31 protein-coding genes (1 of these 31 running past the window's edge) are annotated in these 57,671 nt (G+C 66.3%); 12 read left to right on the top strand and 19 right to left on the bottom strand.

Translation table 11 applies throughout. The annotated features are described in order from the left end of the window. On the top strand, nt 1–651 hold the 3' portion of the coding sequence (locus tag ACIQ09_RS04350; protein WP_398306572.1) for a PilT/PilU family type 4a pilus ATPase. The gene continues 483 nt to the left of window position 1, outside the view; 651 of the gene's 1,134 nt are visible here — the last part of the coding sequence; the start codon falls outside the window, past its left edge; it ends in the stop codon at nt 649–651. A 153-nt stretch (nt 652–804) separates the two neighbouring features. Here the strand turns inward: ACIQ09_RS04350 and ACIQ09_RS04345 are convergent, their stop codons facing one another. The 3 genes from ACIQ09_RS04345 to ACIQ09_RS04335 are packed head-to-tail and all read right to left on the bottom strand — an operon-like array spanning nt 805 to nt 3,319. Then, nucleotides 805–1,977, bottom strand: a complete 1,173-nt coding sequence (locus ACIQ09_RS04345; protein WP_398306570.1) for a class I SAM-dependent RNA methyltransferase — start codon at nt 1,975–1,977, stop codon at nt 805–807. Between the two features lie 21 nt (nt 1,978–1,998). Further along, a complete protein-coding gene (locus ACIQ09_RS04340; protein ID WP_398306569.1) occupies nt 1,999–2,415 on the bottom strand; it encodes a CopD family protein in 417 nt (138 codons plus the stop codon). 22 nt (nt 2,416–2,437) lie between these two features. Continuing rightward, a complete protein-coding gene (locus tag ACIQ09_RS04335; RefSeq protein WP_398306593.1) occupies nt 2,438–3,319 on the bottom strand; it encodes an NAD-dependent epimerase/dehydratase family protein in 882 nt (293 codons plus the stop codon). A 42-nt stretch (nt 3,320–3,361) separates the two neighbouring features. On the opposite strand from ACIQ09_RS04335, the gene ACIQ09_RS04330 reads away from it, so the two are divergent. The 5 genes from ACIQ09_RS04330 to ACIQ09_RS04310 all read left to right on the top strand — a co-directional run bounded on the left by ACIQ09_RS04330 (nt 3,362) and on the right by ACIQ09_RS04310 (nt 10,407). Further along, a complete protein-coding gene (locus ACIQ09_RS04330) occupies nt 3,362–4,390 on the top strand; it encodes a CDP-6-deoxy-delta-3,4-glucoseen reductase (RefSeq protein WP_398306567.1) in 1,029 nt (342 codons plus the stop codon). Nucleotides 4,391–4,414: 24 nt separating this feature from the next. Further along, the gene (locus ACIQ09_RS04325; RefSeq protein ID WP_398306565.1) at nt 4,415–5,554 is read left to right on the top strand and encodes an EAL and HDOD domain-containing protein; all 1,140 of its coding nucleotides are present in this window, start codon (nt 4,415–4,417) and stop codon (nt 5,552–5,554) included. A 187-nt stretch (nt 5,555–5,741) separates the two neighbouring features. Then, complete coding sequence (locus ACIQ09_RS04320; protein WP_398306563.1) at nt 5,742–7,841, top strand: ATP-binding protein; 2,100 nt, start codon at nt 5,742–5,744, stop codon at nt 7,839–7,841. 57 nt (nt 7,842–7,898) lie between these two features. Further along, on the top strand, nt 7,899–10,109 hold the full coding sequence (locus ACIQ09_RS04315; RefSeq protein ID WP_398306561.1) for a putative bifunctional diguanylate cyclase/phosphodiesterase: 2,211 nt from the start codon (nt 7,899–7,901) through the stop codon (nt 10,107–10,109). Nucleotides 10,110–10,185: 76 nt separating this feature from the next. After that, complete coding sequence (locus ACIQ09_RS04310) at nt 10,186–10,407, top strand: hypothetical protein (protein ID WP_398306559.1); 222 nt, start codon at nt 10,186–10,188, stop codon at nt 10,405–10,407. A gap of 24 nt (nt 10,408–10,431) precedes the next feature. On the opposite strand, the gene ACIQ09_RS04305 is transcribed toward ACIQ09_RS04310, so the two are convergent. Together ACIQ09_RS04305 and ACIQ09_RS04300 are read right to left on the bottom strand one after the other, a co-directional pair. Next, nucleotides 10,432–11,385, bottom strand: a complete 954-nt coding sequence (locus ACIQ09_RS04305) for an SPOR domain-containing protein (protein ID WP_398306557.1) — start codon at nt 11,383–11,385, stop codon at nt 10,432–10,434. Continuing rightward, entirely contained in the window at nt 11,382–11,903 is a 522-nt protein-coding gene (locus ACIQ09_RS04300; protein WP_398306591.1) for a DUF2802 domain-containing protein, read from the bottom strand. Before ACIQ09_RS04300 ends, ACIQ09_RS04305 begins: the two co-directional genes overlap by 4 nt. 168 nt (nt 11,904–12,071) lie before the next feature. Here ACIQ09_RS04300 and ACIQ09_RS04295 point away from each other — a divergent pair, with 168 nt between their 5' ends. Next, nucleotides 12,072–12,821, top strand: coding sequence for a YdcF family protein (locus tag ACIQ09_RS04295; RefSeq protein WP_398306555.1), 750 nt, complete (start codon nt 12,072–12,074; stop codon nt 12,819–12,821). Here the strand turns inward: ACIQ09_RS04295 and ACIQ09_RS04290 are convergent. The 10 genes from ACIQ09_RS04290 to ACIQ09_RS04245 form a co-directional block, all read right to left on the bottom strand. Beyond that, complete coding sequence (locus ACIQ09_RS04290) at nt 12,811–13,608, bottom strand: enoyl-CoA hydratase/isomerase family protein (RefSeq protein WP_398306553.1); 798 nt, start codon at nt 13,606–13,608, stop codon at nt 12,811–12,813. The two genes, ACIQ09_RS04295 and ACIQ09_RS04290, sit on opposite strands and share 11 nt — an antisense overlap. Before the next feature lie 140 nt (nt 13,609–13,748). Continuing rightward, a complete protein-coding gene (locus ACIQ09_RS04285) occupies nt 13,749–14,945 on the bottom strand; it encodes an acetyl-CoA C-acyltransferase (RefSeq protein ID WP_398306551.1) in 1,197 nt (398 codons plus the stop codon). Between the two features lie 15 nt (nt 14,946–14,960). Further along, on the bottom strand, nt 14,961–17,345 hold the full coding sequence (locus ACIQ09_RS04280) for a 3-hydroxyacyl-CoA dehydrogenase/enoyl-CoA hydratase family protein (protein WP_398306538.1): 2,385 nt from the start codon (nt 17,343–17,345) through the stop codon (nt 14,961–14,963). Nucleotides 17,346–17,480: 135 nt separating this feature from the next. Then, complete coding sequence (locus tag ACIQ09_RS04275) at nt 17,481–18,161, bottom strand: TetR family transcriptional regulator (protein ID WP_398306536.1); 681 nt, start codon at nt 18,159–18,161, stop codon at nt 17,481–17,483. A gap of 58 nt (nt 18,162–18,219) precedes the next feature. Beyond that, nucleotides 18,220–19,500, bottom strand: coding sequence for an OmpP1/FadL family transporter (locus tag ACIQ09_RS04270; RefSeq protein ID WP_398306534.1), 1,281 nt, complete (start codon nt 19,498–19,500; stop codon nt 18,220–18,222). 118 nt (nt 19,501–19,618) lie between these two features. Beyond that, a complete protein-coding gene (locus ACIQ09_RS04265) occupies nt 19,619–20,026 on the bottom strand; it encodes an acyl-CoA thioesterase (protein WP_398306532.1) in 408 nt (135 codons plus the stop codon). A 20-nt stretch (nt 20,027–20,046) separates the two neighbouring features. Further along, nucleotides 20,047–21,981 carry a 3-hydroxyacyl-CoA dehydrogenase NAD-binding domain-containing protein gene (locus ACIQ09_RS04260; protein WP_398306530.1) on the bottom strand — a complete coding sequence of 645 codons (1,935 nt, stop codon included), beginning with the start codon at nt 21,979–21,981 and terminating at the stop codon, nt 20,047–20,049. Beyond that, nucleotides 21,981–23,264, bottom strand: coding sequence for an acetyl-CoA C-acetyltransferase (locus ACIQ09_RS04255; protein WP_398306589.1), 1,284 nt, complete (start codon nt 23,262–23,264; stop codon nt 21,981–21,983). The genes ACIQ09_RS04260 and ACIQ09_RS04255 overlap by 1 nt, the downstream gene beginning before the upstream one ends. A gap of 2 nt (nt 23,265–23,266) precedes the next feature. Next, a complete protein-coding gene (locus ACIQ09_RS04250) occupies nt 23,267–25,756 on the bottom strand; it encodes an acyl-CoA dehydrogenase (RefSeq protein ID WP_398306528.1) in 2,490 nt (829 codons plus the stop codon). Between the two features lie 74 nt (nt 25,757–25,830). Then, nucleotides 25,831–26,499, bottom strand: coding sequence for a TetR/AcrR family transcriptional regulator (locus ACIQ09_RS04245; RefSeq protein ID WP_398306526.1), 669 nt, complete (start codon nt 26,497–26,499; stop codon nt 25,831–25,833). A 292-nt stretch (nt 26,500–26,791) separates the two neighbouring features. Between ACIQ09_RS04245 and ACIQ09_RS04240 the strand changes: the two genes are divergently transcribed. From ACIQ09_RS04240 to ACIQ09_RS04230, 3 genes are all read left to right on the top strand, one after another. Continuing rightward, nucleotides 26,792–28,705 (top strand): putative bifunctional diguanylate cyclase/phosphodiesterase, encoded by a 1,914-nt coding sequence (locus ACIQ09_RS04240; protein WP_398306524.1) that lies wholly within the window; start codon nt 26,792–26,794, stop codon nt 28,703–28,705. A 285-nt stretch (nt 28,706–28,990) separates the two neighbouring features. Continuing rightward, nucleotides 28,991–30,457: an aminoacyl-histidine dipeptidase gene (locus ACIQ09_RS04235; RefSeq protein WP_398306522.1), complete on the top strand. Its 1,467-nt coding sequence runs from the start codon at nt 28,991–28,993 to the stop codon at nt 30,455–30,457. Between the two features lie 6 nt (nt 30,458–30,463). Then, a complete protein-coding gene (locus tag ACIQ09_RS04230; RefSeq protein ID WP_398306520.1) occupies nt 30,464–31,699 on the top strand; it encodes a PQQ-dependent sugar dehydrogenase in 1,236 nt (411 codons plus the stop codon). A gap of 916 nt (nt 31,700–32,615) precedes the next feature. Here the strand turns inward: ACIQ09_RS04230 and ACIQ09_RS04225 are convergent. The 4 genes from ACIQ09_RS04225 to ACIQ09_RS04210 form a co-directional block, all read right to left on the bottom strand. Then, a complete protein-coding gene (locus ACIQ09_RS04225; RefSeq protein ID WP_398306518.1) occupies nt 32,616–34,025 on the bottom strand; it encodes an HlyD family type I secretion periplasmic adaptor subunit in 1,410 nt (469 codons plus the stop codon). Further along, nucleotides 34,018–35,706, bottom strand: coding sequence for an ATP-binding cassette domain-containing protein (locus ACIQ09_RS04220; RefSeq protein WP_398306516.1), 1,689 nt, complete (start codon nt 35,704–35,706; stop codon nt 34,018–34,020). Before ACIQ09_RS04220 ends, ACIQ09_RS04225 begins: the two co-directional genes overlap by 8 nt. A gap of 88 nt (nt 35,707–35,794) precedes the next feature. Next, nucleotides 35,795–52,969: a Calx-beta domain-containing protein gene (locus ACIQ09_RS04215; protein ID WP_398306514.1), complete on the bottom strand. Its 17,175-nt coding sequence runs from the start codon at nt 52,967–52,969 to the stop codon at nt 35,795–35,797. A gap of 142 nt (nt 52,970–53,111) precedes the next feature. Further along, nucleotides 53,112–54,506: a TolC family protein gene (locus ACIQ09_RS04210; RefSeq protein WP_398306512.1), complete on the bottom strand. Its 1,395-nt coding sequence runs from the start codon at nt 54,504–54,506 to the stop codon at nt 53,112–53,114. A gap of 222 nt (nt 54,507–54,728) precedes the next feature. Between ACIQ09_RS04210 and ACIQ09_RS04205 the strand changes: the two genes are divergently transcribed. Next, nucleotides 54,729–56,786, top strand: coding sequence for a 7TM diverse intracellular signaling domain-containing protein (locus ACIQ09_RS04205; RefSeq protein ID WP_398306510.1), 2,058 nt, complete (start codon nt 54,729–54,731; stop codon nt 56,784–56,786). Further along, entirely contained in the window at nt 56,783–57,487 is a 705-nt protein-coding gene (locus tag ACIQ09_RS04200) for a response regulator transcription factor (RefSeq protein WP_398306508.1), read from the top strand. The genes ACIQ09_RS04205 and ACIQ09_RS04200 overlap by 4 nt, the downstream gene beginning before the upstream one ends. Nucleotides 57,488–57,671 lie beyond the last annotated feature (184 nt).

The following is a 57,671-nucleotide window of genomic DNA, read 5'->3' as shown; positions in this document are numbered from 1 at the left end:
ATCATCACCATTGAGGACCCGATCGAGTTTGTACACGCCCACAAGAACTGCATCGTGACCCAGCGGGAAGTCGGCATCGACACCGACTCCTGGGAGCCGGCCCTGAAGAACACCCTGCGCCAAGCCCCCGACGTGATCCTGATGGGCGAAATCCGTGACCGGGAGACCATGGACTACGCCATTGCGTTTGCCGAAACCGGCCACCTGTGCCTGGCCACCCTGCACGCCAACAGCGCCAATCAGGCCATCGACCGGATCATCAACTTCTTCCCTGAAGAGCGCCGTCACCAGTTGCTGATGGACCTCTCACTCAACCTGCGTGCCCTCATCTCCCAACGCCTGCTGCCGATGTGCGACCGCAAGGGCCGGGTACCGGCTGTCGAGGTGATGCTCAACTCGCCACTGATCTCCGACCTGATCTTCAAGGGCGAGATCCCGGGCATCAAGGAGGTCATGAAGCGCTCGGCCGAACTTGGCATGCAGACCTTCGACCAGAGCCTGTTCGACCTCTACGAGAAGGGCATGATCACCTACGAGGATGCCCTGCGCAACGCCGACTCCATGAACGATCTGCGCCTGCAGATCAAGCTCAAGAGCAGCAGGGGCGACAAGGACATGCTCTCCGGCATCCAGAACCTCGACATCATCTAAATGGGGGCATGAAGCTACTGCGCGCTCCAATCTCGCGACTGCGGTGCTCGCCGTACTCAAGTACGGCTGCGCGCCTCATCGCGACCTTGGACCGCTTGCTACGCTTCCTGCCCCCATTCGGCGCGGCCGGTTAAGAGGCTGGCTGCGACACCCTCAATCGTTCAGATCCTCATTGTCCGAGGGCTTGGGTTTGCGGGCTGAGCCGGCGACCATCTGGTATTCGAACAGCCGGCATTCGATGGCGCCGTTGAACAGCGGGGTGCGCTTGCTGGCCTTGAGGCGGACGCCTTTGGGCAAGGCGGGGTCGCCGCTGAAGAAGTAGCAGCGCCAGCCAGCCCAGTGGGCCTTCAGGGCGTCGCCGAGTTTCGGGTAGAACGCCTCCAGCTCTGCTGTATCCGACAAGCGCACGCCGTAAGGCGGGTTGGCGATCAGCACGCCGGATGCGGCCGGCGCCTGCAGATCCAGCAGATCCCCGCGCCCCACCTCGACGCAGCCATCCAGACCGGCGCTGCGCAGGTTCACGATGGTCTTGCGTTGCTGGGCTTCCAGAATGTCGGAGCCGTAGATGGCCAGCTTGCGGGGGGCCTGGCGGCGAGCCTCGGCGGCCTGGCGGATAGGGTGCCAGACATCCCTTTCATACTGCTTGAAGCGCTCGAAGGCAAAATGGCGGCCCAGGCCCGGCGCCACGTCAAGGGCCATCTGGGCCGCTTCCATCAGGAAGGTGCCGCTGCCGCACATGGGGTCGCACAAGGCCTCCTCGCCCGGCTTCCAGCCCGTCAGGCGCAGGATGCCGGCCGCCAGGTTCTCCTTCAGGGGCGCCTCCACCGCGGCCTGCTTGAAGCCGCGCTTGTAGAGTGCATCGCCCGAAGTATCCAGATACAGCGTGACCGTATCGGCCGACAGGAAAGCGTGGATGCGCATGTCGGGCGACTGGGTATCCACGTCGGGCCGCCGCCCGGCGACGGTTCGGAAGTGGTCGCACACCGCATCTTTGATGCGCAGGGTGGCGAACTCCAGGCTGCGCAGGGGCGACTTGTGGGCCACCACGAAGACCCGGATGGTCTGATCGGGCGTAAACCAGCGGGCCCAGGTGGGCGCGTAGGCGATCCGGTAGATGTCCTCCTCGCTGCGGTAGCGGCCCATGGTGATCTGCCACAGCACACGGGTGGCAATACGGCTTTCCAGGTTCACCCGATAGCACAGGGACCACTCACCGGCGAAATGCACACCGCCGGGAACGATCCTGGGATCGGCGACACCGAGAGCCTTCAGCTCCTCGGCGAGAAGCGGCTCAAGGCCGCGGGGACAGGGAGAAAAGAAATTCAAGGCAGGCGTCCGGATAAAGGATCAGAAAGGCTTCAGCACCACAAGGAAGACCACCACAAACAGCACCAGCACGGGCACTTCATTGAAGAAGCGGTACCAGACATGGCTGCGGGTATTGCGCCCCTCGGCAAAGGCACGCATCAGGCGGCCGCAGTACAGGTGGTAGACGATCAGCAAAGTCACCAGTGCGGTCTTGGCATGCAGCCAGCCACCGCTCAGGTCAAAGCCGAACCACAGCCACATGCCCAGGGCAACGGCCAGAATGCCCAGGGGCGTCATGAAACGATAAAGTTTGTGCTCCATCAGGGCCAGGCGTTCCAGGGTAGCGGTGTCGGTGACCATGGCGTGATTGACGAAAAGGCGAGGCAGATAGAACAGGCCGGCAAACCAGCTGGTGACAAAGATGATGTGCAGGGCCTTGATACTGAGGTAAAGCATGGTGTCGGACTCGATTCAGGTTTCAGGAAGCGGTGGGCGGCATGGTCGCAAGGGCGTCGGCCACGGTCGGATAGCGCAGCCGGACACGGAGTTCCCGCTTGATGCGGCCATTCATCAGGCGCCGCGACTCGGACATGAAGGACAGGGTCATCGCAGAAAGGCGGCCCGCCAGCTCGGCCCGCGGCAGGCGGGGTGCCCGGGGCAGACCGCAGGCGTCGGCCACCAGATCAAAGTAATCCCCCATGCGCATCGTGCTGTCGTCGCTGGCGTTATAGGCCCGATTGGGCCGGCCACGGAACAGGGCCAGGGCCGACAGGCGCGCCAGGTCGTCGGCATGGATGTGATTGGTGAACACGTCGTCCTCGGCCACCAGGACGGGATCCCCCTTGCGCAGGCGGGCCCGCGGAAGGCGGGCCTCCGTATCGTAGATCCCCGGTGCCCGCAGGATGCTGACGCGACAGCCGGTACGCATGCCGAAGCCGCGCAGATGCGCCTCCGCCGCCACCCGCCGCCCTGCCCGGGCCGAGTCCGGACGCAGCGGCCGCGTCTCGTCCAGCCAGGCTCCGGCGCAGTCGCCGTAGACACCGGTGGTACTTATGTAGCTTATCCGTCGTGGTAGACTCCCGCGACGCGTCAGGGCTGCCAGAAGGCGCCGGGTGCGCGGGTCATCAAGGCCCTGAGCGGGCGGCGGCGCACAGTGCAGCACGTAGTCGGCAATGCCGGCGAGGCGGTGCAGGGTGTCGGGCAGATCGAGGTCGGCGACAAGGGGCGTGGCCCCCAGCGCACGCAGCGCGACGCACTCCTCGGCGCGCCTCGTCACCGCCATCACGCGAAAGCGCGCAGCCAGCCAGGGAATGATCCGGCGGGCCACGTCGCCACTGCCTACAATCAGCACCTGCTTCATTTTTCGACGTTTCATCTTTCGATTATCTCACGGCCACCCACCATGTCGTTCCAGGTCACCCTCCAACCCAGCGGCCTCCATTTTGAAGCCGGCAGTGAAGAAACCGTTCTCGCCTCCGCCCTGGCCGCGGGTCTGCTCCTCCCCTACAGCTGCCGCGACGGTGCCTGCGGCGTCTGCAAGAGCAAGATCGTGTCAGGCCAGGTGGAACAGGGGCGCTATTCCGAATCGACCCTCACCACGGCCGACCGTGATGCCGGCATGGCCCTGCTGTGCTGTGCCTCGCCACGCTCCGACCTGGTCGTCGAAGTCCGCCAGGTCAGCCGCGCCGGAGACATTCCGGTCAAGAAGCTGCCCTGTCGTGTGCAGAAGCTGACGCGCATTGGCGCCGACGTGATCGTCCTCGAAATCAAGCTCCCCGCCAGCGAGAAGTTCCAGTTCGTGGCCGGTCAGTACATCGACTTTCTCCTCGCCGATGGCAAGCGCCGCAGCTTCTCCATCGCCAACGCTCCCACCGGCGCCGACTACCTTGAGCTGCACATCCGCCTGGTTCCCGGCGGGCGCTTCACCACTCACGTCTTTGAGAAGCTCAAGGAAAAGGACATCCTGCGCTTTGAAGGCCCCCTGGGCAGTTTCCGCCTGCGCGAAGACTCCACCCGGCCGGTCGTTCTGCTGGCAGGTGGCACCGGCTTTGCGCCGATCAAGAGCATCGTCGAGAACGCCATTGCCACCGGCCTGAAGCGCCCCATGACCCTCTACTGGGGCAGCCGTGATCTGGCCGGCCTGTACCAGTTCGACATCGCCCGCGACTGGGAGGCCCGCCTGCCCGGTTTCCGTTTTGTGCCGGTGCTCTCTGACGCCCCTGCCGGCGACGCCTGGACGGGCCGCAGCGGTTTCGCCCACCATGCCCTGATGGCAGATCTGCCCGACATGTCCGGCCACGAAGTGTATGCCTGCGGCTCGCCGGCCATGATCGACGCGGCCCGGACCGACCTCACCGGGCACTGTGGCCTGCCGCCCGAGGCCTTCTTCGCTGACGCCTTCAGCTACTCGAATGACGCTGGAGCCGCCTGAGCTCCGCACCGGAACCCTGCGCCCATGAGCAATGCCGTCCTGATCACCCGCGAACCGGTCATCAACAAACAGCACAAGATCACCGCCAACCGGCTGATCGTCCATGCTGCCTCGGTTTCCCAGGCGGTAGAGGCCCTCGACGGCCTCTCCGACGTGTGGCCGTCGACCCATCCGGTCTTCGTCAGCCTCTACAAGCTGGTGCCCACCCCGGATCTGCTCAACTGGATCGCCCCGGCCAACGCCATGGTCGAGATTCCCGTCCAGTCCATCGCCCACCCCCTGACCCTGTCGCTGATCCCCCAACTCCAGGCGGCCGACATCAGCCTCAACCTCACCTGGTACCAGCACGACACGGTGCTACCGCCCAACGTGCCGTGGCGCTTCGTGATCATCGACGCCAAGCGCCAGAATCTCCCCGCCGATCCACCGGGTCTGGCCCTGGCCTGGGGCCTGTCGGATGTCCCCGAGTTCCGCGACGCCATCATCCAGGGCTATGACGGCGCCTCAGGCTGGTTCTTCCTGCGGGGCGTCACTAGCAATGGCAAGCTCGCGCCCTCCCACGCCCAGATCGTGCGGCTGATGAACCTGGTGCGCAGAAACGCTGAAGTAAAGGAAATCGAGACCGTCCTCAAACAGGACGTGGCACTTTCTTACAAACTGCTCAGATATATCAATTCCGCCGGTTTTGGACTGATGTGCGAGATCCAGTCCTTCCGCCACGCAGTGACCATCCTTGGTTACGAAAAGCTCAATAAGTGGCTTTCGGTGCTTCTTGTATCGGCCAGTCGCGATCCTGCAGCACCGGCTCTGATGCAAACCGCGATTGCCCGCGGACGCTTCATGGAAAAGATCGGCACCGCCTTTTTCGAGAAAGGCGAGCTGGACAACCTGTTCATTACAGGCGCCTTCTCCATGCTCCACCTGCTCCTCGGCGCCAGCCTGCAATCGGCCCTCGAAGAGATGCACCTTCCGGCCCCCATCGCCGATGCCCTGCTCACCGGAGAAGGTGTGTACGCGCCCTTCCTCAAGCTGGCCCGGGCACTCGAAAGCTTTGATGACAAGAACCTTGCGGCCCTCGCCAAAGACCTCCACATTTCGTGCGAACAGGTCAATCGCGCTCACCTCGAAGCGCTGGCTTTCGCCGACAGCCTTCAGTTCGGCTGAGCTCTTCACCTCCACGGCAGGCCACGCCAGAGGGTTTATTGCCCCCTGAAAACCATGCTCTCGGTTGCGAACTGAGTCACGTTCGGGCCCCGGACACATGGTTTCGGCAAACTTATGTCACAGTTGGTGACATGGGGGGCACGGTTAGAATCGAAAGCACAAAATCTGCGAAAAATGTGCTTCGTTCATGCAAACCACCCGAATCTCCAAATTGCGACGTCCCGCTGCGGTTCCAACCTTGCGCCTTCCCGGCCTGCGCGAGACCGCCACAGCTCTCCTGCGGGTCCTCTCTGTCGGGACCCCCGCCCCAAGGGATGCAGCCAGCATCATCTTGCTCGACCCGGTTCTGGTCTTCGAGTTGCTGCAAACCAGCCCCCTTGCGAAGAGTGAAGCTGCGTCCCTGCTGGAAGCCATTACGCAAAGAGTAGAGAACACTGAAGCCGGACTCCTGCAGGCGTGGGCCCTGCGGCACATCGTGCAGCAGCCGCAACGCCGGACAAGCGTGGGCTCCCACCGCCACCACTGCCTGCACAGCCAGTTCGTCGCCGAACTGGCTGCCCATATTGCCCGCGAAACCGGCTATCCCGCTCCGGACGAAGCCTATGCCGCGGGCCTGCTCCACGACATCGGGTTGCTTTGGCTGACCGAATACTCGGACGACTACCTCCAGGTCCTCGCCGACACTTCCGATGAGCGTGCCCTCAGCGCAAGTGAATGGGAGCGCTACGGTCAGGATCACGCCGAGATTTCCTCCAGCCTGGCCGCTCGCTGCGGCCTGCCGACGGGCGTTGCCGACGCCATTGCCCTGCATCAAGCCGATGCAGCCAGCCTGGTAAGCGCCCATCCGCTGGTGCGCATCGCCGCGGCCGCCGAAGAGCTGGCGTCCTACCGGGGCAACCAGGCGCCGCTCAGCCTCGAAGCCGCCTGCCGCCTCACCCAGCTCGACGGCGCGATCCTGGTCAGCCTGCTGGCCGATACCACGCGGACTGTTCAAGATCGAGCCAACGCCCTCGGCATCCCTGTCGAAACGACGATGTTCTGCCGCCCGTGGAGCCCGACCGGAAACGACAACAAGGGGCCAGAGGTGATCGATTCGGGCATTGCCCGGGCTGCGCTGGGCGCCTTTACCCGCAGCAGTTTCAGCAAGGGCTGCTCGGCATGGACCGATTTCAGTCTTGCCGCCCGGCTGCTGATCTGTCTTGACGCGCCCGTACTCTTTGTCAAGGCGGTGGACAGCGACGAGCTGACCGGCGCGGCCAATCCCGCCCACCCCGGCCTGAGCCAGATCCGAATCGCCGCCGATGATCAGAACAGCGTCATAGCCGAAGCCTATCGGGACGCCGTAGAGACCCGCTTTCAGGCCGCACCCCGTCCGCCCGGTCGTAGTGCCGCCGACTGGCAACTCGCCCGCTGGCTGGAAAGCGACGGACTACTGTGCGTGCCCTGGAGCAATGGATTCGAGTCCGGCGTTGCCGTCTTTCCCTGCCCCAGCACCGAGGACGCGGGGGAGGAGATCGAACACACCCTGCGCCAGCTCCTTACCAACGCCGCCACACTGCGTATTTCCGAGCGCAATGCCGAAGAGCGCCTGCGTCACGAGATCGAGGAGAACGTCGGCCGCCGCTATGTGGACCACGCCCGACGCATCGCTCACGAAGCCAGCAACCCGCTGACCGTCATCAAGACCTACCTGGGCATCATCGACGAGAAGGTGGAAGACGCCACGCTCAAGGAGCAGCTCAATCTTCTCAGCGACGAACTGGACCGGGTTGGCGCACTGATCCGCAAGACCAGCGACTTTACCGGCATCCTCCCGACGGGCCCGGCCCACAGCGGTGTCGCCGAGATCCTCCACGATCTGCGGGCCCTGTATGGCGAAGCCCTGTTCGCCCGCCGTGGCATCCACTTCGAACTGCGCACCTCGCCCAACCTTCCGGCCGCAGCCATTCCGCCGGATGCCCTCAAGCAGGTGCTCCTCAACCTCTTCAAGAACGCCGCAGAAGCGATCCCCGAGGGCGGCAAGCTCACCGTATCGGCGGTGGCTGGCATCAACGCCAACGGCAGTCCGTGCCTGGAAGTGCGGGTGGTGGACAACGGCCCCGGCATGTCCCCGGAACGCGTCCAGAACCTGTTTGCCGGGGGTGCCCGCAACAGCACCAAGCCCGGCGGCGGAGTTGGCCTGCCGGTGGTTCGCGATTTGGTCACTAACAACGGCGGTACCATCCTGTGTCGCAGTCAGCTCGGTTCTGGCACTGTGTTCCAGATTTTCATGCCGCTGGCGGCCTGAGCATGATTTGGTGCATGATTGCGGTGCAAAATAATAGACCCACGTCAGGGAGCCATAATGTTCATCCCCTGGAAAGGGCAGCCCTTCCCACCGGAAGGGAGTCGGCGCACATCGGCCGAAGCTCTTGTCCGCATCCTGGTCATCGACGATGAACCGTCCCTGGCACGCTCCATCACCGCGCTCCTTCAGGGCGATGACCGGCTGATCGAAGAGTGCGGATCGGTAGCCGAAACACTGGCCCGCCTCCACACCACCGCCTATGACCTGATCGTCCTCGACTTCCGCCTGCCCGACGCCTCGGGCCTGGCGGTGATGGACTGGCTGCTCAGCCACGACCGCCGCGAATCGGTGATCATGATCAGTGCCGAGCAGTCCGTGGAAGCGGCTGTGGGTGCACTGCGCCGAGGTGCCGCAGACTTTCTCCTCAAGCCCTACAGTGCCGAGCAGCTGCGCCGCTCGGTCAGCACCGTCCTCGCCAAACGACAGCAGGAACGCAACAATCGGCAGGTGCGGCAGCGTCTGGAATCCTCCGAGCAGATGCACCGCTACCTGGTCGAAAACTCCCTCGATCTGATCTACACCCTGGATGCTGACGGTCATTTCAGCTACCTCAACCAGCGCATCGAATCCCTGCTCGGCCACCCCCGCAGCACGCTCCTCGGCAAGCATTTCTCCGAAATCGTCTATCCCGAGGATCTGGAGCGCGCCCGCTTCTCGTTCAACGAACGTCGCACCGGCCCAAGAGCCACCAGCAATCTGGCCCTCCGCCTGACGCGCAATCCCTTTGGCGACAGCGAGAATGACGAACACGGTCCGGTCACCATCGTCCTCAACGCCATGGGGATCTACAACCGCAACGACTCCCGCGCGCCCATATATTACGCCGGCACCTACGGCGCAGCCCGCAGCCTGCCTGGCTACCGGGCCAACGAACAGGTAGGGGGCTATCAGACCTACCACGACCCGCTCACGCAGCTACCCAATCGCGATCTGTTCCGTGACCGGCTGAATCTCTCCATTGCCCAAGCCAAGCGGCGCAAGACCCACATCGCCGTGCTGTTCATCGACATGGACCGCTTCAAGCTGGTGAACGACACCTACAGCCAGGGAGAAGGCGATGCGCTACTGCGTGCCGTAGCCCTGCGCCTGCGCCAATGCCTGCGCAAGGGCGATACCCTGACCCGCCACGGCAGTGACGAGTTCGTCGTGCTGCTGCCCGACATCGGCTCCAAGCTCGATGCCCAAGCCATCGCCGAAAAAGTCCTGCAGGCCTTCCGCACACCCTTCCTGATTGCCGATGGCGAATTCACCGCCACCATCAGCATGGGCATCGCCCTCCACCCGGAAGACGGCAACAGCGCCGAAGACCTGATCCAGCACGCCAGTGTGGCCATGCATCAGGTCAAAGGTAATGGAGGCAATGCCTGCGGCTTCTTCTCGCCCGACATGCACGCCACCTACCGGGCACGCACGTCCCTTGAGAAGGAGCTCCGTCAGGCCCTCTCCCGCAATGAGCTGGAGGTGCATTACCAGCCCCTGATCAGCCTGTCGCGCAGCGGCATCACCGGCATGGAAGCCCTGGTGCGCTGGCGCCATCCGGTGCATGGTGTGGTGGCACCGTCGCGTTTCATCCAGTTGGCAGAAGAAGCTGGGATCATTCACGAAATCACCCGCTGGGTCCTCGACACGGCCTGCGCGCAGCTGTCAGCCTGGCGTCACCGCTACCCGGAACTGCGCCTGTCCACCAATCTCTCGTCCCGGGACTTCGACCATGCCGATCTCGACGACACCGTATCCCGTGTGCTCACCCGCCATGGCCTGCCGGCCCACAGCCTCGAGCTGGAGATCACCGAAAGACTGCTCCTCGAGGACAGCGAGAAGGTGTCCCTGCGCATGCAGAGCCTGCGGGAACTCGGTATCGGGATTGCCATTGACGATTTCGGCACAGGCTACTCGTCCCTCGCCTACCTGCAGCGCTGTGGAGCGACCCGCCTGAAGATCGACCGGAGTTTCGTCAAGGACATCAAGACCACCGAAGACCACCCCATCGTCAGCGCCATTGCCGGCATCGCCCGTGGTTTCGACATCCGGCTTGCTGCAGAGGGCGTCGAGCGCGACGACCAGATGAACGCCCTGGAGATCCTGGGCTGTGACGAGATGCAGGGTTTCCTGTTCTCAAGGCCGGTAAATGTGGACGAAGCCACCCGCATCCTGCAGGAGTTCCGCCTTCCGGGCGTCACGCCACCGACGGCAAGTGCAGCCTCCTGATCGGTCAGGCGCCATCAACAACCGTCACATTTCACCGCTAGATTGGGAACCCAGTCGAATCCATCTGGAGATCGTCATGGGAATCTTCCGCCTCATCCTGGCCCACCCCCAACACCCGGAAACACCGCGTCTGGTCGCCGAACATCTCGACCCGGCCTGGCTCAAGCAGCGCGGCTATGAAATTGCCCGCAATCTGGGCGACCAGGCCGCCATCTGGGCGGCCGAACCGCGCGGACCGCAACCGGTGCTGGCCTTGCGCTGTCGCACCGGCCACGCTCTCGCCATCGTCACGGCCTGACGACCGGCAATCGGGCTCAGGCGCTCAACGCCCCAGCGGCAGCAGCACCCCCACATCGACCCCCTTCTCGCGCAGGCGGGCCTGGGCCGCGAGGGCATCCTTGCGATCGGCAAAGGGTCCGACGATCAGACGGGTTTCGATCTGGGATGGAACGCCGGCCTGGGCCAGACGCGCCTTCATCTCTTCAGCCGAGGCAACGTTGGAGAAGAAGCCGAACTGCAGGACATAACCCCGCCCGGCCTCTGCAGTCACAGGCTGCGGGGACGGCTGAGACTGGGACGGCTGGGCGGGTTTCTGCATCACTGCCGGCGCAGCCACTGCGGCTACCTGGGGCACCGACGGCGCGACGGGTGCGGCAAGCGCGGGACGGCCGGGCGAAGACACGACAGGAGCCACCACCGCAGCCGGGCCGGACGGGCGCGGAGCGCTTGCAGGCACGGCGGCCACCGGCGCAGCCGGTGTCGGCGGCACGGTTGCCGCCGGCTTCACGGGCATCAATTCACGGGCTGGCGCCCTGGGGGCGTCCCCATGAATCGCCGTCGCCGCCGCATTGGCAGGCCGTGCAGGCGGCCGCGCACCAGGAGCAACCGTCCCCTCGGGCCGCGTACCTTCCGCGAGCCGATCGGACTTGTCATCAGGCCGTCCTGCTTCGGTATCGGGCAGACTGGGCGGCGCCGAGCCTTCAGGGGCCAAGGCGGGTGGCACATCGTCTGGCACCGCTCCCTCGCCGCCCGCTCGCACCACGTCGGGTGGCGCATCGCGCCCGGCGTCCGGGGTGATCTGGGCAGGGGCAATGGGTTTGGTGGGCAAGGCCACCTCTTCGGGCTGCGCTGGCCGGGACAGGTGGTCAAACAGCGCCAGCCCACCCAGCAGCAGCGAAATCAGGCCGCCTGCCACTCCCGCCCGAATCCACAACTGGCGTCGGGCGTCATCGTCTCCGGCCGGCTCCTGCTCTGGTGTCCTGATCTGCTCGCTCATCCTCCCCCCTCCGCCCGTGCCAGGGCGCAGACCAGCTCCGCCTCTGCCACGGAAATACCGCAATGCTCGGCAATCCGTGCCGCCTCGATTCCCCTGCCAGCCAGCAACATTGCCTCGGAATGCTGCGGCGAAACCGGGCGGGTGTACTGCACGCGCTCCCGGGACGCCTGCTGGGCATCACGCAATTCGTCCACATCACGGCGGGTCGCGGCCAGCTCACGACGCAGGAAGTCACTCTCGGTACGCAGCTGGGCCACATCACGGCGCAGTTGCTGGATCTCGAGTTCGTTGAGCAGTTCCCGCGACACGGCCTCCTCCTCCGGGCTGGGCGGCGGCAGGGGCTGAACTTCGGGCTCAGGAACGGGGACTGCAGGTGCGTCCACCAGCAAGGTCTTCGGCGCACCCTGTGGCTCACCCGCATTCGCAGGCTTCCGCGGAATGGCCAACCGGAAAAGGATCACCGCCAAGTAGAGAAGGAGCACCGTCACCAGCGCCCATACCCCCTCATGCACACCCATTTCGATCACTGAGCAAGCTCCCCGGCAGGCCTGCCGCTGCGGCGTGATTCAAACCCAATGCTGACGATGATCGTTCCCCCGGTGGCTGGCATTCAATTGACGCTGCGATAATAGCCGTGCGCCACTCCACCGACAATGCGGCGCCCCGCCGGGCCGCGCCTTTTCATCATGTTCATACTCAAAAAGTTCCTCGCAGCACTGATTCTGCCCCCCTTGGGGCCACTCATCCTGATCGCCCTCGGTCTCTTGCTGGCGATCTACCGCCCCCGGGCAGGACGCATCGTGGCCACCGCGGGGCTGCTGGCGGCGCTGGCGCTGAGCACCCCCGCCACCGTCAAGCTGATGCTCGACGGACTCGAGAGCGCACCTCCGGTGAGCATGCAGGCCCTTCAAGGCGCCGACGCCATCGTCATCCTGGCCGGCGGCCGGCGGAGCTATGCGCCTGAATTCGACGGAGAGACGGTGAACGCCCTGAGCCTGGAGCGGATCCGCTACGGCGCACGCCTGGCCCGCCGCTCCGGCCTGCCCGTGATGGTCAGTGGCGGTGCGCCGAACGGTGGCACGGCCGAAGGCGAGCTGATGAAGACCAGCCTGGGGGAGGATTTTGGTGTGGCAGTGCGCTGGGTCGAGTCCCGTTCACGGGATACCCGGGAGAATGCCGACTACTGCGCCGCGGTCATGCTGCCCACCGGGCACAGACGCATCGTGCTGGTCACCCACGCGGCCCATATGCGGCGCTCGGTGGAAGCCTTCGAGGCCGCGGGCTTCAGCGTTGTGCCCGCCCCCACAGCCCATCTGCTGAACCGCAAGCCCGACGACGGCGCCCCGCCCTCCCTGCCGGGGATGAGCAGTGCCTACGCCGGCTGGTACGCCAGCCACGAATGGCTGGGCCTGCTGGCCTACCGCCTCAGCCGTTGAAGCGTGCCTTGCGCTTGCCAAGGAAGGCGTTGATGCCTTCATCGAAATCGGGCCGGGAGGTACACCGGGCAAAGGCCTCGGCCTCCAGCTGCAGCTGGGCACCCAGCGACTGATCGGGCGAAGCGTTGAGCAGGCGCTTGATTTCGCCGTAGGTGCGGCCCGGGCCGCGCATGACGCGCGCCACCAGATCGGCCACGGCGGCGTCGAGCTCGGCGGCCGGCACAACCCGATTCACCACCCCCAGGCGCTGCGCTTCGGCCGCATCGAAACGATCGGCCAGCAAGAGCAGCTCAAAAGCCTTGCGCCGCCCGAGAACACGCGGCAACAGCCAGGACACCCCGCCGTCACCGGAGAGGGCGATGCTGGCGTAGGCGGTCGTGAAATAGGCGCTGTCGGCCGCCACCACCATGTCGCAGCCCAGCACCAGGGACAGCCCGAAGCCCGCGCAGGCGCCCTGCACCCGCGCAATCACCGGCACCGGCAAGCCTTGCAGCGCTTCCACGCTCTGGTTGATGTACTGCTCGATCATGGCCCGGAAAGTGGCCAGCCGGCTCTCGGGCGACAGGTGCAGATGGGCGGCAAAATCCTTCAGATCGCCCCCGGCCATGAAGTGATCGCCAGCGCCCTCCACCACCACGACCCGCAGGTCATCCTGGTGGCTTAGCCGGGCCGTGGCATCTGCCAGGGCTTTCATCATGTCCACCGACAAGGCGTTCAGCGCGGCCGGTCGGTTGAGGGTCAGGGTCGCGACGCCATCGGTGACGTCGAGCAGGACAGGGGAGGTCATGGGGTGATTCCTTTTCGTTCAACTTCTCAAGGCAGACTCGACATTTCACCCCGAAGGCCGGCCGGCGGGAAGGCCCCGACGTAAAAAAGCCCATCGGGCGCGGGCGGGCGCACGATGGGCCGGAGCGGACAGGCCGCCGTTCAGAGGCGCTCGAAGACGCCCGCCGCCCCCATGCCGGTGCCGATGCACATGGAGATCATCCCGTAGCGCGCCGGGGTGCGCTGGAAGGCGCTCATCAAGGTCGCCGCGCGGATCACCCCGGTGGCCCCGAGGGGGTGGCCGAGGGCGATGGCGCCGCCCTGGGGGTTGATCTTCGCCGGATCGAGATCCAGCTGCTTCATCACCGCAATGGCCTGGGCTGCAAAGGCTTCGTTGAGCTCGATCCAGTCCAGGGCATCCTTGCCGATGCCGGCGGCCTTGAGCGCCCGGGGAATCGCCTCCACCGGGCCGATGCCCATGATCTCCGGCGGCACGCCGGCCACTGAGTAACTGCAGAAGCGGGCGATCGGCGTGACGCCATAGCGCTTCACCGCGGCCTCGGACATCAGCAGCACCGCACCGGCGCCGTCGGACATCTGGGAACTGTTGCCGGCAGTCACCGAGCCACGCGCCGCGAATACGGGCCTCAACTTCCCAAGGCTTTGCAGGGTGGCATCACCCCGCGGGCCTTCGTCGGTATCGCAGATCCGCTCGCTGATGCGCACCGTGCCACCTTCGCCGGGCACGTGGGTGCGCACGGTGTAGGGGCTGATCTCGTCGCGGAAGGCACCGGCGGCAATAGCCGCCGCGGCACGCTGGTTGGACTGCACCGCAAAGGCGTCCTGCTCCTCGCGGCTCACCTTCCATTGCTGCGCCACCTTTTCGGCGGTCAAACCCATGCCGAAGGCGATGCCCAGGTTCTCATCCTTCTCGAAGATCGCCGGGTTGAGAGAAATCTTGTTGCCCATGATCTGGGGCATCACGGTCATGCTCTCGGTACCGGCGGCGATCATCACGTCGGCCTCGCCCAGGCGGATGCGCGCTGCCGCATCGGCCACGGCCTGCAGGCCGGACGAGCAGAAACGGTTGATGGTGATGCCGGGCACGGTGTTGGGCAGGCCAGCCAGCAACACGCCGATGCGCGCCACGTTCATGCCCTGCTCCGCCTCGGGCATGGCGCAACCGACGATCACGTCGGCGATGTCGTTGGCGTCCAGCCCCGGCACCTTGTCCACCACCGCACGCAGCACGTGGGCCAGCATGTCGTCGGGGCGCACGTTACGGAACATGCCGCTGCGCTTGGCCACCGGCGTGCGCGTGGCAGCGACGATGTAGGCTTCCTGAATCTGTTTGCTCATCTTGTCTGTCTCCGTTCAGTTGCGCAGGGGCTTGCCGGTCTCGAGCATGTGCACGATGCGCTGCTGGGTCTGTTCGGTCTTCAGCAGGTCCAGGAACTGGGCCCGCTCCACGTCGAGGATCCATTGCTCGGACACCCGGGAATTGGTGTCTACCTCGCCGCCGCACAGGGCGGTGGCAGCAGCCTTGGCGACCCGGTAGTCCCAGGCGGAGATGAAGCCGCCCTCCTTCATGTTGATCAGCATCATTTCGCAGGTGGCGATGCCGTTGCGCCCTGCCACCGTCACGGCACGCTGGACCAGCGGCGGCTGATAGCCGGATTCCGCGATGGCACGGGCCCGGTGCAGGGCCACATGCAGCAGCTCGCGGGCATTGAAGACGATATCGTCGGACGCCTTGGCAAAGCCCAACTCCACCGCCTGCAGGGCGCTCTTGGAGACGTTGGCCATGGCGATGGTCTGGAACATGTTCTGGATGAAGGGGAAGACATCGCCCCCCGCCGCCCGGCTGGCCAGGGTGGCCGCCTGCAGGGCGAACTCCTTGCAGCCACCGCCGGCCGGAATCAGGCCCACGCCCGCCTCCACCAGGCCCACGTAGCTTTCGAGGGCCAGCACCCGGTGGCTGGCGTGCATGACGAACTCGCAGCCACCGCCCAGGGCCATGCCCTGCACCGCAGCCACGGTCGGCACCATGGCGTGCTTGAGCGTCATGGAGGCCCGCTGGAACTTGGCCACGGTCTTTTCGAGCATGTCGAACTGGCCAGCCTTGCAAGCCTCCGCCACCTGGGCCAGATTGGCCCCGACGGCAAAGGGTGCTTCGTGCCAGATCACCAGACCGTCCAGGTCACGTTCGGCCCGGGCCACGGCTTCCAGCACACCGTCCAGCACCTCGTCGCCGATGGCGTGCATCTTGGACTTGAAGGACAGGATGCCGATGCGGGCGTCCCGGGCCGGCAGGTTCAACAAACGCACCCCGTCGTTTTCCCACAGAGTGGTGCCCGGTTCCTGGGCGGCTTCGCCGAGCACCTGCTCCGGGTAGAGCTGGCGGCCATACACCGGCAGCGTGGACCGGGGCTTGAGGGCGGCGTCGGTGGCGCTCCAGGAGCCCTCCGGCGCATGCACGGCCTCGCGCCCGTCAAAGACCCAGGCGGGCAGCGGTGCGGCAATCATGGCCTCGCCGGCCTTGATGTCGGCCTCCACGGCCGCGGCAATCGCCTGCCAGCCGGCGGCCTGCCAGGTCTCGAAAGGCCCCTGGGCCCAGCCGAAGCCCCAGCGCATGGCGAAATCCACGTCGCGGGCATTGTCGGCGATGTCGGCCAGGTGGAAAGCACAGTAGTGGAAGACGTCGCGGAAGATGGCCCACAGGAAGCGGGCCTGGGGGTGGCTGCTGGCGCGCAGCTGGGCAAACTTTTCGGCCGGATTGCGGTTCTTCAGGATGGCCAGCACTTCCGGTGCCACTTCGCCGGTGCTCGGGCGGTAGTCCTGCTTGGCCACATCGAGCACGACGATGGCCTTGCCGTCCTTGCGGAAGATGCCGCCCTTGGTCTTCTGACCCAGCACGCCCTTGGCGATCAGGGCGGTGAGCCACTCGGGGCTCTGGTAGAAGGCGTGCCAGGGGTCGCCCGGCAGGGTGGCCTGCATGGTGCCGATCACATGGGCCAGGGTGTCGAGCCCCACCACGTCGGCGGTGCGGTAGGTGGCGCTCTTGGGCCGGCCGATCAGCGGGCCGGTGAGGGCATCCACCTCGTCGAAGCCCAGGCCCAGGCGGGCGGTGTGGTGCATCACCGCCAGAATGGAGAACACCCCCACCCGGTTGGCGACGAAGTTGGGGGTGTCCTTGGCGCGAACGATGCTCTTGCCCAGACGCGTGGTCAGCCAGGCCTCCAGCGCATCCAGGGTGGTGGGATCGGTCGTGCGGGTGGCGATCAGCTCCACCAGCGCCATGTAGCGCGGCGGGTTGAAGAAGTGGATGCCGCAGAAGCGGGCGCGGGCCTCGGCCGGCATGCCTTCGGACAGGGCATTGATGGACAGGCCGGAGGTGTTGGAGGCAAAGATGGCATCCGGGCGGATGAAGGGCGCGACCTTGGCGTACAGGTCCAGCTTCCACTCCATCTTCTCGGCAATGGCCTCGATGATGAGATCACAGTCACGCAGCTTGTCCAGATCGCTGCCGTAGTTGGCCACGTCGATGAACTGGGCGCGATCCTTGGTGGCCAGGGGTGCGGGTTCGAGCTTCTTCAGGCCGTCCACGGCCTTCTTGGCGATGGCGTTGGGGGGGCCTTCCTTGGCCGGAAGGTCGAAGAGGATGACCGGCACGCCGGCGTTGGCGCAGTGGGCGGCAATCTGCGCCCCCATCACACCAGCACCCAGCACAGCCACCTTGCGAATGATCAGTCTGCTCACATGTGCCTCCTTTGACTCGGCCCGGCGAGCGGGCCCTTGTTATTGACTACGGGCCACGGGCTTGCTGCGGCCATATTTGAACAACTGTTCAAATCTTAGCGCAATGCTGCCCATGGATACAACAAGCTTGAAAAATCAGGGCGTTGTCAGCCCCGCGGAAAGCGCCCCGGCCGGCGCCTGGAAGCCCGCCACGACAAAAGGGCGCAGGCGCGCCATGATGGCTTCGGGCTCGCCCGCATCGGCGAGGGTATAGGTATCGGTCATCCGCATCACGTCCTTTCCGGCCATGGCGTAGGCCACGATGCCGACGAAGAAATACATGCGCCACACCACATCGTCCTGGCTGAGGTGGGGCAGAGCCCGCATGAAGGCCTGGCGATAGCGATCCACGGCCTCCCGGTATTCCGCCGGGAAGAAGGCCTCGGTGCCCGGTCCGGGCTCATAGAAGGCGCGGCCGATGAGTTGCTTGAAGACCTCGCCGGGAATGCTGTCCTTGCGGGTCAGGCGCAGGGCCGAGGACAGGAAGGCATCCACCAGCACGTCAACGGCGATGGGCTGCCCGCTGGCGTCCGCCTCCAGTCTGTCCAGGTAGCTCACCCGGCTGCCGCCGCGACTGCCCAGGGCGCGCTCGTAAACAGCCTCCATCAACCCCTGCTTGGAACCGAAATGGTAGCTGACCAACGCCACCGGCACCCCGGCAGCGCCGGTGATCATGCGCACCGATGTGGCCGCATAGCCGTTCTCCATGAACAGGCGTTCGGCCGCATCGAGGATGCGTGTCTTGGCGTCGGGAAGGGGATTATCTGGGCGAACCATGGGCAGAACCGGAAAGTGGCCAGGGCCGCCACAGGCGCCCCCGGCGGGGTTGAAGGGATCAGAAGGCCATCGAGTACTGGGCACCCATGATCCACACCCGGGCGTCGTAGGCGCCGGTCACCCGGCCACGCCCAAGGGTAGTCTGGTTGTTATCCACCTTGGACTCGGGCACGTTCAGATACGCGAGCCCCAGGTCCAGCACCGAACCCTTGTTCATCCGGATCTGGGCCCCGGTGGAGAACCAGGTGCGGTTGTTGTCTGGCAGGGATACCAGGCGGTGCTGGGCATCGGGCACCGGGGTCTGGTCGTAGGCCACACCGAACTTGAGCTTGACCATGTCGCTCAGGCGATAGTTGGCCCCCAAGGCGTAACGCCAGGTGTCGCGGAAGTGGGTGTCGAGGGTCTGCACGGTGGCGCCGTTGAGAGCACCCGAGGTACGCACGATATCCACCCTGGGAATGCTGCTCCAGCCCGTCCAGGAGATGTCGCCAAGCATCTCCCACTTGTCGTTGAGATTCTGGACAACCGACAGGATGAAGGTGTCGGGCAGATCCACGCTGGCCTTGGCGCTGCCCGTGGTCAGGGCAGCCGAAGCGCCTGCGGCAGGGCCGCTGACGGCCAGACTGCCTTCGAGCTCATGCTTGATCTTGGAACGGTAGGACACCCCCACCTTGGTGCTCGGGCTGAGGGTGAACAGGGCCCCCACGTTCCAGCCCCAGCTGTTGTCGCCGGCATCCAGAGTGGCCCGGGTGGCCGACAAGGCGGCGGAAGTCACCGTCGCCAGGCGCACATACTCGGCTTCCATTCGCTGGTAGTTCAGGCCAGCCCCCACGGAAACCTTGTCATTGATTCGCCAGGCAACGCTCGGATTGATGTTGTAGGTCTTGATGTCGAACTTGATGGCCTGGGCACCGCCCAGCCAGGGATTGTCGTACTCGGTAACCAGGCCGAACGGTGCACCGAAGCCCACGCCCACGTAAACATCCTTGGTCAGGCCCCAGGACAGGTAACCATTGGGGATGAAAGCCCAGCTCCCCGCATCATTGCCGGTACCACTGCCGCCGAGCACGCCGGTGCTGGAACCCTGGTTGCTGAACTTGAAGGTGGGACGCACCAGGGAGATACCTACGGAGGCCTCCCGGGCCTGCAGCTGGGTCATGCCGGCCGGATTGAAGTAGATGGTGCTGGCGTTCTCGGCCACGGCCGCCGAACCGGCGTAGGAATTGCCGATGCCGCTGGCGTTCTGCTCAAGCAGCTGGAAACCCGCCGCAGAAGCCTGCCCCGCGGCCATTCCGAGAGTCAGCATCGGGATCAATCGGGCGATCATTTTCATTTTCATGGGTGCGTCTCCTCACAGATGGGCGTTTTATCGACAAGCCGCGGGTTGCCCGACCCCCCGGCGATTCTAGAACCGCAAAAGCCTGTGGCTTTGCAGCAATCGTTTCAAACTGTCGTTTTTATGCAGCACTCTCCGGGGGGATCTCACGCTTGACCCCGCTGGCACTGACCGCCACATAGGTCAGCTTCGCCTCGGTCACCTTGACCACCACCGGATCTTCCGGATTGCGCTCGGCGTACACCTCCACATCCACGGTGATTGAGCTCTTCCCCACTCTCACGATGTCTACATAGAAACTGACGATGTCACCCACCGACACCGGCTGCTTGAAGACAAAGGAATTCACCGAGATGGTGGCCACCCGGCCGCGGGCCCGCTGGCGGGCAGGCACGGCGCCGGCGATGTCCACCTGGGACATGATCCAGCCGCCAAACACATCGCCGGCGGGGTTGAGATCCCGGGGCATGGGCATGACGCGCAGGACGGGAAGTTTGTCGGCGGGCAGCTGAACGGGTGCGTCGGACATGAAGTACTCCTGGAGCAGTCTTAGCCAGCGGCCTGCTGGCCACGGACAAAATTGAGGGGACCACCCGTGAAGGGGGCAAAACCAGTCCCGAATATAACTCCGGCATCCGCCAGATCAGCATCGGCCACCACGCCCCGGTCAACACAGGTCTGGCTGGCCGCCAGCAATGGCGCGACGATGCGCGTGGCCAGACCAACCGGCACGGCACCCGCAGCGGGCTTGCTCACCTTGCCATCGGGCCAGGCATAGAAGCCCTGCCCGGTCTTCTTGCCCAGTTGGCCGGCAGCAACCCGGTCCGCCAGGGCCCTGGGCAGCACCGCATCGGCACCCGCAAGGGCCTTGCCGGCGGCCACGGCAATATCCAGCCCCACCGTATCCACCAGCTCGATGGGCCCCATGGGCATGCCGAAGGCGGTCAGGGCTGCGTCGATAGTCTCCGGGGCGATGCCTTCATCCACGCAGCGCAGGGCCTCGTACATATAGGGGCCAAGCACCGCATTGACCAGGAAGCCGGGCTCGTCCTGCACCGGCAGGGGCAGCTTGTCGAGCCGGCGCACGAAGGCCGCGGCGCGGGCCGCCGACTGGTCGACGGTGCCCGGGGTGCGCACCACCTCCACCAGGGGCATCACCGCCACCGGGTTGAAAAAGTGGATGCCCACCAGCCGGCCCGGATCGGCCAGCACGCTGGCAATGTCGGCAATGCGCAGGCTGGAGGTGTTGGACGCCAGCAGCGCATCCGGCCTGGCCCGCCGCTCGATATCGGCAAACAGGGCGCGCTTGGCATCCAGGTTCTCGAAGATCGCCTCGATGATCACGTCGGCCTGCGCCACGCCATGGCCCGCCGGATCGGGGATCAGCCGATCAAGGGCAAAGCGCGCCTCCCGCGGCTTGCCCCGGAACTTGCGCTCGAAGCGCTTGGCCGCCCGGGCGAAGGCCGGCGCGATCCGCTCCACGGACTGATCCTGCAGGGTCACGATCATGCCGCGCAGGGCGCACTCGGCGGCGATGTCGCCCCCCATCACGCCGGCACCGATCACGTGGACGCGCTGGGGCTTGAAGCCCGCACCTTTGCCGAAGCCCTTCAGGCGCTCCTGCAGAAAGAACACCCGGATCAGGTTCTTTGCCGTCGGCGACCGCAGGATGGACTCCAAAGAGGACGCAGACGAGGCGGGCACCGCCAACGCGTTGCCAGCGTAGTTGGCCCACACATCGAGAATCGCGTAGGGGGCCGGGTAGTGTTCCGGGCGGGCCTTGAGCGCCACCTGCTTGCGCGCCTTGCCGGCCACGATGCCGCGCAGGGGCCCGTTGAGCAGGCGCTGCAGCAGCGGCAGGCGGCGCGGCGCACGGCCGGAAAGCAGCATGATGCGCGCCGCGTTGTCCATGACCCGGGGCGGAACGCAGTCGTCGGCCAGGCCCAGCCGCCGGGCCTTGCCGGCATCCACGCCCTTGCCGGTCAGCATCAGGTCGAGGGCTGCCGCCGGGCCGATCAATTGCGGCAGGCGCAGCATGCCCCCCCAGGCTGGGTAGATGCCCAGCATCACCTCGGGCAGGGCCAGGCGTGTGCCGGGCTCGTCCACCGTGATGCGGTAGCGGCAGGCCAGGGCGAGCTCCAGCCCACCGCCCATGCAATGACCGCGGATCAGGGCCAGCGTGGGGTAGTCCACCGTGGCCAGGCGCTCGAACAAGGTCCAGCCCCGCTGCACCAGGGCCCGGGCGGCCTCGGCAGAATCGATGCGGGTGAACTCCTCGATGTTGGCGCCAGCGATGAAACCGGCCGCCTTGCCGGAGCGGATCACCAGGCCGGAGGGCGGGCGCTGGGCGAGCAGGTCGAGGATGCCGGCCAGCTCCGCCATCACGGCCAGGCCCAGGGTGTTGGCAGAGGCGTCAGCCTCGTCGAGGGTGGCCCAGGCGATGCCTTCGGCGTCCCGGTCGAGTGTCCAGTGTTTGAATGTCATCACAGTGCCTCCACCAGCATGGCCCCGCCCTGCCCGCCACCGATGCAGATGGTGGCGATGCCGCGCTTGCCGCCGCTGCGGCGCAGGGCCTTGAGCAGATGCAACACGATGCGCGCGCCGCTGGCCCCCACCGGATGACCGAGAGCCACGGCCCCGCCGTCCACGTTCAGGCGGGCCGAATCGATTTCACCCAGCGCGCCCGGCAGGCCCAGGCGGCTGCGGCAGTAGTCCGCATCCTGCCAGGCACGCAGGCAGCCGATGACCTGGGCGGCAAAGGCTTCGTTGATCTCGATGAGGTCCAGATCCCCCAGGCCCAGGCCATGGCGCTGCAGGATGGGCGTGGTGGCATGCACGGGGCCAAGCCCCATCTGCTCCGGCTCCAGGCCGGCCCACTGGCTGTCCACGATGCGCCCCATGGGTTCGAGGCCGAAGCGCTCCACCGCCGCCGCCGACGCCAGCACCAGCCAAGTGGCCCCGTCGGTGATCTGGGAGCTGTTAGCCGGGGTGACCCGACCGTATTTCTTGTCGAAGAAAGGCTTGAGCTTGGCCATGCCGGCCATTGAGGCGTCCCGGCGCAGGCCGTCATCGGCAGCGTGCACCGTGCCGTCGCGCTCAATCAGCGGCACCAGCTCATCGGCAAAATGGCCGGCGTCCTGGGCTGCGGCCACGCGGCGGTGACTTTCGACGGCGAAGGCGTCCATGTCCTCCCGGCTGATGCCGTACTTCCAGGCCAGGTTCTCAGCGGTCTGCCCCATCAGCAGGCCGACGACCGGGTCGGTCAGGCCCTTCATGATGCCGATCACCGGGGCCAGGTAGCCCGGGCGGAATTTCTGCACCATGGCCAGCTTCTGTCCCAGGCTGCGCGCCCCCATCCAGCCGGCGAACCAGCGCACCATCGCGTCGGAATACAACAGCGGCGCCCGGGACAGGGCATCCACGCCCCCCGCCAGCACCAGCTGCGAGCGGCCGCTGTGGATGTTGGCCATGGCCGAATCCAGGGCCTGCATGCCCGAGGCGCAGTTGCGCATCACCGTCCAGCCCGGCACCTTGATGCCGCAGCCCATGCGCAGGGCCACCACCCGGCCGATGTTTACCTCGTCCGGCGAGGGGCTGGCGCAGCCGAGGATGACCTCGTCGAGTTGGTCCGGCGCAAAGCGCTGACGCGACAGCAGGGCACTGCCCGCCGCAGTCGCCAGATCGGAGGCTGCAAACGGCCCGGGGGCGTTGCGCGCCTTGAGGAAGGGCGTGCGTGCGCCGTCGATGATGTAGATGGAGCCGGGCATGGTCATGCTGCTTTCCGCTGTTCGTCGGCCAGTCCATCCAGGGCCTGGCGCAGGCCGAAATCGTAGGGGAAGTCATCCACCCGGATAACCTTGTCGCGCAGCTCGCCACGCCGGGTCATGAGGGCGTGTTCGTCACGGCTGATGATGCCGGCGGCCACGGCCATGTCGTAGAGGGCATCGACACCACCGCCCACCAACAGGCCGGGCTTGAACTGGCCGCTCTTGATGGCGCGGCGCACCTTGGCCTCCACCGGCTCGGCCTCGATGGTGGCGTGCAGGGCGGCCTCCAGGGCACCGACCGGCTCCTCCACGTCCGTCGGCAGATAGACGTCCGAGGTCAGGCGGTCGCGGGTAGCCGAGGGGTTGATGAGCAGGGTCGCCACCTCATGCCCCAGCTGGTCGGAAGGTACGAAGTAGGGCCGGCCGAGGGGGAAGACCACGATGCGACGCAGCAGGGTGGCAAACAGGCGATTGGGGAAGTTGGCAATCACGCCTTCAAAGGCGTTCTGGGCCTTGAACATGCAATCCCAGATCACCCAGTGGAGCAGCGGGGCATCGGCGGCCTGGCGGCCTTCGTCCTCGTAGCGCTTGAGGGCGGCCGAGGCCAGATACATCAGGGACAGGATGTCGCCGAGGCGTGCCGAGAGCTTCTCCTTGCGCTTCAGCGCACCGCCCAGGGTGCCCATGGAGATGTCCGCCAGGAAGGCAAAAGCCGCCGAGAAGCGGGTGAGCTGCTGGTAGTAGCGGCGGGTTTCCGGCGCCACGCCCTTGCCACCGGCGTCGGGCACGGCAACGAAATGAGAGCCGGTGAGGCCCATCATCATGGCCCGGGCGGCATTGGACACGGTATATCCCACGTGGCCCCAGAAAGCCTCGTCAAAGGACTTGAGGTCGCCGCTGCGCGCAGCATCCATCTCCTTCAGCACATAGGGATGGCAGCGGATCGCCCCCTGGCCGAAGAGGATCAGGCTGCGGGTGAGGATGTTGGCGCCTTCCACGGTGATGCCCACCGGTATCTGCTGATAGGCGCGGCCCAGGAAGTTCTGGGGCCCGAGGCAGATGCCCTTGCCACCGATCACGTCCATGCCGTCGTTCACCGTCTGGCGGGCCCGCTCGGTGACGTGGAACTTGACGATGGCTGACACCACCGAGGGCTTCTCGCCCAGGTCGATGGCCCCGGCGGTCATCACCCGCGCGGCATCGCTGAGCCAGGTGTTGGCGCCGATGCGGGTCAGCGCCTCCTCCACCCCCTCGAACTTGCCCACCGCCGTCTTGAACTGGTAACGCACCCGGGCATAGGCCCCCACAGCCCGGGCGGTCATCTTCTGCATGCCGGTGTTGGAGCCCGGCAGGGAGATGGAGCGGCCTGCCGCAAGGCACTCCATGAGCATGCGCCAGCCCTGCCCCGCCATCGCCGGCCCGCCGATGATGAAGTCCAGGGGCATGAACACATCCTTGCCGCGAATCGGCCCGTTCATCCACACCGCGTTGAGGGGGAAGTGGCGGCGGCCGATGTCCACGCCCGGGTGGTCATGGGGCACCAGGGCGCAGGTGATACCCAGATCCTCCACCTCACCCAGCAGGTGCTGCGGGTCATACAGACGGAAGGCCAAGCCGAACACGGTGCACACCGGCGCCAGGGTGATGTAGCGCTTGTCGAAACTCACCCGCATGCCCAGCACCTCGCGCCCGCCATGCACGCCCATGCACACCACGCCAGCATCGGGGATCGAGGCCGCATCCGAACCTGCCCACGGACTGGTCAGGGCAAAAGCCGGGATCTCCTGACCACGGGCCAGACGCGGCAGGTAGTGCTGCTTCTGCTCCGGGGTGCCGTAATGCAGCAGCAACTCGGCCGGGCCGAGGGAGTTGGGCACCATCACCGTCACGGCCGGTGCCGACGAACGGGTGGACAGCTTGGTAATCACCTGGGAGTGGGCATAGGCAGAGAAGCCCTTGCCACCGTATTCGGTGGGAATGATCATGCCCAGGAAGCCTTTGTCGCGGATGTAACGCCACACGGCCTCGGGCATGTCCTGGGCCTGGGTGCATTCCCAGTCCCGGGTCAGGCGGCACAGCTCACTGGTTTCCACGTCGAGGAAACGCTGCTCCTCGGGCGTGAGGCGCGGGGCCGGATAGGCCAGCAAGGTATTCCAGTCGGGCTTGCCGCTGAAGAGCTGCCCTTCCCACCACACCGTACCGGCCTCCAACGCGTCCTTCTCGGTCTGGGACATGGACGGGAGCGCCTTGCGGAAAGCCTTGAAGATACGGGCCGTCACCAGGCTACGCCGGATGCCCGGCACCACGAACACGCCCCCCGCCACGGCCAGGGCAGCCAGCGCCACGACCGCCACCGGCGCCGACCAGCCAGCCAGCCACGCCAACGCCGCGAGCCACGCAAGCCCTGCCCCATACCAGGCAAAAAATGGCGCTCGCCCGTAGGCGAGCGCTACCACCAGGGGAGGGAGGGAAACCAGAAACCAGTACGACATGAGCTATCTCCTTTTACTCGGCGCCGTCTTTGCAGCGCGCTCTTATGAATTCTTTACCGAAGACTTGAACGGACTTACTTGAGCGACCCGAACTCCGCCAGCGGGGCACGCAGCCCCCCCAGCAGGAAGCTCATCAGACGCGGTGCCAGGCGCGACGGGTTCTCGTCATCGAATTTGCCGGTGACCAGTTGCAGCGCGTCGGTGCCGGCAATGGCGTAGGACATGGCGCCCATCATGAAATGGAAGCGCCACAGGATTTCGTTGCGATCCACCTCCGGCAGCGCCCGGTACAGGGCAGCCAGAAAGCGTTCGACGCACTCGGCGTATTCCTCAGCCAGAAACTGGCGCACGAACTCGTTGGGCTCGGTGTAGGTGCGCCCCAGCAGGCACATGAAGGTGTGACCACCCCCCTCCACGTCCGCCGCCATGCGCAGAGCCGTACCAAAAAAGGCATCGACGATGCGGCTCGGCTTGATCGGCGCACCGGCGGCCTCAGCCTCCAGCTGGTCGAGCGCCACCAGACGGGACTGGTTGAGATGAGTCAGGCGCCGCCGGAAGACCTCCTGGATCAGCAGCTCCTTGGTGCCAAAGTGGTAGTTCACCGCAGCCAGATTCACCGCCGCCTGGCTGGTGATCATGCGCATCGACGTCCCGTCGAAACCATGCTCCATGAACAGCCGCTCGGCGGCATCGAGGATGCGGCTACGGGTATCACCAGCGGCCTTGCCCGGGGTCTCGGTCACGGAATGCCTCCTTGTGGGGATGGATGTCTGCGGCTCACCGGAACACCCGGTCTGGCGGCAGATTCATTAAAACGTTTGTTTGAATCATACATTGGATTGATGGCGTGTCAACGCATGCCTGAGTGAATTCGACCCCACAAGGTCATCACCCCCCTGACACGCCATGCCCCACTTACGGACACTTCATACGCAGCATGAATAAAGGTGTAACAGCCCGATCCGGGGTCGTTCAAGGCAAGGGGTTCCAGGCCGATAAGGCAGCATCTGCAAACCCGGACTCGCCCTCCTCCCCATGAAGCTCCCCCACGATCAGGACGAGCCAGCGACAGCCCCCACCCGGACATCGGGGCGACGGTGCCGCCTTCTCCTCATCCTGACTTCGACAGGCCTGGCCCTGGCGTTGGCCGGCCTGCTGGCCTTTGTCTCGAAGGACAGTGGCCTGCCGCCCTACATGCTGCTGACGAGCGCCGGCCTGAGTCTGGCCCTCTTCATCTGCATCTGGGAGATCGCCCGCCTGCGCCGCATCACCCGGGCCCATGCCCTGGCCATGGTCGGCACCAACGACGGGATGTGGGAGTGGGACCCGGTAAGCAAGGAACTGAAGGTCGGGACGCGCCTGCTCAACATCCTCGGCTATGCCGACGATTTCCTCGGCAGCACCGAGCAATGGATCGAGCTCGTGCATCCGGATGACCGGGCTGGCTACAACGAGGCCGTGGCCGCCCATCTCAAGGGCCTGACGCCGCACTTCTATCACGAGTACCGGGTACGCGCCGAGGACGGCGCCTACCGCTGGCTGGCTGCCCGGGGCGTGGCCCAGCGGGACGGTCGTGGCGTGGCCCGGCTGATGGCCGGCTCGATTACCGACATCACCGAGCGCCGCGCCGACGAGGCGCGCATCCGCTATCTGGCCCATCACGATGCCCTCACCGGCCTGCCCAACCGGGCTCAGTTGATGGAGCAGGTGCCGCGCCTGATCGCCCGGGCCGCCGGGCGGGGCGACATGCTCGGCGTGCTGTTCGTGGATCTGGACCGCTTCAAGACCATCAATGACGCGATGGGCCATTCGGTGGGCGACATCCTGCTCAAGGGCGTGGCCCGCCGCATCGCCGAAGCCCTGCGCCCCCTCGACCAGGTCTATCGCCAGGGCGGCGACGAGTTCATCGCCGTACTGCCGGAAATTGCCGGCGCCGGCGACGCGGGTCACGTGGCCGAGCGCATCCTCGAAGCCATCACCCGTCCGATGCGCGAGTCCGGCTTCGAGCTGCATACGGCAGCCACCATCGGCATCGCCCTCTTCCCCGCCGACGGGACTGACACCGAAACCCTGCTGCGCAATGCCGACACCGCCATGTACGCGGCCAAGGCCCGCGGCGGCGCCAGCTGCCACTTCTTCTCCGAGCAGATGAACGAGCGCCTGCAGCGCCGCATGGCCCTGGAGGCGGCCCTGCGCAACGCCATCGCCACCGGGGAGCTGGAGTTGCACTACCAGCCCCAGGTGAGCGTGACTGACGGCCGGGTAGTGGGAGCGGAGGCCCTGCTGCGCTGGCGTCACGACGGGCGCTTCATACCCCCTGACCACTTCATTCCGGTGGCCGAGGAAACGGGCATGATCCACGCGATCGGCGACTGGGTACTGGATACCGCCATTACCCAGGCGGCCCGCTGGCGTGCGACTTACGCTTCGCCACCGCGCCTCGCTATCAACCTGTCGCCACGCCAGTTCTGGCACAGCGGCCTGGCGCGGGGCATCATCCAGCGCCTGCAGGACCACCAACTGCCCCCCGAGGGTATTGAGCTGGAAGTTACCGAGTCGGTGCTGATCCAGCCCGAGGGGCCCGCCATCGGCGAGCTGCGCACCCTGCGCCAGCACGGACTGCACCTCGCCCTGGACGACTTCGGTACCGGCTACTCGTCCCTCTCCTACCTGCGCAACCTGCCGGTCAACCGCCTGAAGATCGACAAATCCTTCATCTTCCCGCTCACGGGCAGCACCGCCGAAAACCCCGAGGACGCCGCCGCCATCGTCCAGGCCATCATCGCCATGGCCCACAGCCTGTCCCTCTCGGTGGTGGCCGAAGGCGTGGAGACTGCCGATCACCTGCGGGCCCTGCAGCACATGGGCTGCGACCTTTACCAGGGCTACCTGCTGAGCCCCGCCCTCCCCGCCGAGCAGTTCGCCACCCGCTTTCTGCAGCCCGCCTGACGCAGTAAACGCTTCCCCCTGAGGCCGCCGAAACAGCAGGCAAGCAAAGGCCAACATCGCAACCTCTCCCGTGACGTCGAATTCATTGGCTCTGTTCGCGAAAAATGCGGGAAGCGCTTCCCTCCGACAAGTAAGGCTCTCCGGGCCCGGCGGGCCCGCAGGGGATCGTATTTACATACCTAACGCGAACATCACCAATAAATTCGACCCCATGGGCCCTCCCGCCACCCTTGACGCGGTACGCTCCTGCCCGGAATTCACTCACCTGCCCTGCGCTCCGTCACCATGCCCCATCCCGACCCCCTGTTCGCCGGGCTCCAGCCCGCCGCCGTATGGCAGCACTTCGCCACCCTGTGCCGCATCCCGCGTCCGTCCAAGGCCGAAGGCCCCGTGCGGGACGCCCTCCAGGCCTGGGCCCATGGGCGCGGACTGGCAACCCGGGTGGATGAGGCCGGCAACCTGATCATCCGCAAGCCGGCCTGCCCGGGCCATGAGCACGTGCCGGGCGTGGTGCTGCAGGGCCACCTGGATATGGTGTGCCAGGCCAACAGCGGCACCGCCCATGATTTCACGCGCGACCCGATCCGCCCGACCCTGCGCGAGGGCTGGCTGGTGGCCGAGGACACCACCCTGGGCGCGGACAACGGCATCGGCGTGGCCCTGATCCTCGCTGCACTGGATGACGACACCCTGGCCCACGGCCCCCTCGAAGCTCTGCTCACCGTGGACGAGGAAGCCGGCATGGGCGGGGCCCAGGGGTTGCAGCCCGGCACCGTTGAAGGGCGGCTGATGCTCAACCTGGATACGGAGGACTGGGGCGAGTTCTACCTGGGCTGTGCCGGCGGCGTGGACGTGAATGTGAACCGCCCCGGCACGCCGGCCGCGCTGCCCGCGGGCTGGGAGACCTGGACGCTGACCCTGGCCGGCCTGCACGGCGGGCACTCGGGGGTGGACATCCACGAGGAGCGGGGCAACGCCATCAAGCTGCTGGTGCGGGTGCTGCGCAGCCTGGAGCGCACCCACACCCTGCGCCTCGCCAGCCTTGCCGGCGGCACCGCGCGCAATGCCCTGCCCCGCGAAGCCCGCGCCACTGTGGCCCTGCCGGCCGGTCAGTGCAGCGCCCTGGAGGCCGCCCTCGCCGCCGCCCAGGCAGAGCTGCGCGAGGCCCTGCGCGGCGTGGACGAAGGCGTGACCCTGAGCCTCGCCGCCGCCACCGCCAGCGAACTCATGAGCAGCGCCGACCAGGCCCTGTGGCTGGCCTCCCTGCATGCCGCCCCCCATGGCGTGCGCCGCCGCAGCCTGAGCGTGCCCGGCGTGGTGGAGACCTCCAACAACCTCGGTGTGGTGGAGCTCACCCCCCGCTCAGGCAGCTGCAACTTCATGGTCCGCTCCCTGCTCGACAGCGGCAGCACTGCCCTGGCCGACGAGATCGTCAGCCTGTTCGCCCTGTCCGGCACCGCGGCCGAGCTGTCCGGCCACTACCCCGGCTGGGCCCCCAACCCGGCCTCGCCCCTGCTGGCCCGCTGCCAGCGGGTGTTCGCCCGGGACTTCGGGCAGGCCTCCTGCGTCAAGGTGATCCATGCCGGCCTGGAATGCGGCATCCTTGGCGCCAGCCATCCGGGCATGGACATCGTCTCCTTCGGCCCCACCATCCGCGGCGCCCACGCCCCGGGCGAGCGGGTGGAGATTGCCTCGGTGGACAAGGCCTGGCAGCTCCTGCGCGCCATCCTCACCGACATCGCCACCGGCTGAGTGCATGTGAGCACGTCCGCGGTGCGGCCCAACTTCGCCCCTGCAATGCGCCCGTTGCGCCCATTGCGCCTCCTTGCCCTGGCCATCGCCCTTGCCGGCGCCAGCGCGGGCGACGCCCTCGCCACCCGGGGCAGCCGCTATGTCACCGCAGGCCGGTGTGCCGGCGTGCCGGGCGTACAGCTCAAGGTGGCCAAGGGCTTCTGCGTCGGGCTGGCCGCCAGCGGACTGGGACTGCCGAGGGGCGTGCTGCCCCTGGCCGATGGCCGCGTGCTGGTCACCGACCTGGGCCGCTGGGACGCCCCGGCCGGACGGCTACTGCTGCTCAGTCCAAGGCCCGGAGGCTACGAGGTGCGCCCCCTGCTCAAGGGGCTGGACCGCCCCCACGGCCTGCAGGCGGGGCCGGACGGTCAGGTCTACCTGGCCGAAGCCGGCCGCATCCTGCGGGTAAACCTGGAACGCACCCCGCCCACCGTAACCCCGGTGATCACCGGCCTGCCCGCAGAGGGCCGGCACCCGCTGAAGCAGTTCGTGTTCGGCCCGGACGGGGCCATCCATGTGAACGTGGGCGCCAGCACCGACCACTGCGAGGACGCCCCGGCCCCCCGCGGCATGCGTTGCCACGAAGCCGAGCGGGACACCCCGGGCGCCGCCATCTGGCGCTACGCCCAGGTGGACGGCCGCTGGGTGGGCAAGCCCTATGCCCGCGGGCTGCGCAACGCCATGGCCCTGGCCTTCGCCCCCGACGGCAGCCTGTGGCAGGCCGAAAACAGCCGGGACACCCTGCCCGGCGGAGGCGATTCGGAAGCCCTTCCCCACGACGAACTCAACCGCATCCGCCCGGGTGCCCACTACGGCTGGCCCTACTGCACCGACATGGGCCGCTTCGACCCGGCCTTCGCGCCGGGGGATTGCAGCCGCTACACCAAGCCCGAGCGCCTGCTGCCCGCCCACTCGGCCCCGCTGGGCATGGTCTTCTACACCCCTGCCGCAGCGCCGGAGGCCTGGCGCGGCAGCCTGGTCATCGGTCTGCATGGCTATCGCCGCCAGGGCCACCGCATCATCGCCTGGCGCTTCGACGCCTCGGGCAGACCGGCGCGCAATTTCACGGTGCTGGTGGACGGATGGCAGGCCACCGCCCGCCATCCCCTCGGCGCCCCCACCGACATCAAGGCCGACACCCGCGGCCGCCTGTGGGTCACCGAAGACCGCAACGGCACCCTGCTGGTGATCAGCCCGGAGTGAGTTTGATGGACCGGTAAGGCTCTCCAAGCCCGGCGGACATGGCAGGGATAGTGATTGCATGCCGGACGCGAACATAACTAGTTCGTTCGACGTTCTTGGTTTGGGCCCTTACTGGCAGGCATTCCAGTGCATGAAGTTACGTTGGCCGGGATTTCGCCCCGGCGGGCGACCTTCTTCTTTGCTTCGCCAAAGAAGAAGGCAAGAAAGGCGACCCGGCCACCCCGGTCATTCGCTGCGCGAATGACTCCCCTGCGCTGCTCCCAGCAGGCGGCCGGCGCGGAACTCGCCCTTCGGGCTCAGACAGCCGCGCCGGACTTCCCCGCCCGCTGCTGCGCTGCTCGGCGGGGCGGAACGGGCTTTTCGGATGCACCGAGCCCCTGCGGAACTTGAGTCGAGCACTGGCCGTTGATCACCTGCATTTCCTCTCCCCTCTGGCGTGCCGACTGGAGGTGATGACGGGCGGAAAGAGGGCTTCGCATGTTTGAGCCCGCAGGGCGAGTTTGCGAAGACCCCGCCCGGCATTGCCGGAAGGAGGGAACCCCCGAAGGGGGCGCGACAGCGGGGTACGCTTTCTTGCCTTCTTCTTTGTCGTACAACAAAGAAGAAGGTCGCCCGCCGGGGCGAGACCCGGCCAATGTGACGTCGTACAACGGAAAGCCGCCCGTAAGGGCTCACCGGTTCAAGGTCGAAGGGAGTGAACTGACTACGTTCGCGAAAACTGCGGGAAGCGCTTCCCTCTGACAAGTAAGGCTCTCCGGGCCCGGCAGGCCTGCCGGGGATCGTATTTACATACCTAACCCGAACATAGCCAATTTATTCGACCACGGACTTTGGTCGGCGCCTTGCCGGTCATCAGCGCGAGAAGGTCGAATGGATCGACCCCATGGGCACGCCCTTTTCAGCGTCCTTGCCCCCGTCAGGGCTCGGAAAACGCCATGTGGAAGCCGTCGGTGATCGGGCCGGCCAGATAGCCGAAGAGGCTGCGCTCGCCGGTCAGGATGGCCACGCTTACCGGCACGCCGGGCATCAGCGGGTAGCGCGTGCCGCGGTGATCGAAGGCGTTGCTGTCGGGAGCGATGCGCACCCGGTAGTGGGGCATCTTCTGTTCGTCGAGCACCGAGTCGGGGCTGATATGCACCACCTTGCCCTTGATCGGCTGGAAGCCCCGGGCCACGGCCGAAACCAGCTGGATGCGCGCGTCCTGGCCGACCCGCACCATGCCGATGTCGCCGATGGGTAGCTTGGCCTCGATGAGCAGGGGCTCGTTGGCGGGCACCAGGGTCATCAGGGTACCGCCGGGCTGGATCACTCCGCCCTCGGTGACCACGTGCAGGGTCATCACCACCCCGTCGATGGGAGAGCGCACCACCAGGCGGTCCTGGGTGTCGGAGAACTTGCGCATGCGTTCCTGGGCTTCGGCGATCTGCCGGCGGGTGTCGGCCAGATCCTTCTGGAACTGCTCGCTGTCGCCGGAGTCGAGGGAGCGCAGGGAGGCGTCCTCCTGTTTCTGGGCGGCAGAGACACGGCGCAGGGAGGCATCGATCTCCTTCAGCGTGCCGCGGGCGAGCTCCTCTTCCTTCTGCAGGTTGAGGTGCTCGTAGCGGTTGGCGAGGCCCTCGGAGAGCAGCTTCTGGCTGATCTCGATCTGCTGCATCAGCAGGCGCAGCTTGCTTTCGGTGTGGGCCCGGCGGGCCAGCAGCTCGGCCTGTTCGGCGCTGCGCTGGCTGATCTTCTGGGACTGGGCTTCGTAGCTGGAGCCGACCCGGGACTTCTGGGCAAGCAGCAGGGCGCGGGCGGTTTCCACCTGGTCGGGGAAGCGCTTGGCCAGATCGGCGGGCACCTTGAAGTCCGAGCGGCGGGCGAGCTGGGCCTCCAGGCGCAGGGCCTTGATCTGCAGGCCCCCGAGCTGGGCCTCGAGCTCGCGCATGTCCGATTCGGCGGCGCTGCGCTCGACTTCGGCCAGGGGCTCGCCGGACTTCACGGTCTGTCCCTCGCGCACCAGGATGCGGCGCACGATGCCGCCTTCCAGATGCTGCACCAGCTTGGTCTGGCCCGCGGTGGTGACTTCGCCGGTGGAGTGGCTGGCGATGTCGAGGGTGAAGAAGAAGGACCATAGCAGCACCGTGCCGAGGAGCAGGCCGACCAGGCGGATGGTCAGGCGGCTGCCGTAAAGGGCGTCGGTGGGCAGCCCGTTCTCCTGGCGGGCCGGCAGCAGGAAGGCCACCGCGCGGGATAGCACGGGGTGGGTCTCGAAGGCGCCGAGGATGCGGTCCAGGCGGCCGGGGGCCGGTGGGGGGGTGTCGGGCGCCAGGGTATGGTCAGTCATGGGTGTTTCCTCCGGCGGCCACGGCGGGCGGGGTGGGCGCGCGGACAACGCGGGGCTGGGGCTTCTGGTTGAGATCGATGACGGCCTGGGCGGCGGAGATGATGAAGCCTTCGTTGCTCATCACCACCAGGCTGTGGCCGGCCTTGACCAGGCGGTTGAGGATGGCGGCGATGGCCTTGCAGCCGTCGGCGTCCACCCCCTCGGTGGGGTCGTCCAGCACCACCAGCCGGCCCTTGCCGAGCAGGGCCCGGGCCAGGGCCAGGCGGCGGCGGATGCCCAGGGGAATGCTGTTGCCGCCATTGCGCAGCACCAGGCTCAGGCCGTCATTGCTGCCTTCCACGAAGGCCCCCACGCCCAGCTCCCGGCACAAGGCGAGGATCTCGTCGTCGGGGGTGTCGGGGGCCATCACCACCAGGTTTTCGCGCAGGGTGCCGTCAAAGAACAGGGGTTCCTGGGGCAGGTAGGCCACCTGGCTGCGCCACCAGCCCGGGTCGGCCTGGCGCAGGTCCATGCTGTCGGCCAGCAGGCGGCCACGGGTGGGTTCCAGCAGCCCCACCAGCAGGCGGGCGAGGGTGGTCTTGCCGGTGCCGTTGGCGCCGGTCACGGCCACCACGCCGCCGCCGGGCAGGTCGAAGTCGAAGTGTTCGAAGATCGGGGTGGGCTGCTTGGGGTAGGCGAAGGCGGCATCCTCGAAGCGCAGGCTGCCGCTGTAGTGGCCAAGGGAGACCCCGTCGCTGCGCTCCTGGGGAATGGCGCAGAGCTGGCGGATCAGGTCGAGGGCGCGCTGGCCGCGGCCGATGGCCTCGCCCAGGCCGAGGGCCCGGGTCAGGGCCGCGAGGGCCCGGCCGGCGAGGATGTTGGCGCCGATCAGGGTGCCAACGTCGAGGCGACCGGCCAGGACTTCCCGGGCACCGATGGCCATCACCAGCATGCCCAGCAGCACGCCGCCGGCATAGCTGGCGTTCTGGATGGTGTTCTGCAGGCTGTTGAGGGTGGCGCGCAGCCCGGCGAGCTCCGTCCCGCACTGATCCCAGCGTTCGCGCAGGGGGCCGGCAGCCTGGAAGGCGCGGACCATCTCGGTGCCGGCGGCCAGGGTCTGCTGGTGCCCGGCGAGCTGGATGGCGCTGCGGCTCTGGGCCTCCATGGGCTCGCGCAAGCGCCGCTGGGCCAGCAAGGACACCAGGGCCACCCCGCCCATGATGAGCAGGGCGGTGAGGGCCAGGATGGGGTTGAGCAGGGCCAGCACGAACAGGAATACGAAGGCGAAGGGGGCGTCCAGCAGGGTCACGACGTTGGTGGCGCCAAAGCTCTGCTGGGTGGTGGCGAGGCCGGAGAGGATCTCCCGTCGGGCGGCCACCGGCAGTTGTTCGAGCAGGGCGTACTGGCCACGCACGCTGCTCTCGAAAACCGCCTCACCCAGGGTGGCATCGGCCCGGGCGCACAGCCACTGGGCGATGCGCAGGCGTGCCGAACGCAGGGCCAGTTCGAAGACCACGGCAATCAGCGCGCCGACGGTGAGGGTCAGCAGGGTGGTGTCGATGCCCAGGGCCAGGTAACGGTTGAGAACCTGGATGCTGTACAGCGAGCCGGCGAGGCCGAGCAGGTTGATCAGCAGCGAGGACAGGAAGAGCTCGAGCCGGAGCCGGGGGTGGAGGGCGAGGCGTCGCCAGAATTCGTTCATCGGTTCACGGGGGTGGGTTCATCGGACACTGCCCCGGCGTCCCTTGCGGGAGGCCGGGGCAGGCGTGGGGCCAGGGTGGAGCCCGGGCTCAGACCGGTTGCGGTGCCAGTACGTCGGCCGGCAGGGTGTCGGCCTGCGGTTGGTTGGCCAGTTCGACCAGGGCAACCAGCCCGCTGCCATCGCTGCCGGCACTGGTGTCGGCATCATAGTACAGGCGGGTGACGTCGCCGTTGGAGATCAGGAAGAAGGCCGCACCGCTGTGTTCGCCGCCAGTGATGGCCGCCTCCAGCTCGTCGAGCTGACCGCTGCCGCCGGTGCCGAACTGGAAGCTGCCGGCCGCAAAGCCGACCCGGTACACGCTGGCGTCACCCTGGGCGGCCAGGGCCTCGAGTGTGGTCAGGGCATCGGTATCAAAGGACTGGGACACCGCGCTGAGGCTGCCCAGGCCGCCAAAGGCGCCGCTGTCGAAGCTCAGGCTGTCGGTGCCGGCGACGAAGTCGCTGATCACGTCCATGCCGTCGTTCGGGCTTTCGAAGTGGAAGCGGTCGGCCCCGGCACCACCGTTGAGGGTGTCTGCGCCGTTGCCACCGGTCAGCACATCATCGCCCTCGCCGCCCTGGAGCTGGTCGGCGCCGGCGTAGCCGATGAGCACGTCGCTGCCGCCCAGGCCCTGCAGGCTGTCCTCGCCGGAGGTGCCGGAGAGGATGTCATTACCGCCACCGGCCAGATCGTTGTTGATGATCTGGGCCGTTGCCGAGGTGAGGGCGACCGGGCTGGCGGCGCTGGAGGTGACCATGGCGAGCAGGGATTCGTTGCCTTCCACCAGGGTGTCGCCGGCGATGTCGATGCTGAAGCTGGCGCTGCTCTGGCCGGCGTTGAAGGTGACGCTGCCGGTGGGGAAGGCTGCGCCGGCGAAGTCGCCGGCATCCACGCTGTGCGCCGCGCCGCCGAGGATCTTCCAGTAGAAGGTTTCGGTGGTGCTGGTGTCGCCGCGGGTCAGCTGGAAGGTGGCCGAACTGCTGCCGGCGTCGCCTTCGGTGATGCTGACCGGTGCGGTGAGCTGCAGGCCCTGGTCGTCGTCGCGCACGGTGCCGGCCAGCACCGTGGTGCCACCGGTGATGGCCGGGTGGCTGAAGGTGACGCTGAAGGCCTCGTCGCCTTCGCGCACGGCATCGCCCTGCACCTGCAGGCTGAACAGGCTTTCGCTGACGCCGGCGGCGAGGTTGATGGTGCCGGTGAGCGGGGTCAGGAAGTCGTCGGCATTGACGGCGCCGGTGATGCTGTAGGTGACGGTGACCGCCTCGCTGTCCGGCCCGGCACGCAGCACGCGGAAGGTGAAGGGGGTAGTGGCGCCGCTGGCACCTTCGGCTCTATCCACGTCCAAGGCCAGCACGGTAACGGCCATGTCGTCGCCGACGATGGTGGCCGAGGCGCTGGACTGCAGCGGATTGACGGTGACACCGCCGCCGGTGCTGCTGAGTTGCAGCGAGAACTGCTCGTCGGATTCGCCCACAGTGTCGGCGGCGACCTGGATGACCACTTCCTTGCTGGTTTCGCCCGCCAGGAATTGCAGGGTGCCCTGGGGCAGCACGCCGCCCAGGAAGTCGGCGGCATTGGCGGGGGCCGAACCGCTGCCTCCCACCTGCCAGTTGATGCTTGCGGCCAGCTCATCGGCACCGGAACGGGTGACGGTGAAGCGGAAGGCGGTGGTGCCGCCGCTATTGCCTTCTTCAAGGCTGGTGTCGATGGCGGTGACGCTGAACTGGCTGTCGTCGTTGAGCACGACCCCGGCGGCCTGATCGTCGATCAGGTCGATGCCGACGGCGTCCGTGAGCACGACCCGGAAGTTCTGGTCGGGGCCGAGCACATTGTCGCCGGAGACCGGAATCAGGATGTCATAGAGGGTTTCGCCCGGTGCCAGGGTGATGCTGCCGCTGGGCAGCGCGTTGCCGACGAAGTCGCTGGCGGTGACCGGGTAGCTGCCCACGCCTTCCACATGCCAGTTCACCGTGACGGTATCGGTGTTGTTGCCGAGGCGTTCGACCCGGTAGGTGAAGTTGGTGACGCCGGTATCGCCTTCGTACTTCTCGCTGCCGCCGATGGCGGTGAGGGTCAGGCCGGTGTCGTCGTTGCCGATCAGGGTGCTGGCGGTGCCTTCGAGGATGGTGGCACCCACCGCGTCGTTGAGCACCACCGAGAAGCCTTCGGCGGTTTCACCAGTGTTGTCGCCGGCCACGGTGATGGTGATGGTCTTGGACGTTTCACCGATGCCGAAGGCCACGGCGCCGCTCTGGAAGACGCCTCCGAAGTCCTGGGTGTTGGCCGGGTTGGCGCCGCTGGGGATCACTTCCCACAGCACGCTGGAGGTGACGGAGGTGTCGCCGCTGCGGGTGACGGTGAAGGTGAAGGGGGTCTCCTCACCGGTGTCGCCTTCCGGTGTGGCGGGCGCATCGGCGGCGATCAGCAGCACGGCGTCGTCGTTGATGACGGTGCCGGTGGCCGTGGTGGCTGCGGCGGTGGAGCCGTAGCTGGGGTTACCCAGGGAGACGCTGAAGGTTTCGTCGTATTCGCCGAGGGTGTCGGCATTTACATAGACGGTGAACTCCTTGCTGGTCTCGCCGTCGGCGAAGGTGACCGTGCCTGTCTGGGATACAAACTCGCCGTTGCCGACCGGCCGCAGGCCGGAGCCGGCGGCGTTCCACTCGACGCTGGCGGCGCCGGTCGAGGTGCCGCTGCGGTCGATGCGGAAGGTGAAGGCGGTGGTGCCGCTGTTGCCTTCCGGATGGCTGGCAGAAACAGCCGAGACGGTGAGGGTGTCATCGTCGTCGGTGATGGTGCCGATCACGTTGTTGCTGGTGATGTCGGCATGGGCGCTCTGCCCGGACAGCTGCACGGTGAAGTCCTGAGTACCTTCGTCCAGGCCGTCGCCGGCCAGATCAACCAGGATGGTCTGGGTGGTTTCGCCGGGGGCGAAGCTGACCGTGCCGGAGGGCAGGATGCCACCGGGGAAGTCGGCGGCGACGGCGCTGCCGGCTACCACGTTCCAGTTGACCGAGGTGCTCACCGACAGGTCGCCGCTGCGGGTGACGGTGAAGCTGAGCTGGCCGGGGTTGCCGGTGTCGCCTTCGACGGCGGTGCCGATGGTGGCCGACAGGGCCAGATCCACGTCGTCGTCGCGGATGATGCCGGCTGCGGTGGAGGCGCCGGCATCCACGGTGCTGCCGGTGCCGGGATTGTAGAGCTCGACGCTGAAGCCTTCAGCCAGCTCCACATTGCGGTCGCCGGAGATGGCAATGTTGAGCACGGCGCTGTCCTGACCGTCGGCGAAGTTGACTGTGCCCGAGGTGGCCACGAAATCGTCGGCGTCGGTATCGCCATGGACAATGCGCCAACCCACCGAAGAACTGCCGGCGGTGCTGCCCGTGCGCGTGACGGTGAAGCTGAGGGTGCCGGGTGCCCCGGAGCTCTCGGCGCCATCGGCGGCCAGGGTGGCAATCGACATCACGTCGTCATCATTGACGAGAGTGGCATCGGCGCTCTGGCTGGCGAAGCTGTGGGTGAGGCTGTCGGTGGGGGCGGCGAGGGTAACGGTGAAGCCCTCGTTGTTCTCCAGCTGGCTGTCGCCGGCCACCTGGACGACGATGTCCTGGGACATGACGCCCTGGGCGAAGCTGAGGGTGCCATTGGGGAAGAAGCCGTTGAAGAAGTCGGCGGTGTCAGCGGCATTGGCGCCGCTGCCGGCCACGCTCCAGTCGAGGGTGGTGGCCGCGGTACCGCCGCTGCGGGTGACCCGGAAGACGAAGTCGTGGCTGGCGCCATCACCTTCGACTGCCGGGATGCTGAAGCCGGTGACGCTCCATTCCACGTCGTCACTGGTGATGGTGCCGGTGGCACTGCCGGTGATGATGTCGGCGCCGATCGAGGCGTTGGACAGGTCGATGGTGAAGTTCTCGTTGCCTTCCACTTCCACGTCGCCCTGCACGGTGACGGTGATGGTCTTGCTCAGTTCGCCGCTGGCGAAGGACAGGCTGCCGCTGGGCAGCACGCCGCCCAGGAAGTCGGCGGCATCGGCGGTGCCGGCGGTGGCGGTCCAATCCACCGTGGCGGCGAGGCCCAGGTTGCCGCTGCGGGTGACGGTGAAGGTGAGGTCGGTGGTGGTGCCGTCGTGGCCTTCGACGCGGGTGGCGGTGGTGCCGCTGATGCGCAGGGAGGCTTCATCATCGGTGATGGTGGCGTCGGCCGTGCTGTGGGTGAACACCACGCCGTTGGGGCCGGTGAGGCTGAGGCGGAAGCTCTCGTTGGATTCACCGGCGTAGTCGCCCTTGACCGGAACCTGGATGGTCTTGCTGGTTTCACCTGCGGCAAAGGTGATGCTGCCGCTGGTGGCGTCGAAGTCGCCTGCAGAGGTCGGGTCGGCTCCGATGCCGGCGACGCTCCAGTCGAGGGTCTGGGACGCGCTCAGGTTGCCGCTGCGGGTGACCACGAAGTCGAAGTGGGTGGTGTCGCCGGGGTTGCCTTCCAGGGCGGTGACCGGGGCGCTGACATCGAAGACCACGTCGTCGGCCTGGATGGTGCCGTCGGCGGTGGCGGTGGTGATGGTGACGCCGCTGGACGGGTCGGACAGGGTGACAGTGAAGTCTTCGTCCGGTTCGCCGGCCAGATCGCCGCTGACCTGGATGGTCAGGGTGACGCTGGCCTGGCCAGCCGGCAGGGTCAGGGTGCCGGAGGGCAGGCTGCCGCCGAAGTCGGCGCCATCGGCCGGGTTGATGCCGGTGCCGGTGATGGCGAAGTTCACCGTTTCCGCTTCGCCCAGGTAGCCGCTGCGGGTGACGGTGAAGGTGTAGGCGGTGGTGCCGCTGTTGCCTTCGGCCTTGGCTGCCGACAGGGCGCTGATGGCGATGGTGGCGTCGTCGTTGAGGATGTCGGTGACGGCAGTGGCCGTCTGGATCTGGCCGCCGCTGGCGTTGGAGAGGGTGACGGTGACGCTCTCGTCGCTTTCCACGCTCAGATCGCCGACCACCTGGATGGTGATGGTCTTGCTTGATTCGCCATCGGCGAAGCTGACCGTGCCACTGGGCAGGCCGCCATTGGTGCCGAGGCTATCGCCGGTGGCGAAGTCGGCGGTGTTGGCGCTGGCGGAGCTGAGCTTCCAGTCCACGCTGCCGGCGCCGCTGGTGTCGCCGCCGCGGGTGACGGTGAAGGTGAGGTTGGTGGTGCCGCTGTGGCCTTCCTGGATCGTGGCCTGGGTGGCGGCGACGTGGAAGACGGCGTCGTCGTTCTCAATGGTGCCGGTGGCCGTGGCGGTGCTGATGCTGTCGCCGGTGGTGCCGGTGCCCAGGGCGATCTGGACGGTGTAGCTCTCGTCGGTTTCCGGGGTGGTGTCGCTGGTGGGGGTGATGGTGATGGTCTTGCTCATCTCGCCCGGGGCGAAGGTGACCGAGCCGGAGGGCAAGCTGCCGCCGAAGTCGGCCCCATCCACCGTGCCGTTGGCGCCGCCGGTGAGTACCGACCAGGTGATGGTCTGATTCTGGTTGGTGCTGTGGGTGCGGGTGATGGTGAAGGTCTGGGCGCTGCTTTCCGCGGTGCTGGCGGTGGTGCCGGCGATGGCGAAGGCGGAGTCGTCGTTGGTGATGGTAGCCGCCGCGTTCACGTCGATGGCCTCGTCGATGCCCGACAGGCTACCCAGCTGAACCGTGAAGGTCTCGTTGGCTTCCGGATCGGTGTCACCGACCACGGTGACGCTGATGGTCTTGCTGCTTTCGCCGGCGGCGAAGTTGACCGTGCCGGTGGTGGCGCCGCTGAAGTCGCCGGCGGCGGTGGTGCCGTTGAACAGGGTCCAGGTCATGGACGAGGCACCCGACAGGTCGCCCGTGCGGGTGACCGTGAAGTTCATGGTCTGGTTGCTGTCGCTCTCGACGATGGACGAGTCGGCGATGCTGATGCCGGTGTCGTCGGTGAGCACGGTGAGGGTGCTGGTGGCCAGGTTCTGGGTGTTGGTGATGTTGGGGGAGGCGCTGGTGAGCACGTCCTCGTAGATCACGACCCGGAAGGTCTCGTTGTTTTCGGCGATCAGGTCGCCCTTGACCAGCACGTTGAAGTTGGCCGTCAGCACGCCGTTGGCGAAGCTCACCGTACCCGAGGGCAGGCCGCCATTGTTCCCCAGGCTGTCGGTGCTGGTGAAGTCGGCGGTATTGGTGGGGTTGCCGCCCACGGCTTCGACGCGCCAGCGCAGGGTAGCGGCGCCGGAGTAGCCTGTTCCGCTGCGGGTGACGTCGAAGGAGAAGGTCTGGTTGGCGCCCTGGTCGGTCTCCACCAGGCTGGTGCTGGTGGGGGTGAGGTTGTAGGTGGTGTCGTCGTCGAAGATGGTGCCCGACAGGTCGAGGGTGTTCGTCGGCGAGGTGTAGCTGTTGCCGGAGTCCAGGTAGTAGCTCTGGAAGCGCACGGCGGAGCCGGTGGTGTCGCCCGGGGCGGTGAGCCGCAGGGTGAAGGTCTCGTTGTTCTCCACCGTCACGTCATCGTTGAGGATGTCGGCCAGGGATATGTTGTAGGTGTAGGTGCCGTAGGCCGTGGCTTGGGCGGCCAGGGTGATGTTGCCGCTGGTATACAGGAAGTCGCCGGCGGCGGTAGTGCCGTGGGTGAGGGTGTAGCTCACGACGATGTCGCTGTCCAGGCGGCCCCCGCGGATCACCGAGAAGGTGAGGGGGTTGCCTTCGTAGGCGCTGGTGTTGACGCCGCTGTAGTAGCTGCCGTCACCGGTGCCGTTGTATGTGTCCCAGCCGTTGATCCACAGGCGGATGTCGTCGTTCCTGAGGGTGGTGGTGACGCTGGCCTGGGTGTTGTCGATGTTGGCCGGGCCGTAGGCGTCGGTGTACAGGGGCCAGTGTTCGGCGTCATCCGGGTTGAGCACCGTGAAGGTGAGGGTCCGGTTGTCTTCCACGTAGCGGTCGCCGTGGTAGGTGACCACCACGTTCTTGGTGGTCTCGCCGGCGGCGAAGTTCACCAGGCCATAGGTCTGGTTGAAGTAAGGCTCGGTGACGCTGGCGGCGTCACCGCCAAAGGTCATGACCTCGGCACTGCCGCTGGCGCTGCCCCAGTTGATGTAGTTGCCGTCGATGCGCCAGGCCACGGTGGTTGGGTAGTTCAGGGCGCCGTCGCGGCCACCCTGATCGGTTCGAGTGACCGTGAAGGTGACGGTGTTGCCGGTGGCGTTGTCGCTGGCGCCCGTGCCTTCGAACTCACTGCTCTTGTCTACGGAGACGCTGATCAGCGGGTCGGGCTCGTTGTCATAGATGCGCGCGGTGTCGGTGTAGCCGGTGCTGGCCGTTTCCAGATCGTGGTTGGCTTCGCCTGCGTCGATGTTGTTGGCGCCGGTGAGTACGATACCCAGCTCTTCACGCCAGGTTTCGGTCCAGCTGTCGTCCACGGTCTGGACGCTGATGGTCTTGGTGGTTTCGCCGTCTTCGAAGGTCAGGGTGCCGGTCCAGGCGCCGGCGTTGAAGGTGGCGGTGCCGTTGCTGGTGGTGACGCCGGAGATGTCGCTGGGGTCGAGCTTGTACCAGCTGCCGGTGTTGGTGTTGCCTTCGTTGGTGGTCTCGGCGCCCGGCAGGGTCAGGGACCAGTCGACGGTATCCGTGCCGCGGGTGTCGCCCTGACGGGTGACGGTGTAGGTGATGATGTTGCCTTCGGTGACGTCGTTGGCGCTGGCGTCAAAGCGGGTGTCGTCGTTGGTGAGGACCAGGAAGTTGTTGTTGTAGCCGTTGCCGTCGGGGTTGCTGTTGAAGCTGCTGCCGCCGCTGGTGCCGGTCAGGTAGACCCGAAAGGCCTCGTCGTACTCGCCCGCGTTGTCGCGGGTGGTGTAAACCTTGATGTAGCCCCACTCCTGCCCGTCGGCAAAGTTGAGCCGGCCGGAGGCGTAGCCGCCGTTGTTGTTCAGGCTGTCCTGACCGGGCTGGAAGTCGGCGAGGTCGGTGGCCACGTAGCCGCTGACGCTGGTGCCGAGCTTCCATTCCACCCAGGCGGTGCCCGAGGTGGCGATGGTGCGGCGTACGGCGAAGACGTGCTCGACATAGTCGTCACTGGGGCCGCCGTCGGCCAGGGTGTCAGCTTCGAGCTTGCTGTTTACATAGCTGAACGAGGCCGTCTCGCCGGTGTTGGCGCGGTCGCCCAGGTCGAACAGGGCTTCATCCCGTTCGATTTCGCCAAACAGGTAGCCAGAGGTGGTGTTGTTGTACTGGGCGTTGTCCGCGACAAAGCCACCCATGTGGTCGGCGTTGTAGAAGGCGTTGCCGCCGTTGATGCGCGGGTCATTGTGGACGGTGGTGACCTGATCCACGCCGCTGCCACCGGACAGGGCGATCTGGAACCACTCGTCGTTCTCCACCGCGTCGTCACCGGACACGGTGATGGTGACGGTCTTGCTGGTCTCGCCGTTGGCGAAGCTGACGGTGCCGCTGGGCAGGCTGCCGCCAAAATCGGAGCCATCCACGGTGCTCGACCAGTTGTTCTCTTCAGTGTCGTAGACGCTGGTGCCTTGCACCGCCCAGTTCAGGGACGATGCTTTGTTGAGGTCGCCGGAGCGGGTGAAGGTGACCGAGAAGGTGGTCGACTGGCCTGCCACCGTCTCGGCGACGCGCATGTCGTCGATGGAGGCGGTGATCTGGGTGTCGTCGTTCTGGAGGGTGCTGGTGTAGCTGCCGGTGGCGCCGATGGAGCTGCCGGCATTGGCGCCGCTCAGGTTGAGGTTGAAGGTCTCGTTGTTCTCGATGCTGCCCACGCCGGTGTCGCCATAGGCATAGACGGTGATGGTCTGGGTGGTAACGCCGGAGTTGAAGGTCAGGGTGCCGCTGGGCGTGATGTTGGTGTTGATGCCATTGGTGAAATCGTTGATGTTGGTGGTGGTGTGGCCGACGCCCCAGTTCACCGTGTTGGTCTGGCTGAGGTAGCCGGTGCGGGTGACGGTGTAGGTCAGGGCCGTGCCGGTGTGGCCGTTGTCGCCTTCCACCACCGTGGCGGTGCCGGCGGTGATGTTGAACTCGGCGTCGTCATTGCGCACGTAGCCATCGGCCGTGCCACCCAGGATCTCGGTGCCGGAGGACGGGTTGGAGAGATTGACGCGCAGGGTCTCGTCCACCTCCAGGGTGCTGTCGCCGGCGATGCGCAGGGTGATGGTCTTGCTGGTCTCGCCGCTGGCGAAGGTCAGGGAGCCGTAGGGGATCCCGTTGCCGTCCTTGGAGACGCCGGCTGGCTGGCTGCTGTAGAAGTCGGTGCCATTGACGGCGTTGGCGATACCCGCGTCCACCGCCCAGTTAACCGTGGAGACCTGGCTCCCATTGCCCGAGCGGGACACGGTGAAGGTGTAGTCCACATAGGCGGAGTTGCCTTCGTTCTTGTCGGCGAGCAGGGGGGTGATGGTCAGGCCGGCATCGTCGTTGGTCAGCACCGTGGATGCGGCGGCGGTGACGATGTTGCTGTTGGCCGGTGCGTTCGACAGGGTGACGGTCATCGTCTCGTCGGATTCGACGGTGGAGTCGCCCTTGATGTTGACCACGATGGTGGCGCTGGTCTGGCCGTCGGCGAAGCTGACGGTGCCCGTCGAGGCTTGGCCGGCCGCCAGATCGGTGCCGGTAGCGAAGCCGTTTGTGCCGCTGATGGTCCAGGTCAGGTCGCGGGCGCCGTCGAGGGAGCCGGTGCGGCTGACGGTGTAGGTGACGGTGCTGTCGGTGTTGCCTTCGGACCGGGTGGTGGTGGCGGTGCTGATGCTGAAGTTGTCATCGTCGGTGAGCAGGGTGGTGCTCTTGCTGCCGTCCCCCGGCTGGATGGTGCCATTCACCGGGGTACCGAGAACCACCTGCAGGGTTTCGTCACTTTCGAGCGTCAGGTCGCCCTGCACGTTGAGGGTGATGGTCTTGCTGGTCTCGCCGGCGGCGAACGTGACGGTGCCGCTGGGCAGGCCACTGTTGGTGCCGAGGGCGTCCTGGTTGCCGACGAAATCGGCGGTGGTGAGGCCGGCGGAGGCGCTAAGGGCCCAGGTGACGCTGCCGCTGCCGCCCGTGTCGCCGACGCGGGTGACGGTGAACACCACCGGGGTGGTGCCGCTGCCGCCTTCAGCGGTGTTGGCCGGGGCACTCAGCACGAAGTTGGTGTCATCGTTGTTGATGACGGTGCTGGCGGTGGACGTGCCGAGGGTGGTGTTGGCGGACGGGTTGCCGAGGGTGAGGGTGAAGGTCTCGTCGTTGGCTTCGGCAACGGTGTCGCCGCTGACGTTGAAGGTGACTGCCAGTTCGCTGACACCCACACCAAAGGTCAGGGTTCCGGTGGGCAGGACGCCGCCGGCCACGTCGCCGGTGGTGGCGCCGTTGCTGCCGGTGACGGTGTAATCCACCGTGGCGGCTACGCTGAGGTCGCCGCTGCGGGTGACGGTGTAGGCGATCTGGGTGGTGCCGCTGTTGCCTTCGGCTATGGCGGCGTTGGCCGCGCTGACCGAGAAGCTCTGGTCGTCGTTGACGATGCGCCCGGTGGCGGTGGCGTCCACGATGGTCTGGGGCGTGTCGTCGCTCAGCTTGGCGTTGCTGATGGTGACGGTGAAGCCTTCGTCGAGCTCCACGTCCAGGTCGCTGGCCACAGTGATGCTGATGGTCCGGGTGGTTTCGTTGGCGGCGAAGGACAGGGTTCCGCCGGGCAGGCTGCCGCCGAAATCGGCGGCATTGGCGGCGCTGGCGCCGCTGCCGGTGACAACCCAGTCTACGGTGGCGGCGTCCTCGACGAAGCCGGCGCGGGTGACCGTGAAGGTGTAGGTGGTGCTGCCGCTCTGGCCTTCGGCCTTGTCGGCGTCGGTGGCGGCGATGGAGAAGCCGGTGTCGTCGTTGGTGATGGTGGCGCTGGCGGTGGTGCCGGTGAGGGCAGTGTTGGCGCCGGCGGGTTGCAGAACGATGCTGAAGGACTCATCCACTTCCACCTGGTCGTCGGTCTTGACCTGCACGGTGACGGTGGCGGTGCTGGCGCCGGCGGCAAAATTGACGGTACCCGAGGGCAGGCCGCCATTGCTGCCGAGGAGATCCTGGCCGGTGATGAAGTCGCCGATGGAGGCCGAGCTGGCGCCGCCCGGCAGTTGGAGCAGCCAGTCGATGTCCTGGGTCAGGGACAGATCACCACCCCGGGTGACGGTAAAGGTGAAGTCTGTGTAGGCCCCATCGCCGGTGTTACGTTCGGCCTGGCTGGGCGTGTTGGCCGTGATGCCGAAGGTCGAGTCGTCGTTGGTGACGTCGGTGCTGGCCGTGGTGGTCGTGATGTAGGTGCGGTCGTGGGCGGGGTTGCCGACGGGATTGGAGAGCGTGACGGTGAGGGTTTCGTCGCTTTCGTTGAGGTCGTCACCGGTCTGGGTCAGGCTGATGACCTTGACGGTTTCGTTGGCGGCGAAGCTGAGGCTGCCCGACAGGGGGGTGCCGACGCCGAAATCGTCTGCATCCATGCCGCTGGCCGCCCAGTCGATGATGACCGGGGACGCGGTGTCGCCGCTGCGGGTAACGGTGAATTGCAGCACGCGGGACTGGCCGGCGCTGCCTTCCAGCACGCTGGCCGTGCCGGCGCTGATGCTGATGCCGATGTCGTCGGCGACGACGCTGCCGGTGGCGCTGGGGGTGACGATCTCGGTGTTGCCGTCGGCACCCGACAGGCTGATGGTGAAGCTTTCGGTGCTCTCGACGGTGGTGTCGCCGCTGCTATAGACGGTGATGGTCTGGGTCAGGACGCCGGGGGCGAAGCTGAGACTGCCGGAGGGCAGGGTGCCGCCGAAGTCGGCGGCGTTGACAGGCTGTCCACCGCTGCCGGTGAGAGCCCAGTCGACGGTGGTGGTGCCGGTGGTGATGCCGGTCCGGGTGACGGTGAAGGTGTGGGCCTGGGTGCCGCTGTCACCTTCGACGAGCGCGGTGCTGGTGGCGCTGATGGCCAGGCCAGTGTCGTCGTTGACGATGGTGCCCGCGGCACTGCCGGTGCCGATGGTGGAGCCGGTGGCCGGGCTGGACAGGTTGACCGTGAAGGTCTCGTCGCTTTCGTCGGAGTAGTCGCCCGATACCTCGAGGGTGATGGTCTTGCTGGCTTCACCGGCGGCAAAGTCGAGCACACCGGAGGGCAGCACGCCGCCGATGAAATCGGTGGCATTGGCCGGGGCGCCGCCGCTGCCGGCCACGCTCCAGGCCACCTGGCCGCTGCGTGTCAGATCGCCGTTGCGGGTGACCACGTAGCTGAGGTTGGTGCTGCCGCCGTTGACGCCTTCGTTGGCGGTGCCGGTCTGAACGGCGATGTTGAAGAGGTGGTCGTCGTTGAGAACGGTGCCGGTTGTGCTGGCATTGGCGACGGTGGCACCCGGCTCGGGGCTGCCGAGCGTCAGGGTCAAGCCTTCGGTGGCTTCGAGGTCGGAGTCGCTGGCGATCTGCAGCACGATTTCCTTGCTGCTCTCACCCGCTGCGAAGGTGATGGAGCCGACGGGCAGCACGCCACCAACGAAGTCAGTCCCGTCTACCGGGCTGCCGGAGCTGCCGGTGACGCTATAGGTGATGGTGTCGCTGCCATTCAGGTCGCCACTGCGCTGGACGGTGTAGCGGAGTTCGGTAAGGCCGCCGCTGCCTTCCTCGATGGCGGCCGAGGGTAGCAGGGTGAGGACGACGTCGTCGTTGCGGACCAGCCCGGCCGATTCGCCGATGCTGATTTCTGCCCCGGCCGAGGGGTTGGACAGGCGGACGGTGAAGCCTTCGTCGGCTTCGACCCCGTGATCGGGGGTGAGGGGCAGGTTGACCACCAGACTGTTGACGCCACGGCCGAACTCAAGCGTGCCAGAGAAGGAGGTGCCGACCAGGAAATCGCTCGCGTCCACGCCGTTCAGCGCTGCAAATTCGAGGGCCCAATCCACGCTGGCGACGACGGTCAGGTCGCCGCTGCGGGTTACCGTGAAGCTCGCCTGGCGGAGGCCATTGCTGTTGCCTTCGTTGGTGGTGAGGGCGGTACCGTCGAGCACGAAGCCAGAGTCGTCGTTGAGGACGATGCCGATGGCGCTGCCCTGCAGGACCATTGCGCCCGGCGTGCTGCTGGAAATGCTGACGGTGAAGTCTTCGCGGGTTTCCAGGTGGCTGTCGGGGCTTGGGGTGATCTGGATCAGGATCTCGCTCTGGCCCGGGGCGAAGGTGACGCTGCCGGAGGGCAGGGTGCCGCCGAAGTCGGCGGCGTTGATCGGGTTGGCGCCGCTGCCATTGACCTGCCAGTCCACGGTGGCACTGCCGGACAGGTCGCCGACGCGGGTGATGGCAAAGAGCTGGGGCTGGTCGACGGTGGAGCCTTCCTTGCGGACGGCGTCGCGGGCGACGATGGCGATGGCCTGGTCGTCCGGGTCGATCACGGCGAGTGCGGTGCCGACGTCGATCTGGGTGTTGGCGTTGAGCGGATTGAGGGTGAAGGCGAAGGTCTCGAAGCCTTCCAGCACGCTGTCACCGGACAGGTCTACATAGACGAGCTTGCTGGATTCGCCGGCGGCAAAGCTGACGGTGCCGGTGAGGGCCTGGCCGACGGCGAAGTCGTCGGCGGTGGTGGGGGACTCGCCGTAGCCTGTGATGCTGTAGCCGATGCTGCCCGGCTGGCTCAGATCGCCGGCGCGGGTGACATTGAAGGCCTGGCGCCCGCCAGTGCCGTTGCCTTCGAGGCTGGACGGGGTGACGGCAGCGACGTTGAAGAGGGTCTCGTCGGTGTAGATGTTGCCGTAGGCCTCGCCGTTGATGATCTGCACGCCGGGAGGCGGGTTGACCAGCACGATGCCGAAGGTTTCGTCGTATTCCTGCAGGGCATCGCCCTGGACGTAGACGGTGACCGTCTTGGAGATCTCGGCAGCGCCGAAGTGGATGCTGCCGCTGGGCAGGCCTTCATTGCCGCCGAGGGCGTCCTGGCCGCCTACGAAATCGTTGGAATCGGCGGCACGCACGCCAACCCGCACGAAGCGCCAGGAGATGTCGGCTTCCTGGCCGAAGGTCTCGGAGCGGGTGACGTGGAAGGTGAGGGCGACCTGGGCGCCATTGGCACCTTCGACGACGCTGAGGGTGTCACCGATGAGGCTGAAGCCGACGTCGTCGTTGATGATGTTGGTGGACGCGCTGGCGTCGCCAAGGCGCAGATTGCCCTGGGGGTTGGAGAGGGTGGCGGTGAGGACGGCGTCCGGTTCAACGATGCGGTCACCGGCGTAGGAAACGGTGATGATGCGGCTGGTCTCGCCGATGGCGAAGTTGACCGTGCCGGCGGGCAGGGTGCCGCCGAAGTCGGCTGCAGGCAGACCGCTGACCGACCAATCCACGGATGAGGTCGCGCTGCCATCGGCGCGGCTGATGGTGAAGCTGACCTGGGTCTGGGTGCCGGTGTCGCCTTCGAGCACCTGTACGGCGTTGGCCGAGATGGATACCAGGCTGTCGTCGTCGAGGACGACGGTGCTGGCGCTGTCGGTGCCCAGGTGCAGGTTGGGGCCCGGGTTGCTGAGCGTGACAGTGAGGGTTTCGTCGGGCTCGATGCTGCGGTCGCCGACGATCTGGACGGTGACGGTCTTGCTCAGTTCGCCGACGGCGAAGCTGACGCTGCCGCTGGGCAGGGGGCCGCCCATGTCGGCGGCGTCGAGGCCGCTGGCAGCCCAGTCCACGGTACTGGCGGCGAGGCCGTTGTCGCGGGTCAGGGTGAAACTGAGGGTCTGTGTGTCGCCCTCGTCGCCTTCGGGTACGTCGACGGAAACCGCGGCGATGCTGACGGTGGCGTCGTCGTTGAGCACGGTGGTGCCGGCCGTGCCGACGCCAATCCCGAGGCTCTGGCCGGGGTTGGCGAGGGTGACGGTGAGGCTCTTGTCTACGTCGATGACGTGATCGCCGGTGAAGCTGACGGTGATGGTCTTGCTGGTCTCACCAATGCCAAAGCTGACGGTGCCGCTGGGCAGCGTGCCTCCGAAGGCGGCGGCATCGAGCCCGCTGACGGACCAATCCACGGTGCTGGCGTTGAGGCCGATGTCGCGCACCACGTTGAAGGTGAGGGTGCGGGTGTCGGCTTCGCCCCCTTCGGCGATGGAGGTGCTGACGGCACTGATGTTTACCGTGGCGTCGTCATTGAGGATGGTGGTGACGGCGCTGGCGGTGCCGATGGACAGATTGGCGCCGGGGTTGCCGAGGGTGACGGTGAGGACTTCGTTGGCTTCGGGCGTGCCGTCGCCGGTGAGGGTCAGGGTGATGGTCTGGCTGGTTTCGCCGACGGCGAAATTGACCGTGCCGCTGGGTAGGGTGCCGCCGAAGTCGGCTGCGTTGAGGCCGGAGACGCTCCAGTCAACGCTGTTGGCGGTGCCGGAATGGGTCCGCGTAACGGTGTAGGTGAGGGTTCGGGTGTCGCCGGTGAAGCCCTCGACCACGCTGGCCTGATCGGCGCTGATGCTGACCGAGCCGTCGTCGTTGACCACCGTGGTGGTGGCGGAGTCGGGGGGGATGCCGCTGCCACCGATGCTGACGGTGAGGACCTCGTCGGCTTCGACCTGGCGATCCCCGGCGAGGGGCAGCTGGATGGTCTTGCTGGTTTCGCCGGGGGCGAAGTTCAGGGTTCCGGAAGGCAGGGTGCCGCCGAAATCGGCTGCGTCGAGGCCGGACGCCGTCCAGTTCACCTGGTCGCTGCCCACGGCGTTGCTGCGGGTGACGGTGTAGGTGACGAACTGGGTGCTGCCTTGGTCGCCTTCATTGACGCTGACTTGATTGGCGCTGATGTTGAAGCTGCCGTCGTCGTTGATGACGGTGGTGGTGGCGCGTTCGGTGCCCAGGGTGAGGTTGGCACCCGGGTTGCTCAGGACGACGCCGAGGGCTTCGTCGGCCTCGATGTCCCGGTCGCCGGTCAGGGTGATTTCAATGGTCTTGGTACTTTCACCAGCCGCGAATTGCAGGGTTCCGGCGGGCAGCGTGCCACCGAAGTCGGCGGCATCCATGCCGTCAATCTGCCAGTCCACCGACGAGGCGGCCTGGCTGTTGCTGCGCACTACGGTGTAGCTGAGGGTGCGGGTGGTGCCGCTGTGGCCTTCGATAACGCTGGCCTGATTGGCGCTGATGCTGACCGTGCCGTCGTCGTCCACGACCTGGGTGGCGGCGGTGGCCTGGTCGATGATCAGGCCTTCGGTCGGCGCCTGGAGGCTGAGCTCGACGGTTTGACCGGCTTCGACGACCCGGTCGCCAGTAAGGGTGAGGGTGATCCGGGCTTCGGTCTGGCCGGCGGCAAAGGTGGCAGTGCCATTGACGGCACCGTCGGCGAGCTGGGCTGCGTCGATGCCGGCGACACTCCACTGGACGGAGGCCGCGGTGAAGGGGTTGTCCCGGGTCAGGACAAAGACCAGTACGCCGCCGCTGCCGGTGTCGCCCTCAAGCACGCTGGGCTGGGCCGCGCTGACCGTGAGGTGGCTTTCGGTAATGGTGACAGAGGGGGCGGGCTCGCTGCTGCCCGGCCTGCCCGTGTTGTTGGTTGGGGGCGTGCCACCGATGCCGGAGAACAGGCTGGCGCCGGTGCCGTTGCCGTCACCTGCGGTGAAGGTGCTGAAGACACCCAGCCCGCCGCCGGTGACACCGCCGGTGCCCTGGCTGGCCAGGCCGCTGCCGGTGCCGGAGCTGCTGCCGCCGAGCACGCCAGGGTTCATGCCGTCGAGGGTAAGGACTGACAATTCGGTGGGTGTGCCAGGGCGAGGGATGCCGCTGCCGGTGGCGTCGCCGGTGAGCTGGGTGCGCTCGGGCGCCATCGGGCCGGATTGGGTGCCGCTGCCTTCACCGGTCAGCCCGGTGATTTCCGGGCGGTAGGTGCTGTCGAGGGGGGCAGGAGGGGCAAACTGGCTACCGGACTGACTGCTCCGCGGGCCGCTGTCGCCCTGGCTGGGGTTGAACGGATTGCCCTGGCCGCCGAAGCCGTCGGCCGGGTTGCTGCCGGGGGGGCGCAGTCCGTCACCGCCCTGCAGGAAGGAGGGCAGACGGTCGCCCAGCAGGTTGCGGGCGATTTCGGAGGGGTTGAACGGGCTGCCGGCATCGCGGCCGCCAGTGGAGAGCAGGATCTGCTGGGACATGTCCTTCGCCGCAGCCGGGCTGAGACCCGCCTTGACGAGGGCCGCCTCGGCACGGGCGATGGCCTGCTCGAGCGAGGCCACACCCTGTTGCGGTCTACCGGCGAGAAAGTCGGTGACGATCTGGATGGCACGGGCGAGGGTATCGATCTGGGGGTTGGTCTGGTCAGCCATTTCCTGCTACTCCTGGTGCAGCAACGCTCCCGCCGACTTTGAGTGGGGACGGGGCGTAGCTCTAACGGTCTGGAAAATCCGGGGAAGTCTGTGCTGGTGCGCCGGCCGCTGCGGAGAACGGCGGGCTCGCCATGGGACTTGCCTATTTGTTGGAGGAGGTGTTGAAGGCGCCGTCCGTGGTGAAGGGCAGCAGCTTGTCGGCCGGGATTACCATGCCCGGGTTGCGGACCACGTCGGGGTTGAGGCCGCCGATGGAGCGCAGCAGGCGATAGGAGGCAATCACTTCGTCCACGCGGGCGGCTGCGGCGTCGCTCTGGGCATTGATCAGGGCGACCTCGCCGTTGAGCAGGTCGAGCAGGGAGCGTCGGCCGAGCTCGCGCTCCTTACGGGCGAGTTCAAGGAAGTTGCCGGAGATCTGGGCCTGATTGATCAGGTAGTTGGTGCGTTCCCGGGCGGTTTGCCAGCCAACCCAGGCATTGCGGCCTTCTTCAAGGGCCTGGACGCGGACGTAGCCGGCTTTTTCCTTTGCAGACAGTACAGACTGGTCGGCGGCTTCGGTAACCCGTGCAGCCTTCATCCCCAAATCTAGGGTCCAGTCGAAGCGGACCATGGCCTTGGTGTCGTTGCGATCACCCTTGATGCCATCGTAGTCCTGGTAGTGGATCTGGTTGAGCTGCAGGGCCAGGCGCGGCATCAGCTCCCGGGCACGCTGCACGTGCCGTTCGGCGAGGGTGACTTCGGCGCGGCCGTCGGCGGCAACCACATCCGGGTTCTGCTTCAGGATGATTTCGGCGATCTCGGCCTCGGAGCGGGGGAGCTGGGCAACGGGTATGCCGACCGCCTGCAGCCCGGCCAGGTCGACCGGGGTCTCGCCGAAGACGGCGCGGTAGCGGTTGCGGGCCTCGCTCATGCGGCTCTCGGCGATCACCCGGCGGGCTTCGGCGCCGGCGAGCTGGGCCTTGGCCTGCAGAACGTCGGTGGCGTAGCCTCGGCCGGCTTCCATGCGGGCGTTTTCGAGGGAGGTCTGACGCTTGATGTTGAGTTCGGACTGCTGGGCGTAGCGCAGGGTGCGATCAGCGCGGATGATCTGCAGCTGGGCTTCGATGGCGGCGAGAACGAGGTTCTGACGCTGCAGGTCGCGCTCCTTGCCTTCCTTGTCCAGAATGGTCTCGGCAGCCTGGACACGCAGGCCGGTCTGGCCGAAGTCGGTGATCAGCTGGTTGAGGCCGACGTTGACGTCGGACGGATTGAAGTTGCCCTTGGTGCCGATGTCACGGTCGATGTGCTGTTTGCCGATGCCGGCGCCAACGGTGAGTTTGGGAAAGTAGGCGGTCTTTTCGACGCCGATCTGGGCATTGGCCGTTGCCACGTCGGCGTCCACCATGCGCATCAGGTTGTGTTCCTTGAGGATGCGGTCAAGCTTCTCAGGGAAGTTCTCGGCGGCGTGGGCGCTCCCGATGCACAGGAGGGAACCCGTGAGGGTGGCGGCGATCAGGTAGCGCTTACGGTCCATGGTGCTGGATTTCACGGCAAACATCTGGAGACTCCCTTGTTTTCTTGATTTCGGCTTTGAAGAGCACGGTGCGTACTTCCCCACCGTATCAAACATGGCATATTTAAAACTTACAAAAACTTACATTTCGGCATGCAAGCTCCCTCGACCCTGCGTTCTTTTGTGTTCTTGGATTCTGCGTGGCTCTTTGGGGGCGGCCACGGCTGCCTCACCGGGCATGACGTCTGCTTGGGTGTGATACGGCGGGTGCTCGTCTCTCTGCTTGTTGTTTGCTCCGGGCTTTTCAGTGCCGGTCTGAGCGCAGCCGATGGCCGGGAGGCCGGCGTGCCTCTATTGGCGCTTAACGGTAAGGCGGACGCGTTTCTTTACAGTCGCGTATGGCTTGATCATGACAAGCGCGCGGACATCAGGGAGGTGGCCGCACATCCCGAGCGGTTTGCGCCGCCAGCGGGGCAGGGTGAGCGGGTGGTCAATGCCGGGTACAACGATGCCGTGGTATGGATTCGCGTTCCGGTGCGCGTGGGGGGGGATGCGCCTCATGAGTGGTTGCTGGAGGTGGCCTACCCCACGCTTGATCATGTGACCCTTTACCGCCATGAGGTGTCGGGTCAATGGCGGGCCGTCGAGTCCGGCGACCTCGTGCCGCGCTCGCGTCGGCCGTTTGAACACCACAATCTGGTGTTCCCGCTCGCGCTGGAGCCTGGTGCGGAGGAGGTGCTTTTCCTGCGCGTCGAATCCCAGGGGAACCTGACCATTCCCCTGGTTTTATGGCAGCCGAAGGATCTTCTCGCCGCGGATCGCAGCCGCTACGCGTGGCAAGCCCTGTATTTCGGCGCACTGCTGGTCCTGCTCAGCTACAACCTGATGCTGTTTCTGGCCATCCGGGATCCCTTGTACCTGACCTACTCCCTGATGGTGCTGGGCATGGGGAGTGGCCTGCTGACGATGAAGGGTTTCGGCAGCCTGCTGATTTGGGGTGATGCCGTTCTCCTCGGCAATGCGGCCTTCCCTTTGTCTCTGGCCCTGTGCGGGCTGGCCGGTGCGCTCTTTACACGGCGCTTCCTGGAGTCACGGCGACGAGCCCCTGCGCTGGATCGGGTGGTCCTCGCCCTGACGGCCTTGTTTGCGGTTGAAACCCTGTTCGGCTATTGGTTGCCCTACGCCCTGCTGGCTCGCCTGGTGAGTGCCACGGGCTTGTGTTTCTCTGTGGTGGCCGTGGTGCTGGCGCTGCAGAGCCTGATCGGGGGGCAGCGTTCGGCCCGCCTGTTCCTGGCTGGGTGGCTGCTGCTATTGGTGGGCGTGGGGGTCACTGCCCTGAGGAATTTCGGCTGGCTGCCGACCAACGCGCTGACCAGCAACATCATGCAGATCGGCTCGGCTCTCGAGATGCTGCTCTTGTCGCTGGCCTTGGCGGATCGCATCAACAGTCTCCGCCAGGAGAAGGACCTGGCGCATGCCGATGCGGTGCGTGCAGAGCGAAAGCTGGTCGATACCTTGCGTGACTGGGGGGTGTCCCTTGAGCGTGAGGTGGTACGCCAGACCCATGAACTCCGCGAGGCCAATCTGCGCCTGGCCGCCAGCGAGGCTGTCGAACGCCGCGGACGCGAAGAGCAGACCCATTTCATCGCCATGATCGCCCATGACATCCGGACGCCCCTCGCGATCATCAAGGCCGCTGTGCAGTCCCTCCAGGATATGGATCTCACGCCACCGCCTCTGGAGCATAAAAAGCGTTATGACCGTATTCAGAGAGCCCTGCAGCGTCTTAACGCGCTACTGGAGATTGCTCTGATGCAGGATCGAACAAATGTGGATGACTGGCGTATGGACATGGCCGAGATTCAGCTTGAGGCGCTGACGGGCGAGTTGAGTCAACTTCTGAGTCCCGCCGATGAAGCGCGCTTGTGTTGCCATCTCGCCGATGGCCTGCCCGCTTTGAGAGGGGATCCGCGGATGCTCCGCGTGATGCTGCTGAACATCGTCGAGAACGCCCTGAAATACAGCCCCCGGGATTCACAGGTCTATTTGAAGGTAGAAACCGGCGATCAGGCTGGAGAGGCAGGCGTGTTCATCAGGGTCATCGATCACGGGCCTGGCATTCCGCCTGGACAGGAAGAGAGGATCTTCCAGAAGTACTACCGCAGTCCGGATGTGGCAGGTCAGCCTGGTTTGGGCATCGGGCTGTTCCTGGCGCGCTTCATCTGCAGGCGGCACGGTGGCATCTTGCACGTCGTCGTGCGTCCCCGAGAGACCGGTGCTTGTCTGGAGGCCTGGTTGCCACTGGAGAAAAGGGGGGTGTCATGAGTTCGCGTATTGCGCTCGTGGAAGATGATGAAGACCTTCGCGACGAGATGTGTTTTCAGCTGGCCAGGGCTGGCTTCGACGTGTTTGGTTGTGAGGATGGCGTCAGTCTGGATCGGCATCTTGCCGGCAGCGGATGTGAACTCGTGGTGATGGATCTGGGTTTGCCGGGTGAAGATGGCTTGTCCATCTCTGCGCGCCTGCGCGCTACCCGCCCTGGGCTGGGTGTTGTGATGCTGACTGCCCGAGGCCGTTTGCAGGATCGTCTCGACGGACTGGACCGTGGTGCCGATGCCTATCTGGTGAAGCCAGTGGATACGCGGGAGCTGATCGCCGTGATACAGACGGTCCTTAGACGTCTGGCCATGCCCATGCCGACACCCGGCAGGCAGGAATGGCTTCTGCGTTATAGATCGCTGGAGATCGTGTCACCAGAAGGAAAGGTCATATCGATCTCGGGCATGGAGGTGATCCTACTTCGCGAACTGGCCAAGACGGGTACCGAAGTTGTTGCCCGCCGACAACTGATCGAGGCACTTGGGCATGACTACCTGTTGTTTGATCAGCGTCGCCTGGATACGGCCATGAGCCGACTGCGTCATAAACTGGAAGAAGTGTCTCCGGAAAGGAGTCCGATCCGGGCGGTACGAGGGGTGGGCTACGTCTTCGCCATGCCTCTGAGGGAGGACGACGATATCACCTAGGCCTGAACTACTGAGCGCTTTGGCCTTCGGTGGTTGTGCTTGCAGCCGGGCGCGTCTGTGACGTTCAAGATTTATTTTCTTAATCTTGTTGACACGTTGTGATTGTTCTTTATAATTCGGCCTCTCTTCGCTGCGGCGCACACCGAGATGTGTGAGCCGGGGTGGTGAGGAGGTGGTGCTGGAA

The sequence above is a fragment of the Zoogloea sp. genome (assembly GCF_044344315.1).
GTDB lineage: Bacteria > Pseudomonadota > Gammaproteobacteria > Burkholderiales > Rhodocyclaceae > Zoogloea.
The sequence above is the reverse complement of the archived record's forward strand: the minus strand, read 5'-3'. Positions and strand labels throughout refer to the sequence as shown.

Coding starts and splice junctions, on each gene's coding strand:
- ACIQ09_RS04340 (WP_398306569.1), bottom strand. CDS start 2,415: ATGCTTTACCTCAGTATCAAGGCCCTGCACATCATCTTTGTCACCAGC.
- ACIQ09_RS04335 (WP_398306593.1), bottom strand. CDS start 3,319: ATGAAGCAGGTGCTGATTGTAGGCAGTGGCGACGTGGCCCGCCGGATC.
- ACIQ09_RS04330 (WP_398306567.1), top strand. CDS start 3,362: ATGTCGTTCCAGGTCACCCTCCAACCCAGCGGCCTCCATTTTGAAGCC.
- ACIQ09_RS04325 (WP_398306565.1), top strand. CDS start 4,415: ATGAGCAATGCCGTCCTGATCACCCGCGAACCGGTCATCAACAAACAG.
- ACIQ09_RS04320 (WP_398306563.1), top strand. CDS start 5,742: ATGCAAACCACCCGAATCTCCAAATTGCGACGTCCCGCTGCGGTTCCA.
- ACIQ09_RS04315 (WP_398306561.1), top strand. CDS start 7,899: ATGTTCATCCCCTGGAAAGGGCAGCCCTTCCCACCGGAAGGGAGTCGG.
- ACIQ09_RS04310 (WP_398306559.1), top strand. CDS start 10,186: ATGGGAATCTTCCGCCTCATCCTGGCCCACCCCCAACACCCGGAAACA.
- ACIQ09_RS04305 (WP_398306557.1), bottom strand. CDS start 11,385: ATGAGCGAGCAGATCAGGACACCAGAGCAGGAGCCGGCCGGAGACGAT.
- ACIQ09_RS04300 (WP_398306591.1), bottom strand. CDS start 11,903: ATGGGTGTGCATGAGGGGGTATGGGCGCTGGTGACGGTGCTCCTTCTC.
- ACIQ09_RS04295 (WP_398306555.1), top strand. CDS start 12,072: ATGTTCATACTCAAAAAGTTCCTCGCAGCACTGATTCTGCCCCCCTTG.
- ACIQ09_RS04290 (WP_398306553.1), bottom strand. CDS start 13,608: ATGACCTCCCCTGTCCTGCTCGACGTCACCGATGGCGTCGCGACCCTG.
- ACIQ09_RS04285 (WP_398306551.1), bottom strand. CDS start 14,945: ATGAGCAAACAGATTCAGGAAGCCTACATCGTCGCTGCCACGCGCACG.
- ACIQ09_RS04275 (WP_398306536.1), bottom strand. CDS start 18,161: ATGGTTCGCCCAGATAATCCCCTTCCCGACGCCAAGACACGCATCCTC.
- ACIQ09_RS04270 (WP_398306534.1), bottom strand. CDS start 19,500: ATGAAAATGAAAATGATCGCCCGATTGATCCCGATGCTGACTCTCGGA.
- ACIQ09_RS04265 (WP_398306532.1), bottom strand. CDS start 20,026: ATGTCCGACGCACCCGTTCAGCTGCCCGCCGACAAACTTCCCGTCCTG.
- ACIQ09_RS04260 (WP_398306530.1), bottom strand. CDS start 21,981: ATGACATTCAAACACTGGACACTCGACCGGGACGCCGAAGGCATCGCC.
- ACIQ09_RS04255 (WP_398306589.1), bottom strand. CDS start 23,264: ATGCCCGGCTCCATCTACATCATCGACGGCGCACGCACGCCCTTCCTC.
- ACIQ09_RS04250 (WP_398306528.1), bottom strand. CDS start 25,756: ATGTCGTACTGGTTTCTGGTTTCCCTCCCTCCCCTGGTGGTAGCGCTC.
- ACIQ09_RS04240 (WP_398306524.1), top strand. CDS start 26,792: ATGAAGCTCCCCCACGATCAGGACGAGCCAGCGACAGCCCCCACCCGG.
- ACIQ09_RS04235 (WP_398306522.1), top strand. CDS start 28,991: ATGCCCCATCCCGACCCCCTGTTCGCCGGGCTCCAGCCCGCCGCCGTA.
- ACIQ09_RS04225 (WP_398306518.1), bottom strand. CDS start 34,025: ATGACTGACCATACCCTGGCGCCCGACACCCCCCCACCGGCCCCCGGC.
- ACIQ09_RS04220 (WP_398306516.1), bottom strand. CDS start 35,706: ATGAACGAATTCTGGCGACGCCTCGCCCTCCACCCCCGGCTCCGGCTC.
- ACIQ09_RS04215 (WP_398306514.1), bottom strand. CDS start 52,969: ATGGCTGACCAGACCAACCCCCAGATCGATACCCTCGCCCGTGCCATC.
- ACIQ09_RS04210 (WP_398306512.1), bottom strand. CDS start 54,506: ATGTTTGCCGTGAAATCCAGCACCATGGACCGTAAGCGCTACCTGATC.
- ACIQ09_RS04200 (WP_398306508.1), top strand. CDS start 56,783: ATGAGTTCGCGTATTGCGCTCGTGGAAGATGATGAAGACCTTCGCGAC.